This is a genomic window from Teichococcus rhizosphaerae, assembly GCF_002631185.1.
GTDB classification, from domain to species: Bacteria; Pseudomonadota; Alphaproteobacteria; order Acetobacterales; family Acetobacteraceae; genus Pseudoroseomonas; species Pseudoroseomonas rhizosphaerae.
On sequence record NZ_PDNU01000012.1, the window covers coordinates 56,514 to 111,537 of the forward strand.

At 72.6% G+C, this 55,024-nt stretch carries 51 protein-coding genes (2 of these 51 only partly in view); 29 read left to right on the forward strand and 22 right to left on the reverse strand.

Annotation, left to right across the window (positions count from 1 at the left end; all coding sequences use genetic code 11):
* Positions 1-540, forward strand: the 3' portion of a protein-coding gene (locus CR162_RS08855; protein ID WP_099095183.1) for a class I SAM-dependent methyltransferase. The gene continues 879 nt to the left of window position 1, outside the view; 540 of the gene's 1,419 nt are visible here — the last part of the coding sequence; its start codon lies beyond the left edge, outside the window; its stop codon occupies positions 538-540.
* A gap of 107 nt (positions 541-647) precedes the next feature.
* Positions 648-1,229, forward strand: coding sequence for a cytochrome b (locus CR162_RS08860; RefSeq protein ID WP_245870215.1), 582 nt, complete (start codon positions 648-650; stop codon positions 1,227-1,229).
* Between the two features lie 32 nt (positions 1,230-1,261).
* On the opposite strand, the gene CR162_RS08865 is transcribed toward CR162_RS08860, so the two are convergent.
* The 3 genes from CR162_RS08865 to CR162_RS08875 are packed head-to-tail and all read right to left on the reverse strand — an operon-like array spanning position 1,262 to position 4,481.
* A complete protein-coding gene (locus tag CR162_RS08865; protein ID WP_099095185.1) occupies positions 1,262-3,316 on the reverse strand; it encodes an ATP-dependent helicase in 2,055 nt (684 codons plus the stop codon).
* Positions 3,313-3,762, reverse strand: coding sequence for a hypothetical protein (locus tag CR162_RS08870; protein ID WP_099095186.1), 450 nt, complete (start codon positions 3,760-3,762; stop codon positions 3,313-3,315). Before CR162_RS08870 ends, CR162_RS08865 begins: the two co-directional genes overlap by 4 nt.
* Entirely contained in the window at positions 3,759-4,481 is a 723-nt protein-coding gene (locus CR162_RS08875; RefSeq protein ID WP_099095187.1) for a DUF7168 domain-containing protein, read from the reverse strand. Before CR162_RS08875 ends, CR162_RS08870 begins: the two co-directional genes overlap by 4 nt.
* A gap of 177 nt (positions 4,482-4,658) precedes the next feature.
* On the opposite strand from CR162_RS08875, the gene CR162_RS08880 reads away from it, so the two are divergent.
* Together CR162_RS08880 and CR162_RS08885 are read left to right on the forward strand one after the other, a co-directional pair.
* A complete protein-coding gene (locus tag CR162_RS08880) occupies positions 4,659-5,852 on the forward strand; it encodes an AAA family ATPase (protein WP_099095188.1) in 1,194 nt (397 codons plus the stop codon).
* Complete coding sequence (locus CR162_RS08885; protein WP_099095189.1) at positions 5,849-6,958, forward strand: ParB/RepB/Spo0J family partition protein; 1,110 nt, start codon at positions 5,849-5,851, stop codon at positions 6,956-6,958. The genes CR162_RS08880 and CR162_RS08885 overlap by 4 nt, the downstream gene beginning before the upstream one ends.
* 72 nt (positions 6,959-7,030) lie before the next feature.
* Here CR162_RS08885 and CR162_RS08890 read toward each other — a convergent pair whose 3' ends face one another.
* Entirely contained in the window at positions 7,031-8,065 is a 1,035-nt protein-coding gene (locus CR162_RS08890; RefSeq protein WP_099095190.1) for a replication protein RepA, read from the reverse strand.
* Between the two features lie 510 nt (positions 8,066-8,575).
* Here CR162_RS08890 and CR162_RS08895 point away from each other — a divergent pair.
* From CR162_RS08895 to rpoD, 3 genes are all read left to right on the forward strand, one after another.
* A complete protein-coding gene (locus tag CR162_RS08895; protein ID WP_099095191.1) occupies positions 8,576-8,845 on the forward strand; it encodes a CopG family ribbon-helix-helix protein in 270 nt (89 codons plus the stop codon).
* A 15-nt stretch (positions 8,846-8,860) separates the two neighbouring features.
* Positions 8,861-9,148, forward strand: coding sequence for a type II toxin-antitoxin system RelE/ParE family toxin (locus CR162_RS08900; RefSeq protein ID WP_099095192.1), 288 nt, complete (start codon positions 8,861-8,863; stop codon positions 9,146-9,148).
* A gap of 302 nt (positions 9,149-9,450) precedes the next feature.
* A complete protein-coding gene (rpoD, locus tag CR162_RS08905; RefSeq protein WP_099095193.1) occupies positions 9,451-11,289 on the forward strand; it encodes an RNA polymerase sigma factor RpoD in 1,839 nt (612 codons plus the stop codon).
* 57 nt (positions 11,290-11,346) lie between these two features.
* Here the strand turns inward: rpoD and CR162_RS08910 are convergent, their stop codons facing one another.
* Positions 11,347-12,102: a 2-keto-4-pentenoate hydratase gene (locus CR162_RS08910; RefSeq protein WP_099095194.1), complete on the reverse strand. Its 756-nt coding sequence runs from the start codon at positions 12,100-12,102 to the stop codon at positions 11,347-11,349.
* A 170-nt stretch (positions 12,103-12,272) separates the two neighbouring features.
* Here CR162_RS08910 and CR162_RS08915 point away from each other — a divergent pair, with 170 nt between their 5' ends.
* From CR162_RS08915 to CR162_RS08950, 8 genes are all read left to right on the forward strand, one after another.
* Positions 12,273-12,749 (forward strand): chemotaxis protein CheW, encoded by a 477-nt coding sequence (locus CR162_RS08915; RefSeq protein ID WP_218014864.1) that lies wholly within the window; start codon positions 12,273-12,275, stop codon positions 12,747-12,749.
* Positions 12,749-14,209, forward strand: a complete 1,461-nt coding sequence (locus CR162_RS08920) for a CheR family methyltransferase (RefSeq protein WP_099095196.1) — start codon at positions 12,749-12,751, stop codon at positions 14,207-14,209. Before CR162_RS08915 ends, CR162_RS08920 begins: the two co-directional genes overlap by 1 nt.
* Complete coding sequence (locus tag CR162_RS08925; RefSeq protein ID WP_099095197.1) at positions 14,209-14,856, forward strand: chemotaxis protein CheW; 648 nt, start codon at positions 14,209-14,211, stop codon at positions 14,854-14,856. The genes CR162_RS08920 and CR162_RS08925 overlap by 1 nt, the downstream gene beginning before the upstream one ends.
* 4 nt (positions 14,857-14,860) lie before the next feature.
* Entirely contained in the window at positions 14,861-16,528 is a 1,668-nt protein-coding gene (locus tag CR162_RS08930) for a methyl-accepting chemotaxis protein (RefSeq protein WP_099095198.1), read from the forward strand.
* Between the two features lie 70 nt (positions 16,529-16,598).
* Positions 16,599-18,860 carry a hybrid sensor histidine kinase/response regulator gene (locus CR162_RS23080; RefSeq protein WP_099095199.1) on the forward strand — a complete coding sequence of 754 codons (2,262 nt, stop codon included), beginning with the start codon at positions 16,599-16,601 and terminating at the stop codon, positions 18,858-18,860.
* 2 nt (positions 18,861-18,862) lie between these two features.
* Positions 18,863-19,927 carry a chemotaxis-specific protein-glutamate methyltransferase CheB gene (gene cheB, locus CR162_RS08940; protein WP_245870216.1) on the forward strand — a complete coding sequence of 355 codons (1,065 nt, stop codon included), beginning with the start codon at positions 18,863-18,865 and terminating at the stop codon, positions 19,925-19,927.
* Entirely contained in the window at positions 19,927-21,663 is a 1,737-nt protein-coding gene (locus CR162_RS08945) for a response regulator (protein WP_099095201.1), read from the forward strand. The genes cheB and CR162_RS08945 overlap by 1 nt, the downstream gene beginning before the upstream one ends.
* Positions 21,664-21,675: 12 nt before the next feature.
* The gene (locus CR162_RS08950; protein ID WP_099095202.1) at positions 21,676-23,556 is read left to right on the forward strand and encodes a response regulator; all 1,881 of its coding nucleotides are present in this window, start codon (positions 21,676-21,678) and stop codon (positions 23,554-23,556) included.
* 58 nt (positions 23,557-23,614) lie between these two features.
* Here CR162_RS08950 and CR162_RS08955 read toward each other — a convergent pair whose 3' ends face one another.
* The 7 genes from CR162_RS08955 to CR162_RS08985 form a co-directional block, all read right to left on the reverse strand.
* On the reverse strand, positions 23,615-25,213 hold the full coding sequence (locus CR162_RS08955; protein WP_245870218.1) for a GMC family oxidoreductase: 1,599 nt from the start codon (positions 25,211-25,213) through the stop codon (positions 23,615-23,617).
* 11 nt (positions 25,214-25,224) lie between these two features.
* Complete coding sequence (gene fabG, locus CR162_RS08960; protein ID WP_099095204.1) at positions 25,225-26,013, reverse strand: 3-oxoacyl-ACP reductase FabG; 789 nt, start codon at positions 26,011-26,013, stop codon at positions 25,225-25,227.
* A gap of 10 nt (positions 26,014-26,023) precedes the next feature.
* Positions 26,024-26,728 carry an ABC transporter ATP-binding protein gene (locus tag CR162_RS08965; protein WP_099095205.1) on the reverse strand — a complete coding sequence of 235 codons (705 nt, stop codon included), beginning with the start codon at positions 26,726-26,728 and terminating at the stop codon, positions 26,024-26,026.
* Complete coding sequence (locus CR162_RS08970) at positions 26,712-28,529, reverse strand: branched-chain amino acid ABC transporter ATP-binding protein/permease (RefSeq protein WP_099095206.1); 1,818 nt, start codon at positions 28,527-28,529, stop codon at positions 26,712-26,714. The genes CR162_RS08965 and CR162_RS08970 overlap by 17 nt, the downstream gene beginning before the upstream one ends.
* 10 nt (positions 28,530-28,539) lie before the next feature.
* Complete coding sequence (locus CR162_RS08975; RefSeq protein WP_099095207.1) at positions 28,540-29,415, reverse strand: branched-chain amino acid ABC transporter permease; 876 nt, start codon at positions 29,413-29,415, stop codon at positions 28,540-28,542.
* A 61-nt stretch (positions 29,416-29,476) separates the two neighbouring features.
* Complete coding sequence (locus CR162_RS08980) at positions 29,477-30,691, reverse strand: ABC transporter substrate-binding protein (RefSeq protein WP_218014862.1); 1,215 nt, start codon at positions 30,689-30,691, stop codon at positions 29,477-29,479.
* 40 nt (positions 30,692-30,731) lie between these two features.
* Positions 30,732-31,775 (reverse strand): zinc-dependent alcohol dehydrogenase, encoded by a 1,044-nt coding sequence (locus tag CR162_RS08985; RefSeq protein ID WP_099095209.1) that lies wholly within the window; start codon positions 31,773-31,775, stop codon positions 30,732-30,734.
* A 223-nt stretch (positions 31,776-31,998) separates the two neighbouring features.
* Between CR162_RS08985 and CR162_RS08990 the strand changes: the two genes are divergently transcribed.
* On the forward strand, positions 31,999-32,676 hold the full coding sequence (locus CR162_RS08990) for a GntR family transcriptional regulator (protein ID WP_245870219.1): 678 nt from the start codon (positions 31,999-32,001) through the stop codon (positions 32,674-32,676).
* Positions 32,677-32,713: 37 nt separating this feature from the next.
* On the opposite strand, the gene CR162_RS08995 is transcribed toward CR162_RS08990, so the two are convergent.
* Positions 32,714-33,088 carry an HU family DNA-binding protein gene (locus CR162_RS08995; protein ID WP_245870220.1) on the reverse strand — a complete coding sequence of 125 codons (375 nt, stop codon included), beginning with the start codon at positions 33,086-33,088 and terminating at the stop codon, positions 32,714-32,716.
* Between the two features lie 82 nt (positions 33,089-33,170).
* Between CR162_RS08995 and CR162_RS09000 the strand changes: the two genes are divergently transcribed.
* From CR162_RS09000 to CR162_RS09010, 3 genes are all read left to right on the forward strand, one after another.
* Entirely contained in the window at positions 33,171-34,853 is a 1,683-nt protein-coding gene (locus tag CR162_RS09000) for a dihydroxyacetone kinase family protein (protein WP_099095212.1), read from the forward strand.
* 226 nt (positions 34,854-35,079) lie between these two features.
* A complete protein-coding gene (locus CR162_RS09005; protein ID WP_176559785.1) occupies positions 35,080-35,781 on the forward strand; it encodes a PRC-barrel domain-containing protein in 702 nt (233 codons plus the stop codon).
* A gap of 6 nt (positions 35,782-35,787) precedes the next feature.
* Positions 35,788-36,999 carry an MFS transporter gene (locus CR162_RS09010; protein WP_099095214.1) on the forward strand — a complete coding sequence of 404 codons (1,212 nt, stop codon included), beginning with the start codon at positions 35,788-35,790 and terminating at the stop codon, positions 36,997-36,999.
* 53 nt (positions 37,000-37,052) lie between these two features.
* Here CR162_RS09010 and CR162_RS22335 read toward each other — a convergent pair whose 3' ends face one another.
* A complete protein-coding gene (locus CR162_RS22335; RefSeq protein ID WP_176559786.1) occupies positions 37,053-37,217 on the reverse strand; it encodes a hypothetical protein in 165 nt (54 codons plus the stop codon).
* Positions 37,218-37,671: 454 nt separating this feature from the next.
* Here CR162_RS22335 and CR162_RS09015 point away from each other — a divergent pair, with 454 nt between their 5' ends.
* Together CR162_RS09015 and CR162_RS09020 are read left to right on the forward strand one after the other, a co-directional pair.
* A complete protein-coding gene (locus CR162_RS09015; RefSeq protein ID WP_099095215.1) occupies positions 37,672-37,929 on the forward strand; it encodes a hypothetical protein in 258 nt (85 codons plus the stop codon).
* Between the two features lie 216 nt (positions 37,930-38,145).
* Positions 38,146-39,330 carry a trans-sulfuration enzyme family protein gene (locus tag CR162_RS09020; protein WP_099095216.1) on the forward strand — a complete coding sequence of 395 codons (1,185 nt, stop codon included), beginning with the start codon at positions 38,146-38,148 and terminating at the stop codon, positions 39,328-39,330.
* A gap of 51 nt (positions 39,331-39,381) precedes the next feature.
* Here CR162_RS09020 and CR162_RS09025 read toward each other — a convergent pair whose 3' ends face one another.
* Complete coding sequence (locus CR162_RS09025) at positions 39,382-40,347, reverse strand: alpha/beta hydrolase (RefSeq protein WP_099095217.1); 966 nt, start codon at positions 40,345-40,347, stop codon at positions 39,382-39,384.
* Between the two features lie 43 nt (positions 40,348-40,390).
* Positions 40,391-41,341 (reverse strand): LysR family transcriptional regulator, encoded by a 951-nt coding sequence (locus tag CR162_RS09030; protein ID WP_099095218.1) that lies wholly within the window; start codon positions 41,339-41,341, stop codon positions 40,391-40,393.
* Positions 41,342-41,436: 95 nt separating this feature from the next.
* On the opposite strand from CR162_RS09030, the gene wrbA reads away from it, so the two are divergent.
* Both wrbA and CR162_RS09040 read left to right on the forward strand, forming a co-directional pair.
* Positions 41,437-42,051, forward strand: coding sequence for an NAD(P)H:quinone oxidoreductase (wrbA, locus tag CR162_RS09035; protein ID WP_099095219.1), 615 nt, complete (start codon positions 41,437-41,439; stop codon positions 42,049-42,051).
* A 117-nt stretch (positions 42,052-42,168) separates the two neighbouring features.
* A complete protein-coding gene (locus CR162_RS09040) occupies positions 42,169-43,113 on the forward strand; it encodes a ring-cleaving dioxygenase (protein ID WP_099095220.1) in 945 nt (314 codons plus the stop codon).
* Between the two features lie 21 nt (positions 43,114-43,134).
* On the opposite strand, the gene CR162_RS09045 is transcribed toward CR162_RS09040, so the two are convergent.
* A complete protein-coding gene (locus tag CR162_RS09045) occupies positions 43,135-44,127 on the reverse strand; it encodes a P1 family peptidase (protein ID WP_099095221.1) in 993 nt (330 codons plus the stop codon).
* Between the two features lie 141 nt (positions 44,128-44,268).
* On the opposite strand from CR162_RS09045, the gene CR162_RS09050 reads away from it, so the two are divergent.
* From CR162_RS09050 to CR162_RS09075, 6 genes are read left to right on the forward strand one after another with little or no spacing between them, the layout of a single operon-like run.
* Complete coding sequence (locus CR162_RS09050; protein WP_099095222.1) at positions 44,269-45,078, forward strand: ABC transporter permease; 810 nt, start codon at positions 44,269-44,271, stop codon at positions 45,076-45,078.
* A 31-nt stretch (positions 45,079-45,109) separates the two neighbouring features.
* Complete coding sequence (locus CR162_RS09055; RefSeq protein WP_099095223.1) at positions 45,110-46,156, forward strand: ABC transporter ATP-binding protein; 1,047 nt, start codon at positions 45,110-45,112, stop codon at positions 46,154-46,156.
* Between the two features lie 47 nt (positions 46,157-46,203).
* Positions 46,204-47,244, forward strand: a complete 1,041-nt coding sequence (locus CR162_RS09060; RefSeq protein WP_099095224.1) for an extracellular solute-binding protein — start codon at positions 46,204-46,206, stop codon at positions 47,242-47,244.
* 3 nt (positions 47,245-47,247) lie between these two features.
* Positions 47,248-48,078 carry an ABC transporter permease gene (locus tag CR162_RS09065; protein WP_099095225.1) on the forward strand — a complete coding sequence of 277 codons (831 nt, stop codon included), beginning with the start codon at positions 47,248-47,250 and terminating at the stop codon, positions 48,076-48,078.
* A 56-nt stretch (positions 48,079-48,134) separates the two neighbouring features.
* On the forward strand, positions 48,135-49,745 hold the full coding sequence (locus CR162_RS09070; RefSeq protein WP_099095226.1) for an amidohydrolase family protein: 1,611 nt from the start codon (positions 48,135-48,137) through the stop codon (positions 49,743-49,745).
* Positions 49,742-50,737: a CobW family GTP-binding protein gene (locus tag CR162_RS09075; RefSeq protein ID WP_176559787.1), complete on the forward strand. Its 996-nt coding sequence runs from the start codon at positions 49,742-49,744 to the stop codon at positions 50,735-50,737. The genes CR162_RS09070 and CR162_RS09075 overlap by 4 nt, the downstream gene beginning before the upstream one ends.
* Before the next feature lie 54 nt (positions 50,738-50,791).
* Here the strand turns inward: CR162_RS09075 and glpD are convergent, their stop codons facing one another.
* The 5 genes in view from glpD to phnD are tightly spaced (at most 19 nt apart) and all read right to left on the reverse strand, a layout consistent with a single transcriptional unit that may run on beyond the window.
* A complete protein-coding gene (gene glpD, locus CR162_RS09080; protein WP_099095227.1) occupies positions 50,792-52,300 on the reverse strand; it encodes a glycerol-3-phosphate dehydrogenase in 1,509 nt (502 codons plus the stop codon).
* On the reverse strand, positions 52,300-53,127 hold the full coding sequence (phnE, locus tag CR162_RS09085; protein ID WP_245870221.1) for a phosphonate ABC transporter, permease protein PhnE: 828 nt from the start codon (positions 53,125-53,127) through the stop codon (positions 52,300-52,302). The genes glpD and phnE (CR162_RS09085) overlap by 1 nt, the downstream gene beginning before the upstream one ends.
* 5 nt (positions 53,128-53,132) lie before the next feature.
* Positions 53,133-53,942 (reverse strand): phosphonate ABC transporter, permease protein PhnE, encoded by an 810-nt coding sequence (gene phnE / locus CR162_RS09090; RefSeq protein WP_099095229.1) that lies wholly within the window; start codon positions 53,940-53,942, stop codon positions 53,133-53,135.
* Positions 53,939-54,736, reverse strand: a complete 798-nt coding sequence (phnC, locus tag CR162_RS09095; protein WP_099095230.1) for a phosphonate ABC transporter ATP-binding protein — start codon at positions 54,734-54,736, stop codon at positions 53,939-53,941. Before phnC ends, phnE (CR162_RS09090) begins: the two co-directional genes overlap by 4 nt.
* A 19-nt stretch (positions 54,737-54,755) precedes the next feature.
* On the reverse strand, positions 54,756-55,024 hold the final stretch of the coding sequence (gene phnD / locus CR162_RS09100) for a phosphate/phosphite/phosphonate ABC transporter substrate-binding protein (protein ID WP_099095231.1). It continues 820 nt past the right edge of the window; only the last 269 of its 1,089 coding nucleotides appear in the window; its start codon lies off the right edge, out of view — the gene reads right to left on this strand; it ends in the stop codon at positions 54,756-54,758.

Consider the following 55,024-nt stretch of genomic DNA (forward strand, 5'->3'; position numbering starts at 1 on the left):
CGGCGGGATCTCTACCAGCGCGGCGGCGCGCCCCTGGCGGCGGAACAGCACCTGCGGGCGCTCGAGGCCCTGGCGCTGGCCATCCTGCCCGGCGCACCCACGGGCGGCGGAGACCTGACCTTCGACACGCCGACCGGGCCGGTGGCCGGCGAGGGCCGGCTGTTCGGCCCCATCCTGGCGGCCCTGCGGCAGGGGCCCCGCACCGTTGCGGAGCTGCTCCGCCTGCCGGGCTTCTCGCCGCACCCCGCCCTGCTGAACCAGGCGGTCCAGATGCTGCTCTGGAGCGGTGCCGCCCATCCCGTGGCGCGGCCCCTGCCCGATCCTTCCGCCTGCTGGGCGCTGAACCGCCACCTCGCCCGCGAGGATGGCCCGGGATGGCTCGCCGCCCCCGCCCTGGGCACGGCGCTGCCCGCCACGGCGGAAGCCATGGCGATGGCGCGCGCCGCGCTGGCCGACCCGAAGGGCGCCCGGATCTCTGGCGATCTCCGGGGCATCCATGCCAGATGGGTGGCCTATGGCGTCCTCCCCGGCGCGGGCTGATGGCGAAGCCAGGGCACGGCCCCGCCCTTCGCCTCGCGCGCCCGGATCGTTCCGCGGCGCCACCCCCCCGCAACCGGAGCCCGCAACCGGAGAAGGAGCCCACCCCCTTGCAATGGCGCGATACCCCCGCACGGTATGGCCTGGTGAGCCGCGCGCTGCACTGGAGCATGGCCCTGCTGTTCCTTTGGCAGTTCGCCGGCATGGGCATCAGGCTGGCCATCGGCCGCTCCCCGGTCACGGCCTTCATGGTGGGCAGCCATGCCAGCGTCGGAACCTTGCTGTTCGCGCTGGCGCTGGCCCGTGGCGCCTGGGGGCTCGTCAACCTGCGGCGGCGGCACCATGAGGCCGGACCGCTCGGCCGGGTGGCCCGGCTGGGGCACCTAGCGCTCTACGGGCTGATGCTCACCGTGCCGGCCCTGGCCCTGCTGCGCCACTATGGTTCCGGCCGTGCCCTTGCCCCTTTCGGCCTGCCGCTCCTGCCGGGTTCGGGGGAAAGGATCGAGGCGCTGATGCTGCCGGGCGATCTCGCCCATGGCCTGCTGGCCTGGGTGCTGCTCGCGGCGGTGGCCGGGCATGTCGGCATGGTGCTGGTGCACCACTTCGTCTGGCGGGACGGCACATGGCCCCGCATGGGTGCCCGGCAGGCCGGGAGCCATGCGCCGGTGGCCACGGGAGCGGCGCCCCGGTAGGAGCCAAGCCGGCGTGGGGCCGGGCGCCGCCGCTACCGCCCGCCCTTCTTCCGCGCCCCCGCCGCGGCCTTGCGGGCATGGAACTCGGCGACGAGCCGGTCGGTCTCGGCCTGGCTCGGGGGCGCGAGCGTCCGGGCGGGCCGGGCGGCGGGCGCGGAGGGGCTGGCCGCCGCCCTGAAAAGCTGCGCCGGGATCTCGCCCAGGAAGCGGGATGGCCGCGCCGCCCAGTCCCGCCGGTGCCGGACCCAGCTCAGCCACAGGCCACGCCGCGCCCTGGTGATCCCGACATAGAAGAGCCGGCGCTCCTCCGGCAGGCTGCCCTGCGCCTCGGCCCGGTAGCTCGGGAAGACGCCTTCCTCCAGCCCCGGCATCAGCACATGGTCGAACTCCAGCCCCTTGGCGCGGTGCAGGGTCATGACCGGCACCGCGTCGGCCCGCAGATCGGCCTCCACCGCCTCGCCCAGTGCCGCGGCCTCGCAATAGGCGGCGACGCTGCCGAACTGGGCGGCGGCGGCGAAGGCGGCCTCCCAGGCCGCGAGGCGCGCCTCCCCCGCCTCCCTCAGCCCGGCGGCCAGTCCCGCGCGCTCGGCCGCGAGCTGCAAGGCATCGGCCGGCGGCAGGCGGCGGCGGCGGATTTCCAGGGCCAGCGCCCTGGCCTGATCGGCCACCGCCTGGAGCCGCAGGCGCTCCTCGCCGGGGGCCGGAAGGTCCTGCAAGGCGGCAGCCAGGGCGAGGCCGGTGTCCGCCGCGTGCTGCCGGAGCTGCGCGAAGAGGCGCCCGGAGATGCCACGGGGCGGATGGGCGCAGGCCCGGCGGAAGGCGTCGTCGGCGGAGGCGTTCCAGCCCTGCCCGTCATGGCTCATGGCGAGTCGCAGCCAGGCCTGGGCGGCCAGGATGTCCCGCGGCGCCTCGGGCTCGCGATCCGACACGCGGCGGAAGGGGATGGCGGCCTCGGTGAGGGCGGCCACCACAGGCTCGGCCAGGAAGCCCGCGCGCAGCAGGATGGCGCATTCCCGCCAGGGCAGCCCCCCTTCCCCTGCCTGCAAGGCCTGGAGGTGCCGCGCCACGGCACGCCCCTCCTGTTCCGGCGTCTCGGCCTCGCGCAGCACCAACGGCGCGCCCGGGCCCATCTCCCGGCCGGCCGGCCGCAAGGTCTTGCGCAGCGCTTCCGGGTCACGGGCCGCCACGGCGTTTGCCGCCTGCAGGATGACGGGGGTGGAGCGGTAGTTCAGCTCCAGGCGGATAGTTTCCACAGATCCCGGGTACTGGCGGCGGAAGCGGCGGATCTGCGACACGTCCGCCCCGCGCCAGCCATAGATGGACTGGGTGTCGTCGCCCACGGCGAAGACCCGCTTCCGCTCGCCGGCCAGGAGCCTGATCAGGCGGTGCTGGGCGATGTTGGTGTCCTGGTATTCGTCGACCAGCAGTTCCGCCCACCGGCTTCCCCAGCGCCGCGCGAGGGAAGCGTCCGCCTGCATGGCCTCGACGGGACGGGCGATGAGATCGTCGAAATCCAGCGCGGCGCGGCGGTCCAGTTCCGCCCGGTAGGCCGGCAGGAGGTCGCGCGCCTGGCGGAGCACATCCGCCTCGAAGCGCGCGAAGGCCGGGCCGCGGGGGCAGGCGTCCCGCGGGCCCAGCAGGCAGCCCTTGAGCAGCGAGACCGCATCCTGCAGCGCCATCCCTTCTCGGGCGTCCCTCAGGCCCGCCAGCGCCATGAGCACGGCCCGCGCCTCGGCCTGGCCCATGATGGCGAAGCCGCGCGGCAAGCCGGGCAGATGCGCCGCGTCCTCCGTCATCAGCCGCGCCATGATGGCGTGGAAGGTGCCGACCCAGCGCGGAACCCGCGCGGCGCCCAGCCGCGCCGCCAGCCGCGCCCGCATCTCCCCCGCCGCCTTGCCGGTGAAGGTGATGCACAGCAGCCGCTCCGGCGCCTCGCCCTGGCGCAGGATCAGATCGGCCACCCGCCGCGTCAGGGTTTCGGTCTTTCCGGAGCCTGCGCCGGCCAGGACGAGGCAGGGGGCCGGGGCCGTGGCGGCCGCGAGCTGCGCCGCGTTCAGACCGGCGAGATGGGCAGGCGGGCCGGTCATCGCGGCGGATGATCCAGAAAGGCGGGCCGCGCCGCGGGGTCGAAGCGCAAGGACGCCTCCTCCAGCGAGCGGAAGAGGATGTCCTCGGGGATGCGGAGATAGCGGATGAGGAGGCGCGCATAGAGCCCCAGGAAGCGCGGGCCATGCCCATCCGACGCGCCCTCCTGCGTGGAGCTCAGCGCATGGGCCAGCTCGTGCAGCAGGATCCAGTCCGGCAGCGCATCCGGCATGCGGAGCCGGATGCGGTCGGCGTCCGCCATGCGGCGGCGTGCCTGGACGGGCAGCCTTTCCACCTTTGGCGGGTAGCGCAGGCCGAGATCGGCCCAGATCGCGTCCACCATGGCCTGCGCCGCCTCGAAGCGGATCTCCCCGCCGCCATAGGGGGCCACGAAGCGGTCCTCCCAGGCATAGACGCGGCGGCGCTGCGCATCCTGCTGCCGGCTCATGTCAGGGCGTCATGCGCCTTCCCGGAAACGGGGCGGTTCAGGTTGACGCGGTCGCCCGCGACATAGCCTTCGCGGTAAGCACCGCCCGGCCGGATGCCCGTTCGCCGCGCCGCCACCAGCCGAATGGTGGTTTCCCTGAAAGCCTCTTCCACCGCGCGGTGCTTGACGACCATCAGGGCCGTGCTGTCGCTGCGCTGAGCGTGGACCTCCGCCTCCCTCGCCTTCAGCATGGTTTCCAGCCTTTGCGCCAGCCGGCTCGCCATGCCCTGTTGGTAGCTGATCGACGCCTGCCGCAAGGGGGTTCCCCGCAGCCCGGGCTGTGCCTGCCGGAAGCGGTCCAGTTCCGTCTGCATGCCACGCTCGATGACCGCGAAAAGGTAGGTGGCCAGCGACACATCGCTCTCGAAGCCGAAGAAGACGTAGCGGGCATGCCCCGCATCGCGGCTCAACCAGACCTTGCAGCCGCAGAAGCGCGCAATGGCCGGGACGCAGCCATCGATCGGCCGCCTTTGCCGCCCCGCCAGCGGGATCTCCGCCTGGACACAACGGGCTTCCCGGATCTCGATCTCGTCCATCGTCAGTGCGTAGCGTTCCAGGAGCCGGCCCGCCATTTCCGCCGCCGCCATGGCTTCCGCCTCGGTGCAGCCGTTCGAGACGGTCTTCTCGGTTAGCGCCTTGATGCGGGCTTTCACACGGGTGAGTTCGTCGCGTTGCATCATGGCGGGCTCCTTCGCAGCGGCGCTGCTATACCATGGCCCCGGCACCCTGGCAGGTGGGCGAGTTGGATGCATCCAAGACACACCCTGTCCGACAGTTGGATGCATCCAAGTGGCCAGGGCTTCCCTGGCTTCCGAGGGTCCATTAAGGAGAGAGCGTCAGGAACCCAGGACAGCATCATGGATCAGGCCGCCCAGTTCCGCCGCGTCGCCGAGGTGCTCCGAACGGCGCAGCGCATGGCCATCGAGGTGGAGAACGCCCCCGACAAGCGCAAGCGGTTGCGGAGCTTCTCCATCCAGGAAGTGGCCGCCATGCTCGGCGTGCCGCTCCGGCAGCTGCGCCAGGCCGCCGGGCTGAAGCCGGCCGGCAAGGGCATCGCGCCACGCATGCGGATGGAGTTCCAGGAGATCATGGCCGCACGCGCCTCCCTGCGCCGGCAGACGGGCCAGATCTCCTTCCTGCCAAGACGTGACGGCGCGCAAGGGGAGAGGCTCGCGAGCATCGCCTTCACCAACTTCAAGGGCGGCTCGGCCAAGACCACGAGCAGCGTCCATTTCGCCCAGTACCTGGCGCTGGCCGGCTACCGCGTCCTGCTGGTCGATCTCGACAGCCAGGGCAGCACCACCGCGCAATTCGGCATCGATCCGGCCGAGGAGGTGGGGCACGGCAACAGCTTTGCCGGCTGGGTGGCGCGGTCCGGCGCCACGCTGGATGCCAGGGCGCTCTGCCAGGCGACCTACTGGCCCAACATCCATCTGGTCCCCGCCGGCGCGGCACTCGCGGAAGCCGAGGAGGCGCTCTCGCGCCGCGCTGCCAGCGGCGAGGTGGAGGAGGTTCTCTACTTCGAGGAACTCGTGGCTTTCCTGGCAGCCGTCGCGGATGACTACGACGTGGCGGTGATCGACACCCGACCCGACGTCAACATGCTGATGACCACCGCCCTGCACGCGGCGAGCGGCATTGTCGTCCCGAGCCGCGCCACCATGACCGACCTCGCCTCGACCGGGGAGTTCTTCGCGCATCTCGCAGGCTACACCACCGCCTTCCAGGAAGCCTTCGGCCATGGCCTGGACCTCGGCTTCAGCCGCATCCTGGTCACCGCCTACGATCCGACCGACCGCAGCCAGGAAGCCCTGCTCAGCCTGTTGCGGGAGCGCTTCGGCGAGATGGTCCTGCCCGATCCCTTCCTGCACTCGCGCATCATGGGCACGGCGGGCTTCGGCAAGGAAACCCTCTACGAATACGAGCCCAGCACCGACAGGGCGGCCTACAACCGCGTGCTCGCCAGCGCCAATGCCGTGAGCCGCGCGATCGAGCGGGAGATCTGGCGGTTCTGGGGCCGCGGCCTGCCTGCCAAGGAGACGACACCATGAAGCCGCCCGCCTCTCGCTTCGGCGCCCTGGCCCAGGCCGTCCGGGACCGCACGGCCAGCACGGAGGCCGCGCCCGCGCGGCCGGCCATGCCCGAGGGGGCGGGGGTCCACAAGCCCGCCGCTGCCCTGTCGCTCGCCGCCGAAGGACTGCGCGACAGGGTGGCGCGCCTCGAGGGGGAACTGGCGCGGGCCAGCTCCGCCAATGCCGGGCTCGAGCGGGCCCTGGCCCATGCGCGCGAGGCGGCCGGCAGGGCAGGGGACTCGGTGGAGGAGTTCCTGTTCCTGGACGCTTCGCTGATCGAGGATCCGCTTCCCCGCGACAGGCTGCCGGGCGCCTTCGAGGGGCCGGAATTCCTGGCGCTGCTGGAGGACATCCGCCAGAACGGCCAGAACGATGCCATCACCGTCCGCCGGCGGCAGGACGGGCTCTACGAGATCGCCGCCGGGCGCCGCCGCCTGGAGGCCTGCCGCCGCCTCGGCATCGCTGTCCTGGCCCGGATCCGCGCGCTCAACGATCCGGCGATGCTGCGGGTGCAGTTCTCCGAGAATGAGCGGCGTGAGGACATCTCTGCCCTGGAGCGCGCCCGCTGGTTCGCCGAGGTGCGGTCCCGGCTCGAAGGGCCGGCGCGCGACATCGCGGCGCAGTTCGGCCTCGATCCCTCGACCTTCAGCCTGTATCTCCGCCTTTCCCGCTTTCCGTCCGAGATCATCGAGCGCCTGGCGGAACCGCGCCGCCTGGCCGTGCTGCGGGCGCGGCGGGTGATGGAAGCCATCGAGGCCAACCCGGACACCCTGAGCCGCATCCTGGAGGCGCTGGATGCCTACCGGCGCCAGCCGCAGCCGGGCTTCGATCCGGACGAGCAGATCGCGGTGCTGATGCGGGCGGCGGAAGGGCGCGCCGCCCGGCAGGTCGCGGCGCAGCCCACGCAGCCCGAGCGGCGGCACATCGTCCATGAGGGGCGCCGGATCGGGACGCTCACGCGCAACGGCGGCCAGTGGGTGTTCCGCTTCGCCACCTCCCTGCCCGATGAGACGGTGCAAGCCATGGCGGACCGGCTGCCGGAGCTGGTGGGCGGGCCGCAGAAGCCACGCCGGGGCGGCGGCTAGGGCGGCGGCGGCACGGAAGGGTGTGATCCTTCCCAGCGCCGGCTGAGGAAACAGGGGCGCCTTGCGCCGCGGTCAGTGGTGGATGGGGGGAGGGGAGGGCTCCAGCAGCAGGCCGCGGTCGTTCACCCGCACCTTGGCGTTCTTGTAGGCCGAGAGCGCCAGATGCAGCGGCCCCTCGAACTGGGTCTTGAAGTTCTTGAGCGCCCCCACCTTGGAGCCGAACTGGCGCCAGAGCCTGTCCCAGCCGATGGGCGTTTCCTTCTGCAGGGAGTGCAGCCGGTAGGCGAGCCACAGATAGATGTCGATGGCCAGCGGGGAGGTGGTCAGGTCCCGCACGGCGGCGCGGTCCACCAGCACGGGATGGCGCCGCAACTCATCGAAGAAGGCCTGGGACAGGACCACGCGCTCCACCAGCCGCGCCGTCCGCTTGGAGCGGGGGTCGGGCTCGCCCACATAGCTGAAGGCATCGACCAGGCGCTGGTTGACGATGACGCCCTTCTTGTCGTTGCCGAAGCTGAAATCGACCGTGCAGGTGGCCAGCCGCTCGAGTTGCTCCGCGACCTTGCCGTTGCTGGGCCCGCCGCGGTTGATGCCGAGCCGCGCCACCACGGCGCTGGCCGAGCGGCCCATATGGATCTCGCGGCTGCCACGCTCCAGCGCCTCCGTCTGCCAGTCGATCAGCAGGAGACGGGCATAGCTGCCGAAGGGGACGCCGATATATTCCTGGCTGTTGTCGTCGCGCAGCCGCACGCCCGGGCGCACCAGGAGCCGCGCGAAATCGGTCTCGATCAGCCAGTTCTGGTCCCTGGGCTGGTCCCGGTGCGGGAGGCCGGCGAGGCACCAGGCCGAGTAGCTGTAGCCGATCTCGCTGGTGCCTTCGAACTCGCGCACGATGGCCGAGGAGGCGGTGTCGGCGATCTGCCGGCCCATGCGTCCCGCCAGCGCTTTCGGCAGGCTGGCCGGCCGGGGCTCGAGGATCGCCGCCTGCGCCGCCTTCAAGGCGCCCTGCGCCCCCTTGGCGGCGACGATGCGATGCACGGTGTTGTCCGCGCCGAACAGTTCGCCCTGTCCGGTGCTGCCGCCCGAATTGTCATCTGGCTCGACCATGCGGCGCACCCTGCAACGGCGTGCTTTCCCCGTCGATGTGAACTTTGCCATCCACTCGGCGCGCCGCCACGCCCTGGCCTGTGAACCTTGCCAGCCCAGAGCAAGCCAAGGGGTTGGAGAGAGATTGTTATTGAAGAAGGGCTGGCAGGGTTCATGTGGATAACGCCATAAAGAATTGAAATTGAATGCTTTTCCGGTTTCTGGCGGTTCTGGCAAGGTTCACAGCCGCGCGCCCGTTCCTCCGTCCAAAAGGCTGGCAAGGTTCACAGTGGGCCGGTGCCGGGTGACGCGGGTGAGCGCTGGCAAGGTTCACAGGACGAACACGAATCGGGCAGCCCGATTCCCCCGCAAAGGCTGGCAAGGTTCACATGGCCGGCCCGAGCGACCGTTCCGGGCGCGCAGCCGGCTTGAGCGTGGGCATCGGGCCTGCCCTGCGGAGATTTCATTGCTGTGACAGGAACCCACGGTATAGACGGGTATGACCGAGTGCCACCCCCTGGAGCATGCCTGATGTCGAGCAGCCTCGCGCTCAAGCTGGATGAGGAGACCCGCAGGCGGCTGCAGGCGCTCGGCCAGCTGCGCGACCGCTCGCCGCACTGGCTGATGAAGCGGGCCGTGCTCGAATATCTCGAGCGCGAGGAAGGCTACGAGCAGGAGAAGCAGGAGGACCTGGCGCGCTGGGAACGCTACCGCCTGGTGGGCGGCGGCGTGCCGCACGCCTCGGTGCGCGAATGGCTCGACAGCTTCGGGACGGAGAGCGGGCGCTCCCGCCCTGAGTGAGTGCCGGATCCCCGCATGGCTGTCCTGACCTGGCTGCCGGAGGCGGTGGGCGCGCTGGAGCGCCTTCTTCTCCTGCTGCACGACAAGAACCCCGAGGCGGCGCGGCGTGCCGCGCACACCGTCGCCCGTGCCGCGGACCGGCTGGTCGAGGGCTGCATCGGCCGTCCCCTGGCCGACGGCACGGCGCGGCGGGAGCTGGTGGTGCCCTTCGCCGGCGCCGCCTTCGGGCTGCGCTACAGGGTGGAGGAGACGGGGGCGGTGGTCGTCCTCCGCGTCTGGCATGGCGAGGAGGAGCGCGCATGAGCCGGGCAGGTCCCGCGGGCGTCCTGCCGCCGGCCCGCGGCCCCGCCCTTCGGCCGCATCGCCGCCACCCCTGGCATGCCACCGCATCGCCGCCTTGCGCGGGACGGGGGTTTTGGGAGCCGACGCGGCTCCCTAGATGAGGCGGACGTTCCGCAGAGAGGAACGACCGGCCTTCCCTTTATTTCGCTGCCTGACGTCGCGCTGCCGCGCGGCGGCAGGCTGCGGCCCGTGGGCCGCCAGGCGGATGCGATACGAAAATGGGGCCTCCCTGGTCCCCCAGCACGAACGAGACAGGTGAATCGATGGACGGGATGTTTACCTACGGCGCGGCGGATCAGGGCGACGCTGAGAACAATGCGGGGCTCAAGGCACGGACGGGCGTCTATGGGGACATCCTGGCGCGGGATGGGCAGGAGGCGGAGCGCGTCGTGCCCGTGCTGAACAATGGCCGCGGCTGGCGTTCCGAGTTCGGCGAGGAGTTCGACAGCCCCGAGACGGTCGATGTCCGCACCGAGGCCGCCGAGGACGAGGCGGCGGAGGAGGACGAGGAGCGCGTGGCCGACCCGGACGACGCGCGCGAGGAGGCCGGCGAGGACGCGCCCGAGGGCGGCAACGTCAACGAGGCCAGCCTGTCCCGCTCCGACGACCCGGTGCGCATGTTCCTGCGCGAGATGAGCGGCACCGAGCTGCTGACGCGCGACGAGGAGATCGCCCTCGCCCAGCGCATCGAGGCCGGGCGCGACGCCATGCTGGCCGGGCTGTGCGAGAACCCGATGACCTTCCGCCACATCGCCGCCTGGAAGGCGGCGCTGGAGGCGGGGGAGATGCCGCTGCGCGAGGTGGTGGAGTTGGAGGCCATGGCCGCCGACGCCGCGCCCCTGCCGGAGCCCGAGGAGGGCGAGGAGGCCGAGGCTGCGCCGCACGCCACCCTCGACGAGAAGATGAAGCCCGAGGTGCTGGCCGCCTTCACCGCGGCGCTGGCGGCGCATGAGCGGCTGCGCGAGCTCGGCATCGGCACCGAGGCCGCCCGGGAGGAGCGGGTGGAGATGGTCGGCCTGTTCGGCGCGCTGCGCCTGCGCCCGGCGCGCCTCGACCTGCTGGTGGGCGAGGTGCGCGACATGAGCCGCCGCCTGATGGCGCTCGATGGCAGGGCCGTGCGACTGGCGCTGGCCACCCGGCTGGACCGCGACCTGGTGCTGGGCGTCTGGAACGGCAGCGATGCCGGCATGGCCGCGCTGCTGGAGGCGGCGCAGAAACTGCGCACCAGCTCCGCCAAGCGCGAGGTCGCGCTGCGCGAGCTGCGCGAGGGGCTGCCCGAGATCCGCGCTGCCGTCGCCAAGCTGGAGGCGGAGAGCGGCCTGCCGGTGCAGGAGCTGCGCCGCGTCTGCGCCGAGGTGGGCCGTGGCGAGCGCGACATGCGCAAGGCGAAGGAGGAGCTGACGCGCGCCAACCTTCGCCTCGTCGTCCACATCGCCAAGCGCTACCGCAACCGTGGCCTGATGTTCGGCGACCTGATCCAGGAGGGCAACATCGGCCTGATGCGCGCGGTGGACAAGTTCGACTGGCGCCGCGGCTTCAAGTTCGCCACCTACGCCACCTGGTGGGTGCGCCAGGCCATCACCCGCTCCCTGGCCGACCAGGCGCGCACCATCCGCGTCCCCGTCCACATGACGGAGACGGTGGGCAAGGTGGCGCGCATGAGCCGCCGCTTCGCCCAGAAGGCGGGCCGCGAGCCGACGCCGGAGGAGCTGGCGGCCGAGCTCGGCATGTCGGTGGACAAGGTGCGCGCCGTGCAGCGCCTGGCGCGCGAGCCGGTGAGCCTCGAGAACCCGATCGGCGAGGATGACGATGGCCGCCTCGGCGACTTCATCGAGGACGAGAACGCGGTGATCCCCTTCGAGGCGGCGGCGCGCTCCTCGATGCGGGACGCGACCATGCGCATCCTTTCCGACCTGACGCCGCGCGAGGAGCGCATCCTGCGCATGCGCTTCGGCATCGGCGGCGAGAACGACCACACGCTGGAGGAGGTCGGCAAGACCTTCAACGTGACCCGCGAGCGCATCCGCCAGATCGAGGCCAAGGCGCTCAAGAAGCTGCAGGTCTCGAAGCGCGGCAAGTCGCTGCGCTCCTTCCTGGCCTGAGGGCGCGGCGGCGCGGGAAGGAGGCTTTCCTCCCCGCGCCTCCTCCTTCGCGCGGCCTCAGACGATCGCCGTCTCGACCGTGCCGGCGTTGCGGAAGGTGGCGCGCACCCGGGTGCCGGGCGGCACCAGCAGCAGGCCCGTGCAGCTGCCCGTGGTGACCACCATGCCGGCCTTCAGCCCGCCAAGGCGCCGCGCGCCCTCATTGGCCAGCCATTGCAGCAGCCGGATCGGCTCGCCCGCCGTGTTGCCGCCGACATGCTCCACCGCCACCTTGTCGTTGAAGGTGAGGCGCACCGGCTCGTTCGGCGGGTCGATGTGCCGCCAGGACTCCAGCGCCGGGCCCACCACCAGGGCGCCATGGTTGATCTGGTCCGCCACATGGCTCAGCGGATCGGTGCTGTTCAGCGCCTTGAAGCGCGTGTCGACGATCTCGATGATGGGGTGCAGGCTGGCCACGGCCGCCATCACCTCCTCCCGGCTGTAGGGCTTCTCGCGGGGCGGAAGGTCCGCGCCCAGCCGGAAGCCGATCTCCGCCTCGATGCCAGTGATGTTGAAGGCGGCCGCGGAAAAGGGCGTGTCGTCGAAACGCAGGTCGCGGGTGTTGAGGGGGGCGCAGCCGGGCATCGCCTCGGGCGTCGCGGCGCCCACCTTCCATCCGCCGATCGGCCCCAGCGCCTCGGCGACGAGGGCCTGGATGGCCACCGCCTCCTCCTGCGTGGCCGGACGCGCGCCCTCGGGCAGCGCCGCCAGCCATTGGCGGCTGCGGCGTGCCTCCAGCAGCGCGGCGGCCGCGGCAGCCAGATCTGTGGCCATGGGCGAAATCTCCGGAATGTTATGCCGCATCCTGCCGCGCCCACGCTGCGGGGTCGAGGGGGACAGGTTGGCGGGCGATACAACCAGTGGTAACCCGGTCCGTGCGGCAAGAACTCTCAATCGTGAATCGGCGTGCCATGGCGGCTCCTCCTGCGGATCATTACGTCGTGATGCGCCTGGGCAGCAGGCGCTGCGCCCTGACGCGCGCCGCCGTGCGGGAGGTGCTGCCGCTGCCCCGCCTGTGGCGGCCGCCCGGGCTGCCGCGCCCTCTCGCGGGCTTCATGAACCTCGCCGGCGAGGCGGTGCCGGTGCTGGACCTGTCCCGCCTCTTCGGCCTCGCCATGGCCGCCGAGGCGGAGGACGCGCTCTACCGCCACCTGCTGCTGATCGGCGAGGCGGGGGAGGCACCACTGGCCCTGCTGGTGGACCGGGTGCTGGACATGCAGCGCATTCCGGCCGAGCGCCTGCGCCCCGTGCCGCCCGAGGCGACGCTGAACGGCTGCGCCGTGGCCGAGATCGAGACGCCGGAGGGCTTCATCCACCTGCTGGCGGCCGGCCGCATCCTGCTGGCGCAGGAAGCCGCCGCGCTGGCCACGCTGCGCGAGGGCGCGCAGTCCCGCCTGGCCGAGTGGGAAGGTGCCGTGTGATGGCCGCGCCCGCCGGCCCCTTCGCCGCCACGCTGCTGCCGGACGCGGATTTCCGGGCGCTGAAGGCCGAGATCGTCGCCCGGACGGGCCACCACTACTACCTGGACAAGGATGACCTGCTCTGGGAGCGGGTACGCCGCCGCCTGCAGGCCACGGGGCTGGCCGGGGCGGGCGCGTATCTGGCGCGGCTGCGCGACCTGGCGCTCGGGGAGGCGGAGTGGGCGGCGCTCGAGGCCGAGGTCACCATCGGCGAAACGTTCTTCTTCCGCTACGCCGAGCAGTTCGCGGCGCTGGGCGAGACGATCCTTCCCGCCCTGCTGGAGCAGGCGCGGCCGGAGGGGCGGCTGCGCATCTGGAGCGCCGGCTGCGCCAGCGGCGCGGAGCCCTATTCCGTGGCGATCCTGCTCGGCCAGTTGCTGGGCGAGGCCCTGCCCGATTGGCGCCTCTCGATTCTCGGCACCGACCTGAACGAGGCGGTGCTCCGGGCGGCCCGGCAGGCGCGCTTCAGCCGCTGGGCGCTGCGCACCCTCTCGCCCGAGGCGCTGCAGCGCGACTTCATCCCGTCTGCCGATGGCCGCCACTGGCTGCTGCGCTCCCGGCACCGCGCCATGGTGCGCTTCGAGCGGCACAACCTGCTGAGCCTGCTGGACGGCAGCTCGCCGCTGCAGTTCACCGACTACGACCTGATCCTTTGCCGCAACGTGCTGATCTACTTCCACCCCGACATGGTGCTGCGGATTGTCGAGGCCCTGGCGGAGCGGCTGCGCGAGGGGGGATGGCTGCTGCTGGGCCATGCCGAGCCCAATCCGGAATTCGCCAGGTTCCTGGAGGTGGTGAACCTGCCCGGCACCGTGGCCTACCGGCGCCGCGGCGCGGCACCCTTCGCGGAGCCGGCGCCCGGCCCCATGGAAGCCGTGGCGCCGCCCCCGCCCTGGCCGCCCGGCCCCGCCGCGCCGCTCCCCCCCACCGTGGCCCCGCCGCCGCCGGCCCCGCGCCCGGCGCCCCCCGTCCCGGCCCCGGCGGAAGCGCGGGAGGCGGCCGGGAAGCCAGCGCCCGACTGGCTGGAGCGCGCCCGCGCGGCGGCGGACCGGGGCGACCTCCTGGTGGCCCGGCAGGCCTGCGAGGCGGGGCTGGCGGAGCGGCCGCTGGATGCCGCCCTCCACTACTATGAGGGCCTGGTGCAGCGGGGTCTCGGGCAGCGCGCCGCCGCCGGGCAGGCCTTTCGCCGCGCGCTCTACCTGCGCGGCGACTTCGCCATGGCGCATTACCAGCTCGGCCTGCTGCTGCTCGACGAGGGTGAGGCGGCGGCCGGGCGGCGCACCCTCGCCGTCGCCTCGCGCATCGCCCACGCGCTGCCGCCCGACCGCGAAGTGGAGGAGGGCGACGGCATGACCGCCCGGGCGCTGCGCGAGACGGTGCGGCTGTATCTCGGCGGCCTTTCCGCAACGGGGGCCGGCTGATGCCCAACCGCAACGCCGGCGCGCCGCCGCCCTCGCTGCGCGCCCGGGCCGAGCGCCTGATGGAGGAGCGCACGCGCAGCCTGGCCAGCCGCGCCCGGGCGGGCGCGGGCCAGGCATCGGCCGGGCCGGTGCTGCCGGTTCTCGCCTGCGCGGTGGGCGGCGAGTTCCATGCCCTGCCGCTGGGCCTGGCCGTGCAGGTGGTCTCGGCCAGGCCCTGCGCGCCGCTGCCGGGGGCGCCGGCTGCGGTGCTGGGCCTGCTTGGCCGCGCGGGGCAGGTGTTCAGCGTGCTGGATCTGGGCCTGGCCCTCGGCCGCCCCGGCGCCGCGCCGGACAGGGCGGGCGGCGAGGCCGCGGGCCAGGACAGGATGCTCCAGGGGCATGTGGTGCTGCTGCGCCATGCCCCGCGCCGCTTCGCCCTGCGGGTGGACCGCGTGCTGGGCGTGGCCGAGGTCGCGCCGCTCGCCAAGGCGGACCAGCCGGCCGCGGAGCGGATGGTCACGGGCCACGCCCTGCTGCCCCCCGCCCTGCGCCCCAGGAGCTCCGCGCCCGGTCCGGCGGCCGGCGCGCCGCCCCCGCTGATGGGGCTGATCGACCTCGACCGCCTCCTGCAACCCTACCTGTCTTCTCCCGAGACGTCCGGAGCGTGACGCCGTGAACATCGCCAACCGCATCCTCCTGGGCTTCACTGCCATCACGCTGCTGCTGATTGGCCTCGGCCTCTACAGCCTGAACCAGATCAGCGTGGTCACCCGTTCCTCCGAGGTCATCGTCACCCGCGACCTGGCGATGCTGCGCAAGCTGATGGAGCTGCAGGACGCCGAGAGCAGCCTGCAGGACGCCCGCAGCCGCGCCGTGTTGGGCTTCCTGCTGCGCAGCCTGGGCCGCGAGGCGGAGGGCGACGACGCCCCGCCCCAGGTGCCGCGCCATGCCGGCGAGGCCGAGCGCCTGCTGAACGAGATCCAGGCCCTGGCCAGCCAGAACCTGGCCAACTCCGTCTCGCAGGAGCGTCGGGAGGGCTGGCAGCGGATCAACCAGATCATCAGCCAGGCCGCGCTGCCCCTGCGGCAGATCCGCGAGCGCAGCCAGGAGCAGATGCGGCTCATCCAGGGCGGCGGGCTGGAGGCGGTGCAGGGCGTGAGCGCCGCCCTGCTGCCGGTGCGGCAGGACTTCTACCGCCTCATCACCCAGCTGCAGGACACGCTGAACGAGGTGATCAGCACCGGGCAGCGCCGCAGCAACGAGATCTATCTCGACAGCCGCTTCAACGTGATCCTGGTGCTGATCAGCGCGGTGCTGCTCGGCATCATCATCACGGTGCTGATCCGCCGCTCCATCGTGCAGCCGCTCTCGGCCTTCATGGGCTTCGTCGAGCGCGTCGGGCGCGGCGACCTGGGCGGCGCGGCGGCCTCGACCGGGCCCGACGAGCTGGGCCGCCTGGGCGGCACGCTCAACGCCATGGTGGACGGCCTGCGCCAGCTCGCCCGCCAGAGCCGCGAGGCGACCGAGAACCTGAACGCCGCCGCCGCCGAGATCCGCGCCAGCACCCAGGAACAGGCCGCGAGCGTGGAGGAGCAGCTCGCCGCCGTGCAGGAAACCGCCGCCACGGTGGACGAGATCACCCATTCCGGGGTCCAGATCGGCAAGCGCGCGCAGGAGGTGATCGCCTCCGCGCAGGCCACGGCGCAGACCTCCTCCGCCGGGCTGCGCGCGGTGGACGAGACCGTGCGCGCCATGGACGCCATCCGCGAGCAGGCGGAGGCGGTGGCCACCAACATCGTCGCGCTTTCGGAGAAGACCCAGGCGATCGGCGAGATCATCGCGACCGTCAACGACATCTCGGAGCGCAGCCACCTGCTGGCGCTGAACGCCGCCATCGAGGCCGCCGCCGCCGGCGAGCAGGGCCGCAGCTTCGCCATCGTCGCCGCCGAGATGAAGACGCTGGCCGACCAGGCGAAGGAGGCAACCAGCCAGGTGCGCTCGATCCTGGGCGACATCCAGCGCGGCATCAACGCCTCCGTCATGCTGACCGAGGAGGCGGTGAAGCGCGTGGCCACGGGGCGCGAGCGCACCGACACCACCCAGAGCACCATCACCGAGATCAGCGGCCGCATCCAGGAGAGCGTCCACACCTTCCAGCAGATCGTGGCCAGCACCAACCAGCAGCAGCTCGGCATCGAGCAGGTGATGAGCGCGCTGCAGAACATCCGGCAGGCCAGCCAGCAGACGGCGGCCGGCACGCGGCAGCTCGACACGGCGGCGGCCAACCTGTCGCAGCTGTCGCAGCAGCTCGTCGCCCTGGCCGACCGCTACCGGCTCTGAGCGGAGGGCCGCCCATGCGCATGCCACGGGCCGCCCGGCCATCCATGGCCCGACCCTGGGGTGGCGCCGCATGAACGAGCTGCGCCAGGAGCTGCTGGCCGCCTTCGCCATCGAGCACCAGGAGCACCTCCAGGCGATCCGCGCCGCGCTGGCGGCCGCCGAGGCCGGCCAGCCCTTCGACCTGCGCGACATCTTCCGCCGCGCCCACAGCCTGAAGGGCGCCGCCCGCGCCGTGGACCTGCCGGCGGTGGAGGAGCTGTCCCACCGGCTGGAGGCGGTGTTCATGCGGGTGGGGGAGGGCTCGCTGTCCCTGACGCCCGCGAGCATCGCCACGGTGCAGCTCGGCCTCGACGGCATCGAGGGCTATGTGGCCGCGCTGGAGGACAACCCGAGCCCGGAGCCGCCCCGGGCCGCGCTCGGGGCGCTGGAGAAGCTGCTGGAGGCCTCGCGCCCACTGGGGACGGCCACCACCGCCATGCCGGCCGGCACGCCCGCCGCGCCCGAGGCGGAGGCGCCGCCCCCGGGCGGCGGCGCCCACGCCGAGGCGGCGGGGGGCGGGGTGGAATATCTCCGCGTGCGCGTGGAGCATCTCGAGGAGCTCGCCCGGGCGGTCCACACCCTCTCCGACACCCTGTCGCGGCAGGCCGATGTGGATGCCGCCCTGCGCGCGCTGGAGGCCGACATGCGCGGCCTGCGGCGGGAATGGGACAGGCTCGGCCAGTCGGCGGCGCTGGCGGGCCGCGCCGAGGCTGCCGGGGGCGGCGGCAATGGCGGGCGGCTGCGCGACTTCGACCATGAGCTGTCCGCCCTCTTCCGCCAGCTCGGCCACCTCGCGCGGCAGCAGCGCGCCGTGGCGGGAGCGGCCGAGGCCGCCGCCACCCAGCTCCGCGCGCGGGTCGAGCGCATCGCCCTGGTGCCGGCCGAGGCGGTGCTGGGCTCGCTCGCCCGCATGACGCGCGACCTGGTGCGCGAGGCGGGGCAGGACGCCACGGTGCGCATGGAGGGGCTGGAGCTGGAAGCGGACCGCCGGGTGCTCCAGACGCTGAAGGACCCGGTGACCCACCTGCTGCGCAACGCGGTCAGCCACGGGCTGGAGGGGGCGGCGGAGCGCGCCGCCCAGGGCAAGCCGCCGCAGGCCGAGATCGGGCTGCGGCTGGCGGCGCGGGGCGGCCTGCTGGTGCTGACCATATCCGATGACGGCCGCGGCCCGGACCTGGCGCGGATCGAGGCCGTGGCGGTGCAGCGCGGCCTGCTGCCGCCCCGCCCGGCCGACATGCCGCCGCCGCCCGCCGAGCACCTGCTCTCGCTGGTGTTCGAGCCGGGCTTCTCCACCACCGAGACGGCCGATCACCTTTCCGGCCGGGGGATCGGCCTGTCTGTGGTGGCGGAGGCCGCGCGCCGGCTGCGCGGCACCGTGGCGCTGCGCCAGCGCCGGCCCTGGGGGGCGGAAGTCGAGATCGTGGTGCCCTTCTCGGCCGCCCGCCAGCCCCTGCTGCTGGTGGAGGTGGGCGGCGAGACCTATGGCTTGCCGACGCGGGGCGTGGAGCGCCTGCTGCGCCTGCCGGCCGCGCGCATGGAGAGTGTCGAAGGGCAGCCGGTGACACGCATCGAAATCGGCGGACGTGACGTTATTGCCCCCGTGATCGCGCTGCCCACCCTTCTCGGCAGGCCTGCCTCCGCCATTCCGGTGGAGGCCGGGCATCTGAGCCTCGTGCTGCTGCGCAGCGGCGAGCGCCGTTGCGCGCTGGCCGTGGACACGCTGAACGACGTCCGCACCCTGACGGTGGAGGCGCTGGACGCGCCCGGCGCCGAGGCGGAGCTGGTGGCCGGGGTGGCGATGCAGGATGGCGAGCGCCCGACCCTGGTGCTGAGCCCGGAAGGGCTGGTGAGCCGCTGGCTGCGCGACGAGGGGCGGCTGGCCTCGGCCGCGCTCGGCCTGGCGCCGGCGCCGCAGCCCCGCGCCTCGGCGACGATCCTGGTGGTGGACGATTCCATCACCACCCGCACGCTGGAGAAGAGCATCCTGGAGGCACAGGGCTTCCGCGTGGTGCTGAGCGTGGACGGGCTGGACGCGCTGAACCTGCTGCGCAGCGGCGAGGTGGCGGTCGACCTCGTGGTGGCGGATGTGGAGATGCCGCGGCTGGACGGCTTCGGCCTGCTGCAGGCGATGAAGAACGATCCGCGCCTGGCGCCGGTGCCGGTGATCCTGATGACCTCCCGCGCCAGCGCCGAGGATGTGCGGCGCGGGCTCGACCTCGGCGCCGGGGCCTACATCACCAAGCAGAAGTTCGACCAGCGGGAATTGCTGGCGACGATCGGCCAGATGCTCTGACCATGCCTTCCCAGCCCGTTCGCGTCATGATCGTCGAGGATTCCCTGGTGGTGCGTCGCCTACTCGCCCACATCGTCTCGCGCGATCCGCGCCTGACGCTGGCGGCCGCCGTGGGTTCCGCCGAGGAGGCGCTGCAGGAGCTGCCGCGCATCCGCCCGGACGTGATCTCCATGGACATCCGCCTCCCCGGCATGGACGGGCTGGAGGCCACGCGGCGGATCATGGCCGAGCAGCCCACGCCCATCGTCGTCATCGCCGACAGCGTCGAGGACAGCTCGCTGCGCATCTCCATGAACGCGCTGCGCGCCGGCGCGCTTTCGGTGGTGGAGAAGCCGGTGGGGATGGAGACCGGCGGCCATGAGCGGGTGTCGGAGATGATCTGCACCCAGCTCTACATCATGAGCCAGGTGCCGGTGATCCGGCGCCGCATGTCGGCCGCGCGCCTTTCGCGGCCGACGCCGGCGCCGGCGCGGCCTGAGCCCGTGGCGCCGCAGGCGCCCGCCATGCTGGGCATCGCCGCCTCCACCGGCGGGCCGCCGGCGCTGGCCCAGGTGCTGGGCGCGCTCAGCCCGCAATTCCCCCTGCCCGTGCTGCTGGTGCAGCACATGGGCGCCGCCTTCATGGAGGGCTTCGCCAGCTGGCTGGACGGGGTGGTGCCGCTCCGGGTCGGGATCGCGCAGGATGGCGAGGTGCCGCGTCCGGGCCAGGTCTATGTCGCGCCGGGCAACCGCCACCTGCTGCTGGCGCCGAAGGGCGTCCTGCGCGTGACGGCGGACCCGCCGGTGGCCAGCCAGCGGCCGGCGGCCACCTTGCTGTTCCGCTCCATGGCCGGGGCGCTGGGCCCGCGGGGCCTGGGCGTCCTGCTCACCGGCATGGGCGAGGACGGGGCGCTGGGGCTGGCCGAGATGCGGCAGGCGGGGGCCTTCACCATCACCGAGCATGAGAGCACGGCCGTGGTCTATGGCATGCCGGCGGCGGCGGTGCGGCTGGGCGGCTCCGGCCTCAGCCTGCCGCTGCCGCTGATCGGGCCGCACCTGCAGCAGCTTGCCCTCCGGGCCACGCCCTGATGCCGAACCGGCCCGTTCCCCCCGGCACGCCCGTGCTGCTGGTCGAGGATTCCGAGACCCAGGCCCTGCAGATGCGCCGGCTGCTGGAAGGCCAGGGCTTCGCCGTGCGCCGCACCGCCACGGCGGAGCTGGCGCTGGAGGCGCTGAACGAGGCGCTGCCGGCCCTGGTGATCGCCGACTACCACCTGCCCGGCATGAACGGCGACGAGCTGGCCCGGCAGATCCGCCTCAACAGCCGCACCCGCGCCATTCCCGTGCTGATGCTGACGGAGGCGCGCGAGGGCGACCTGGAGCGCCAGGGGCTCGAGAGCGGCGCCGACGCCTATGTGCCGAAATCGGCCGACCGGGACCTGCTGCTGCTGCGCATCAAGGCCCTGCTGCGCCGCCGTGCCGTGGCCGGCCCGGCCGGTCAGGGGCCGGGGGTGGCCGCGTTCCGGCGCGCGCGGATGCTCCTCGTCGATGACAGCGTCACCTACCGCACCTACCTCGCCGGGCTGCTGAGCCGCGACGGCTACATGGTGGAGGCCGTGGGCGATGCCGAGGCGGCGGTGGAAGCGGCGGCCGCGGCGCCGCAGAGCTGGGACTGCGTGGTGCTGAACGCCTTCAGCGCCAGCTTCGACGGCGTCACCCTCTGCGCCCGGCTGAACGCGCTGCGCGCCGCCGCCTCGGGCGGCGCGGGGGACGGGGCGGGGTTCCAGATCGTCGCCCTCGGCAGCGACAGCCCGGCCGAGCGCGAAACGCTGGCGCATGTCTTCGAGGCCGGCGCCGACGACCTGATCCCCGCCATGGCGGAGGCCAAGGTGATGAGCGTGCGCATCCGCGCCGCGCTGCGCCGCAAGCTGCTGCAGGACGAGGACCGCCGCAGCGCCGCCGAGCTGCGCGACCGCGAGCTGGCCATGGAGCGCGCCCAGGCGGAGGCCGCCGCCGCCCAGGCCAAGGCCGCCCTGGCCGAGGCGCTGGCCCGCGCCAACGGGGAACTGGAGGACGCCAACCGCCAGCTGCGCGAAACCCAGACCAAGCTGGTGCAGGCCGCCAAGATGGCCTCTCTGGGCGAGCTGGTGGCCGGCATCGCGCATGAGATCAACAACCCGCTCGCCTTCATCATCGCCCACCAGGGAACGGTGGACCGGCTGCTGGGGCAGATCCAGGCGGGCCTCGGCGAGGACCAGGCGGCGCAGCCTCTGGTCAGCCGCTGCCGCGACCGCTCGCGGTCCATGGCGCTGGGGCTCGGACGGATCCAGGACCTGGTGCTGAAGCTGCGCAAGTTCTCCCGCCAGGACGACGCCTTCCAGCGCGTCAATGTGCCCGACGCGCTGGACACGGTGCTGGCGCTGCTGGCGCACAAGCTGGGCGAGCGCATCATTGTGGAGCGCCGCTACGAGGCGGTGCCGGAGCTGCGCTGCTCGCCCGCGCTGCTGAACCAGGTGGTGATGAACATCGTCAGCAACGCCGCCGACGCCATCCCCGACCAGGGCCGCATCCGCATCGCCACCTCGAACGACGGGGAATTCTATCGCATCGCCGTGACCGACAGCGGCCCGGGCGTGCCGGACGCGCTGCGCGAGCGTATCTTCGAGCCCTTCTTCACCACCAAGCCGGTGGGTTCCGGCACCGGGCTGGGCCTGGCCATTGCCTACAACGTCATCCAGGCGCATGAGGGCACCATCTCGGTCGAGAACGAACCGGCGGGCGGCGCGACCTTCACGGTCAGCGTGCCGATGAAAGCGGGACGCTAAGTTGTGCAGGCGATGAACTTGAACCCACCCGCCACCCTGCTGCTCGTCGATGACGAGCCGGAGATCCTGGTCGCGCTCTCCGATCTGTTCGAGGACGAGTTCCGCGTGCTGACCGCCTCCTCCGGCGCGCGGGGGCTGGAGATCCTGGCGGCCGAGCCGGACGTTCACGTCATCATCTCCGACCAGCGCATGCCGGAGATGACGGGCGACGTCTTTCTCGGCCGCGCGCGGCAGGTCAGCCGGTCCGAGGCCCTGCTGCTCACCGGCTATGCCGACCTCGAGGCGGTGATCAACGCGCTGAACCATGGCCGCATCGCCGGCTACGCGCCGAAGCCGTGGGAGCCGGCGGCGCTGCTGAGCATGGTGCGCAACGCCGCCGAGCGCTTCCGCCTCGCCCGCGCGCTGGAGACGGAGCAGGCGCTGCTCCAGGGCCTGCTGGAATCCTCGGCCGATCCGCTCAGCTTCAAGGATGCGCAGGGCCGCTTCGTGCGGCTGAACGCGGCCAAGGCGGCGGCGCTGTCCTGCCCACTGAACGATTGCCTCGGCCGCGAGGAGGCGGGGATGCTGGAGGGCGTGGCGGCGGCCGCGGCCCTGCGGAGCGCCGATGCGGAGGCGATGGCCCGCCGCCGGGCGGTGGAGACGCTGGAGCAGCGGCAGGAGCCGGGCGGCCCGCCGCGCTGGGTGCGGGTCAGCCGCATCCCGATCCTGGACGGCGAGGGCCGGGCGACGCACCTGGCCACGGTCGAGCACGACATGACCGAGCAGCGCGCGCTGGAGGAGCGGCTGCACCAGGCCGAGAAGATGCAGGCGCTGGGCACCATGGCCGGCGGCGTCGCGCATGACTTCAACAACCTGCTGACGGCGATCCTCGGCAGCCTGGAGCTGCTGCTGCACACCGGCCTGGCGCAGCCGCGGCAGGAGAGGCTGGTGAAGAACGCCATCATGGCGGCCGAGCGCGGCTCCACCCTGACGCAGCGCCTCCTCAGCTTCAGCCGCAAGCGCGAGCTGCAGCTCCGCGCCTCGGACGTGAACCAGCTGGTGGCGGATGTGGAGGACCTGCTGCTGCGCAGCCTGGGCGATGCCTTCACCCTGCACCGCCACCTGGATGAGGGGCTGTGGCCCGCCATGGTGGACCCGGAGCAGTTCGGCCTGGCGCTGCTGAACCTCTGCATCAACAGCCGCGACGCCATGCCGGAGGGCGGCGAGATCTCCATCCGCACCCGCAACGTGACGGTGAGGGAGGAGGAGGTCGGCGATCTCACGGGGGGCGACTATGTGGCCATCGCCGTGTCCGACACCGGCAGCGGCATGCCGCCCGAGGTGATGGCGCAGGCCTTCGAGCCCTTCTTCACCACCAAGGAGGTGGGCAAGGGGACGGGGCTTGGCCTGTCCATGGTGTATGGGCTGACGCGCCAATCGGGCGGCACCACCGTCATCACCAGCGCGCCGGGGGAGGGCACCACGGTGGAGCTGTTCCTGCCGCGGGCGCGGCGGCCGGCGGAGATGCCGGCGCGCCAGGATGGCGCGCCGCAGCCTACCGCCCATCCCGTGACGGTGCTGGTGGTGGATGACGACCCGGCGGTCCGCCGCGTCACCGCCACCTTCCTGTCCGATCTCGGGCACCGGGTGGTGGAGGTGCCGGACGGGGAGGCGGCCCTGCGCATGCTGCGCGAGGAGCCGGGAATCCGGCTGATGGTCTCCGACCTGGTGATGCCGCGCATGAGCGGCGTGGAGCTGACCGAAGGCGCGCGCAGCCTGCGCCCCGCCCTGCCGATCCTGCTGCTGACCGGCTATGCCGATCCCGCCCGCGTGCCCGAGGGCTACCCCGTGCTGCGCAAGCCCTTCCGCCGCGCCGACCTGGCGCAATGGGTGGCCGAGCTGTTGCAGGACTGAGCCGCCGGACGGCGGGCGGCGGCCTGGAGGGCGCGGTTCCCCTCCCTTCCGGCCCGGTTCACCGGCCGGTCCGGATCAGCTCCGCCGCGCGTTCCGCCACCATGATGACGGCGGGCTGGATGTTGGTGGAGGGCACCAGCGGCATCACCGAGGCATCCGCCACGCGCAGCCCGTCCACGCCACGCAGGCGGAGCTGCGGGTCGAGCACGGCGGCATCGTCGGTGCCCATGCGGCAGGTGCCGCAGGGATGATAGACGGTGGTGCCGGCGGCGCGGATATGGGCCAGCAGCGTCTCGTCGTCGTCCTGCCCGTGGGGGGGCGCGAGCTCCTCCTCCACCAGCGCGGCGAAGGGCGGGGTGCGGCCGATGCGGCGGCCGAGGCGCGCGGCCTCCAGCATCACCCGCTGGTCGTTCGGCGCGGTGAGATAGTTGGCGACGATGAGCGGCCTGTCCTCCGGCGCGGGGCTGCGCAGCCGGATCTCGCCCCGGCTGTCGGGGCGGCACTGGCCGAAATTGATCATCATCCCCGGCGTCTTGGGCAGCACGTAGCCCGTGGTGGCGAGGCTGAAGTTGATGAACTGGTACTGCACCTCGGCCTCCTCCGCGCCCGGCGTCACCCGGGCGAAGGCGGTGGCCTCGGTGGCGCCCACCGCCAGGGGCCCGTCGCGCCGCAGGGCGTAGCCCAGCGCCGTCCAGCCCAGCCGCAGGGGGTTCGCCATGATCTCGTTCACCGTGCCGGCCGGGCGGGTGCGGAAGGCGAGGCGCGCGATCAGGTGGTCCTGCAGGTTCCTGCCGACGCCGGGGCTGTGCACCCGCGTCTCGATGCCGAAACCGCCGAGCGCGGCGCCGTCGCCGATGCCGGAGAGCATGAGCAGCTTCGGCGTGGCGATGGCGCCGGCGCAGAGCACCACCTCGCGTGCCGCGTGGAACTCCACCTCGCCCGCGACGCCCTCGCGCCGCGCGGCGACGCCAATGGCGCGGCCATCCCGCAGCAGCACCCGGCGCACGTCGATGCCGGTCAGCACGCGCAGGTTGGGCCGGCTCCGCGCGGGCTGCAGGAAGGCGCGCGCCGTGCTCATGCGCCGGCCGCCGCGCACGTTCATCTGGATCGGCATGACACCGTCGATCGGGCCGTCATTCATGTCGGCGTTGCGCGGCAGGCCGAGCGCGGCGCAGCTCTCGATGAAGGCGGCGGCGCCCTGCGACAGCCTGCGCACCTGGCCCACCGGCAGCGGCCCGCCCCGGCCGCGCGTCTCGCCGGGAGGCCCTTGCCAGTCCTCCATGCGGCGGAAATAGGGAAGCACCTCGTCATAGGACCAGCCGCGCGCGCCGGCCTGGGCCCAGCGGTCGTAGTCGCGCGGCGAGCCGCGCAGAAAGACCAGCCCGTTCACCGAGCCCGAGCCGCCCAGCACGCGGCCGCGCGGCCAGTTGATGCTGCGGCCGTTCAGCTCCGCCTCCGGCTCGGTCGCGAACTTGCAGTCGTAGCGGCCGCTGGCGAACAGCCGCGCATAGCCGGCGGGCACATGGATCCAGATGTCGCGGTCCTCCGGCCCCGCCTCCAGCAGCAGCACCCTGTTGGCCGGGTCCTCGGAAAGCCGTGCCGCCAGCACGCAGCCGGCGGAGCCGCCGCCGACGATGATGTAATCCGCCTCGTCCACGCTGCCGTTCCTCAGGTCATCATCATGCCGCCGGCCACGTCGACGACCTGGCCGGTGACGAAGGAAGCCTCCTCCGAGGCGAGATAGAGCGCAAGGTCCGCCACCTCATCGGGGCGGCCGAGGCGGCGGAGCGGCGTCGCGGCCACCTGCGCCGCGTTGACCGCATCGTCCACCGTGCGGATCAGCGGCGTGTCGATCCGCCCGGGCGCGATGGCGTTGACGCGGATGCCAAAGGGGCCGAGCTCGCCGGCCAGGTGCTTCGTCAACCCGATCAGCGCCGCCTTGGTGGCGGCGTAATGCGCCCCCACCACCGGGGAATAGGTGCGCCCCGCGACGGAGGACATGTTGACGATGCTGCCGCCCCCGGCCTCGCGCATCGCCGGCACCAGCAGGCGGATGGCGTTGAAGCAGCCATTGAGGTTAACGCCGACGACGTGCTGCCATTCCTCCGGCGCCATCTCCCACACCGCGTGCGCGCGGCCCGCATGCTTGGGCGAGATGCCGGCATTGTTCACCAGCGTGTCGAACGGCCCCCCGAGCGAGGCTTCCAGCGCGACGACGGCCTCGGCGAGCGCGGCATGGTCGGCCACATCCGCGCGGGCCGGCGCGGCGCGGCCGCCGGCGGCGCGGATGCGCTCCGCCATGGCGCCGGCCCGCCCCGCATCGGCGTCCAGCACGCCGACATGCGCGCCACGGCGGGCGAAGGCCTCGGCGATGGCGCCGCCGATGCCCTGGCCCGCGCCGGTGACGAGCACGCGGCGCCCCGCATGGCTCGGCCGGCGGGCGAGGTCCTGCTCCATGCCCCGCGCCTCAGATGCCGAGATAGGCGCGGCGCACATGGTCGTCCCTCAGCAGGGTCGCGCCCGTGTCGGTCATGACGATCTCTCCATTCTCCAGCACATAGCCGCGGTCGGCGATGCTGAGGGTGCGGAAGACGTTCTGCTCGACGATCAGCACGGTGACGCCGGTGGCCACGATGCGCTCCACCACGTCGAACACCTGTTTGACGATGATGGGGGCGAGGCCGAGCGAGGGCTCGTCGAACATCAGCAGCTTCGGCCGCGACATCAGCCCGCGCGCGATCGCCACCATCTGCTGCTCGCCGCCCGAGAGCGAGCCGGCATGCTGCTCCAGCTTCTCCCGCACGCGCGGGAAGAGGTCCAGCACCTCGTCCATCGTCCGCGCCATGCGGTCGCGCGCATGCGGCGTGTAGGCGCCCATGCGGAGGTTGTCGCGCACCGTCATGAAGGGAAAGAGCTGCCGGCCCTCGGGGATCAGCGTGATGCCGCGGGCCACCACCTCGTGCGGCGGGAGGCGGCCGATATCCTCGCCCTCGAAGGTGATGCGGCCGGCGGTGGGCCGCACCAGGCCGGCAATGGTGCGCAGCGTGGTGGTCTTGCCCGCGCCATTGGCGCCGACGATGGTGACGACCTCGCCCGCGCCCACGGTGATGCCGATGCCGTGCAGGATGGTGGTGCGGCCATAGCCCGCATGCACCTCATGCAGAGTGAGCATGGACGAAATCCTCCCCCAGATAGGCCTCGATCACCACCGGGTCGCGCACCACCTCCTGCGGCCGCCCCTCGGCGATGACGCGGCCCGAGTTGAGCACCACCACGCGGTCCGAGAGCGCCATGATGGCCTGCATCACATGCTCGATCGCGATGACGCTGACGCCGCTGTCGCGGATCGCCTCGACCAGCCGGATGGCGCGCTGCACGTCGGTCTGGTTGAGGCCGGCCATCACCTCGTCGAGCAGCAGGATGCGCGGCTCCATGGCCATGACGCGGGCGATCTCCAGCCGCTTCAGCCCGCCGATGGTGAGGCTGCGCGCCTCCATGTCCTGCTGCGCCCAGAGGCCCATGGCGTGCGCCGTCTCCAGCGCCTTCTCGCGCGCCGCCGCGCGGCCGGGATGGTTGTGGAAGGCGCCGATCATGATGTTCTCCAGCACCGTCATCGCCGCGAAGGGCTGCACGATCTGGAAGGTGCGGCCGACGCCCGCGCGGGCGAAGGCGTGCGGTGTCGCCGGGCGGATGAAGCCCTCGCCCTCGACGCGCACGCGCACCGTGCCGCTCGCCGGCGCCAGGAAGCCGGAAAGCTGGTTGAACAGCGTGGTCTTGCCCGCGCCGTTGGGGCCGATGATGCCGAGCACCTCGCCCTGGCGCAGGGTGAGGCTGACATCCTGCGTCACCGCCAGCCCGCCGAAATGCTTGTGCAGGTGCTCGGCCACCAGGATCGGCTCGCCGATCCGGCGGCGGCCCGCCTCGCGCGGGGCGGCCGGCACGGAAGCGGGGGCGGCGGAGCCGGCTGTCTCGCCACGCTCCTCCGCCCCTCCCGCGGCGGGCGCCCGGCGGAACAGGCCCACCAGCCCGTCCGGCACGAAGAGCACGATCAGCACCAGCACCGTGCCATAAACGAAGCCGTGCAGCCCGAGCGCGGAGGCGCCGAGCCAGCCGCGCGCCAGTTCCGTCAGCGGCACCACCAGCAAGGTGCCGATCAGCGGGCCCATCACCGTGCCGATGCCGCCGATCAGCGCGAACATCGCGATCTGCACCGAGAAGGCGAGGGAGAACATCGCCTCCGGCTCGATGAAGGTGAGATACATGCCGTGGAAGGTGCCCACCATGGAGGTGAGCGCCGCCGAAAGGGCTACGGCCTGCAGCCGGACCCGCAGCGTGTCGACGCCCGCCGCCGCCGCCGCCGGCTCCCGCTCGCACGTCGCGACGAGGTAGTAGCCGAAGCGCGCATGGCGCAGCCAAGCGGTGACGCCGAGGGTCAGCGCGAGCAGGCCGAAGGCGATCAGCAGCGAGGGCCAGCGCTCGAAGAAGATCATCCACTCCCAGCCCGTCTGCAGCGGCACCATCAGCCCCACCGCGCCGCCGGTGAGGCCGGTGAAGTGCAGCGCCAGCAGCCGGATGACCTGCAGGAAGGCGATGGTGGCGAGCGCGAAGAAGGGCCCGCGCAGCCGGAAGCAGGGCAGGCCGATGGCGACCCCCACCATGGCCGATAGGGCGGCGCCCCCCAGCATGCCGAGCCAGGGCGAGATGCCGAGCGGCACCAGCAGCCCCGCCGTGTAGGCGCCGATGCCGTAGAAGATGGCGTGCCCGAGCGAAAGCTGCCCGGCGAAGCCGCCGACGATGTTCCAGGCCGTGGCGAGCGCGCCATAGAGGCAGATGGTGATGAAGACGTGGAAGACGAAGTCGTCGCCGATCAGCAGCGGCACGACGAAGAGCAGCGGCAGCAGCGCCAGGCTGGCCAGCATGCCGGGGCTCGGCCGGTGCTGCGCGCGGCGGGTGGGGAGGGCGCGGTCGCTCATGCGGGTTTCCTCATTCCGAGCCGCGGCCCAGGCCGAACAGGCCGGTCGGCCGGAACAGCAGGATCAGGATGAACAGCGCGAAGATCACCACCTCCTTGAGATCGGGGGCGATGTAGAAGGCGCTGAGGCTGTCCACGAGCCCGATCAGCAGCGCGCCGATGAAGGCGCCGTGCAGGCTGCCCATGCCGCCCAGCACCACCACCACGAAGGCGGTGAGCACGAAATAGGTGCCGACGGTGGGGGAGGCGGGGTAGATCGGCGCCACCAGCGCCGCCGCCAGCCCGACGCAGGCGGCGCCGATGCCGAAGGTGACGATGTAGATGCGCTTCACATCCACGCCCATCAGCTGCGCGGCGGCGCGGTGCTGCGCCGTGGCGCGGATGGCGCGGCCGAGATAGGTGCGCTCCATGAACAGGTGCAGCGCGGCCACGACGACGATGCCGCAGACGAACATGACGAGCTGCCCGATCAGGATGCGGAAGGGGCCGAGGGTGATCGATTCGCGCACGCCGCTCGCGGGCGTCGCGTAGAGATCGGCGCCGAACACCAGGAGGGCCAGGTTGATCAGCGCGGTGGAAAGGCCCACCGTCGCGAAGATCTGCACATGCGCGTCCCGCGCGTCGAGCAGCGGCTGCAGGATGAAGCGCTGGATCAGCACGCCGATGACGAACAGCACCAGCACCAGCGGTGGGGCCAGCACATAGGGGTGCAGGCCAAGCTTCACCGTGCCCAGCCACGTCAGGTACATGCCGACCATCAGCAGCTCGCCATGCGCGAAGTTGACCAGCCGGATGATGCCGAAGATCAGCGTCAGCCCGACGCTGATGATGGCGAACAGCCCGCCCAGCATCAGCCCGTTGATGACGAGCTGCACGAAGGTTTCCATGGACGCTCCTCTGGCCGTCGGGTGCGGGTGCGGGCGCCCTGATAGGCGCCCGCGGCCTTTCTCAGCGGCGCAGGCGCAGCTCGGATACCGCCGCCTCGGGCGGATAGACGGTGACGAGGCGCCCATCCTGCCATTGCAGGCCCATCATCTTGGCGCGCTCGTTCTGCCCGTCGGGGCCGAACTTCACGCCCCAGCCCTCCGGCGTGGTGCCGTCCGGCACGTCCACCGCCACGACGGCGGCGCGGATGTCGTCCGCGGCGAGGGACTTCGCGGCGGCGATGGCGTCGAGGAATACCTTGGCGCCGACATAGTTGCCCAGGCTGTGCCCGGAGCGCGGCTCCATGCTGTACTTCGCGCGATAGGCCGCGACGAACTCCTCGATGCCCGGCGCCGCCTTGGGGTTGATGGCGTACTGGGTGAAGTCGACGTTCAGCACGCCATCCATCACCTCCTGGCCCACCGCCTGCATCGTCTCGCGCAGCGAGTAGCCGCCGCCGCCGCCGATGATGGCGCGCGGCCTGAAATTCGCCTCGCGCGCCTGGCGGAAGAACAGCACCGTGTCGTTCTGGTAGGAGGTCTGCAGCACCACGTCGGCCTTCGCCGCCTGGAGCCGCAGGATCAGCGCCGACATGTCCACGATGTTGGCGGGGTAGGGCAGGGTCTCGACGATGTTCAGCCCCTGCTCCTTGGCGAAGCCCGCCTGGTAGCGGCCGACCGTGGTGCCGTAGAGGCTGTCCTCGTGGATGATGGCGACCCGCAGGTCCTTCGGCTCCACCGAGAAGGCGGGCGCGACGGACTTCACCACCATCTCGATCGAGCGCGCCGCCATGTCGCGCGCCGTGGGGTTGGTGCGGAACAGGTAGCGGAACTTGCGCTCGGTGATCGAATCCGAAACCGCGCCCAGTTCGAAATAGGGGATGCGCGCCAGCTCCGCCACCTGGCTCGCCACCTGGCTGCGGGCGGAGGAATAGGTGCCGAAGATGGCCTTCACCTGCGCCACCGAGATCAGCCGCCGCGCCTCGGCCACCGCCTGGTTGTTGTCCACCGCGTCGCCGCGCACCAGGGTGATCTTCTCGCCCCGGATGCCGCCCGCGGCGTTGCGCTCCTCCACGGCCAGCTCCAGCCCGCGCCAGCTCTCGTCGCCCAGCACGGCGAGCTCGCCGCTGAACGGATAGAGCGCGCCGAGCCGGATCTCCGCCTGCGCCGCGCCCGCCCCGAGGCCGATGCCGAGCCCGGCCACGAGGCCGAGCGCCATCCTGCGTGTCGTCCTGAACATTGTCGTTGTCCTCCCCATTCGTTGCGGCCCGCCGCGCGCTTCAGCCGTCGCCGGGCCGCAGCAGGATCTTCACGGCGTCGCGGCGGCGGGCCATCTCGAAGCCGCGCAGCCCCTCGCGCAGGGGCAGCCGGTGCGTGACCATCAGCCCGAGCTGCGCGCGGTGGCCAGGGTCGGCCAGCAGCGCCAGCACGCGCGGCCAGGCGGCCCATGTCGTGTCATGCGCGGCGCGGAGCTGGTGCTTGTTGCGCACCATGGCCGTCACCGGCAGCTCCAGCGGGCGGGAATGAATGCCGGTGATCACCAGCACGCCGCTGGAGCGCAGCACCGAAAGGCCGTCCGTGATCGAGGCGGTGACGCCGGTGGCCTCGATGACGCGGTCCGCCTTCTCGCCGAAGCAGGACCGCACCGCCTCGGCCATGCTCGTCTCGGCCAGATCGGCGGTGTGGGCGATGCCCATCCGGCGGGCGCAGTCCAGGCGCCGCGCATCGCCGAAGCCGGCGAGCAGCACCCGCGCGCCGCGCTGCTGCGCGATCCAGGCGATGCCGAGGCCGATCGGGCCTGGGCCCAGCACCAGCACGGCGTCGCCCGGCGTGATGGCGGCCACCTCCACGGCGTTGTCGGCGATGCTGAGCGGCTCGGACAGCGCGCCCATCTCGGCATCCACCCCTTCCGGCAGGCGGAAGCAATGCGAGGCGGGCGCCACCACCTGCGCGGCGAAGCCGCCATCGCAGTGCAGGCCGAGGATGCGCCGCGCCTGGCAATCCTGGTTGCGCCCCTCGCGGCAGGCGCGGCACCGGCCGCAGCCGATGGTGGGCCAGGCGGTGACCGCGTCGCCGATGGCGAAGCCCTCCACCCCCTCGCCCAGCGCCGCCACATGCCCGGCGAATTCGTGCCCCAGGGTGAGGGGCATGTGGGGGGCCATGAACTCGTAGCCCGGCGTCCACTCATAGGCGTGGATGTCGCTGCCGCAAATCCCGGCGGCGGCGACCCGGATGCCGATCTCGCCCGGGCCGGGCGGGGCGGGAGGGGGGATCTGGAGCGCTTCCAGCCCCGGGGCGGCGTTCGTCTTGCGCAGCGCCAGCATGGTTCAGCGGGATGAGGAGGTGGCGGCCGGCATGCCGGGCCGCCGCCCTTGGCGGCGCGGAACCATGCGGGGGGCGGCCTTCCGCGTGCCCGGCCTGATGCGCGGGACGATCCCCATGGACTTCTTCCTTCCCTGGTCACGACGCTTGTTATGCGTCATTTGATATAACAGTGGAGACGTTACGCGGGGCGTGTCAATCATGAACACCATGCGGGACCGGCCCATGGCTCCGGCGCCTGCCGCGGAGGGCCCCTTCCGCCGCATCTCGCGCGACAGCCTCAGCGAGCGCGCCTACCAGGAAGTTCGCTCGGCGCTGATGCTCAGCCGGCTGCGGCCGGGAGAGAGGCTGCTGCTGCGGCCCCTGGCGGCGCGGCTCGGCATCAGCGCCACGCCGGTGCGGGAGGCGCTGCTGCGGCTGGTCTCGGAACAGGCGCTGCTGATGGACGAGCGCGGAACGGTGGTGGTGCCCAGCATCGACCGCACGCGCTTCCTCGAGATCCGCGCGCTGCGCTGCCAGCTCGAGGGCCAGGCCGGGGCCGCCGCGGCCGCGCGCGCCGGGCCGGCCGAGATCGCGGCGCTGGGCGCGATCCATGCGCGGCTGGTGGAGGCCGAGGCGCGCGGCGACTTCCCCGCCGCCCTGCAATGCAACGAGCAGTTCCATTTCGGCCTGTGCCGGCTGGCCGGCCTGCCGGTGCTGCTGGGGCTTGTCGAGATTTTGTGGATGCAGTGCGGGCCGCTGCTCAGCCACCTCTATGCGGAGGGGGCGCGGAACCTGCCGCGGCATGGCCATCTGGAGGCGCTGGAAGGGCTGCGGCGGCGTGACGCGGCGATGGTGCGTGCCGCGGTGGTGCGGGACATCGAGGAGGGCGGCCGGCCGCTGCTGGACTTCCTCCGCCGATGAGGCCACCCCGCCCGCGCCTGGCGGACGGGGCGACGGCTCAGGCCTTGGCGGCCTTGCGCTTGTTCTTCTTCATCGCCGTGAAGGCGGCGTCGCGCAGCGCGGGGGAGGGCTTGAAGCGCACCGTGGCGCCGGCCTTCACCGCCACCTTCTCGCCCGTGCGCGGGTTCATCGCGGTGCGCTTCGGGGTTTCGCGCACGATGAAGGCGCCGAAATCGGGAATCGTGAAACGGCCGTTCTTCACGATCTCGCTCTTCATCGCTTCGATGATGTCGCCGGCCAGGGCATTCGCGCCCACGCCGGTGATCTCGATCGAATTCTGGATGGTATCGGCCAGAAACTTCTTCGACATTGGCTGCCCTTTCGCGGAAGGACCCACCCAAAGCACAGGCGGCGCCCGGCGTGAAGTCCTCATTGTGGCTGTTCCACAAAGAAACCGTCTTGATGGCGGTGCCGGCGCCGCCCAACCTTCGCCGCGCATGGAGGAGGGCCGCCCGATGAGGAAACTGATCAACGATCCGCGCCGCGTCGTGCGCGAGATGCTGGAGGGGCTGGTCGCGCTCTGTCCCGGGCAGGCGCTGCTGGCCGAGGCGGACGTGGTGGTGCGGGCCGTCCGCGCCGCGCCCGGCGCGCGTCCCGTGGCGGTGCTCTCGGGCGGCGGCGCCGGGCATGAGCCGGCCCATGCGGGCTATGTCGGGCCCGGCCTCCTGGATGCGGCGGTGACGGGCGATGTCTTCACCTCGCCCAGCACGGATGCGGTGCTGGCGGCGCTGCGCGCCGTGGCGGGGCCGGCGGGCGCGCTGCTGGTGGTCAAGAACTACACGGGCGACCGGCTGAACTTCGGCCTCGCCGCCGAGCTGGCGCGCGCTGAGGGCATTCCCGCCGAGATCGTCGTGGTGGCCGACGATGTCGCGCTCAGCGAAACCGTTCCGCCGGAGCGGCGGCGCGGCATCGCCGGCACGGTGCTGGTGCACAAGGTGGCCGGCGCCGCCGCGGCGCGGGGCCTGCCGCTGGCGGAGGTGGCGGCGGAGGCGCGGGCGGCGACCTCCGCCCTGGGCTCGATGGGTGTGGCGCTCGGCGCCTGCACCGTGCCCGCCGCCGGCCGCCCCGGCTTCGTGCTGGAGGAGGGCGCGGTGGAGCTCGGCCTCGGCATCCATGGCGAGCAGGGCGTCAGCCGCGAGACGCTGCGGCCGGCCGACGCGCTGGTGGAGACGATGCTGGAGCGGATCCTGGCCGATCTCGGCCTGGGGCGGGGCGCGCGGGTGGCGCTGCTGGTCAACGGCCTCGGCGGCACGCCGCCGATGGAGCTGGCGATCGTCGCCCGCGCCGCGCTGGCGGGGCTGCGCGCGCGCGGCCTCGTGGTGGAGCGCGCCTGGTGCGGCAACCATCTCACTGCCATCGAGATGCCGGGCTGCTCCCTTTCCGTCATGGCGGTGGACGATGCGCGGCTGGCGCTGCTCGATGCTCCGGCCAACGCCCCGGCCTGGACGGGCGATGGCCGCATCGGCCCGCCCGTCATCCTGCCCGCGCCGCCGCCCGCGGCCAGTGCGCCACCCGCCGCGCCCGGCCCGCTGGCGCCGGCGATCGCCGCGGCCATCGGCCGCGTCGCGGCGGCGCTGGAGGCGGCCGAGGACAGCCTGACGGAGCTGGACAGCGCGGCCGGCGACGGCGACCTCGGCATCAGCATGGCACGGGGCGCGGCGGCGCTGCGCGCCCTGCCGGACGGAGCCCATGCCAATCCCGCCGACGCGCTGGCCGGGGCGGGTCAGGCGCTGCGCCGCGCCATCGCCGGGAGCTCCGGGCCGTTCTACGCGGTGGGGCTGCTGCGGGCCTCGCGCCTCCTGGAAGGCCGGCCCAGCCCGGAGGCCGCCGAATGGGCCGCGGCCTTCCGCGCGGCGGTCGATGCCGTGGGCGAGCTGGGCGGCGCGCGGGCAGGGGACCGCACCATGCTGGATGCGCTGCTGCCGGCGGCCGAGGCCTTCGAGCGGTCGGCGGGGCAGGGCCTCGCCCAAGCCTGGGCCGCCGCGCTGGAGGCGGGCGAGGCGGGCCTGCGCGCCACGCGGGAGATGGCGCCGCGCCTTGGCCGCGCCTCCTATCTCGGCGCCCGGGCGGTGGGCACGCCCGATGCCGGCGCGGCGGCGGCGATGGTGTGGATGCGCGCCCTGGCGCGCCGGGACTGACCGGCGCGGCGGCGCGCGCCTTGCGCCGGGCGTGTTAAGCCGAACCTCCGGGTCAACCGGCACGCCCGCGCGCCGTTATGGTGAAGGGGGCGCGCCGGGCCGTTCTTTCCCGGTCCGCCCCCTCGGTCCGTCCCACCGATCCGCCGGGCCAGCAGCCTTGTTTCCGGAGCGCCGCATCGTGCCAATCCAGCCTTGTCCGGTCAGCCGTCCCGCCTGGCCGCCCGCCATGTTCCTTTCCCTGGTCCTGACCCTTCCCGGCCTGCCCGCGCTGGCGCAGGAGGCGGAAACGGCGAACGCGCCGCCGGCGGAACGCGAGACGCTTGCCAAGGGCACCACCTTCCGCCTGCTCGGGCAGGACGTGAAGGGGGCCACCGGCATCGTCGTCGGCCAGATGGTGAACGTGCTGGTGGACGAGGCGGGCCGGCCGCGCGCCGCCGTGCTGGACTATGGCGGCTTCCTGGGCGTGGGGCGGCGGCGCATCGCGGTGTCCTGGTCGGTGCTGCGCTTCACGGCGGGCGGCATCCACCTTTCGCTGAACCGCGATCAGCTGCGCAACTTCCCCGAATACAAGGAAGGGGAGGCGGTGCAGATGGCCCTGCCGCCCGCCGCCCCGGTCGCGGTGCCTCCCCCCGCCGCGCCACCGGCCGAGGCGGAAGCGCCCGCTCCGGCACCAGCCCCCGCACCAGCCCCCGCACCATCTCAGGCACCGGCCCCGGAGCCCGCCTTGGAAGCCGCCCCGCCGGCGGCTCAGCAGCCGGCGCCTGTTCCCGAGCCAGCGCCAGCGCCAGCGCCAGCGCCGGCGCCGCAGCCCGGCGGAGCGCAGGAGCGCGGCGAGGCGCGGGAGCCTGCCCCTGCCCCTGCCCCTGCCCCTGCCCCTGCCCCTGCCCCTGCCCCTGCCGCGCCGCCCGGCACCGGCAGGGCGGAATAGCCCCGCATGGCTGCCGAACGCAGCAGGCGCGGCCTGGACTGGCTGAACTTCTTCGTCGCGGACGTGCAAACAGGCTTCGGCCCCTTTGTGGCCGTCTACCTGACGACGCAGGCCTGGACCGAGGTACAGATCGGCTTCGCCCTCAGCCTGGGCACGCTCACGGCCATGATCAGCCAGGTGCCGGCGGGCGCCCTGGTGGATGCCGTGCGCGACAAGCGGCGCACCGCCATGCTGGCGCTGCTGGCCATCGCCATGGCCGCCATCCTGCTGGCGGCCTTGCCCTCCACCCTGCCCGTGCTGCTCTCGGAGGTGCTGCACGGCTTCGCCAGCTGCGTGCTGACGCCCTCCATCGCCGCCATCAGCCTGGCGCTGGTGGGCCGCGCGCGGCTGGGCGAGCGGCTCGGGCGCAACACGCGCTTCGCCGCGTTGGGCGGCGCCATCGCCGCGGGCGTGATGGGGCTGGTCGGCACCTACCTTTCTCCGGCCGCGGTGTTCTGGCTGACCGCGGCGCTGACGGTGCCGAGCCTGATCTGCCTCTCCAGCATCCGCCCCGACGATCTCTCCAGGCAGGTGGCGGCGGCGCGGGCCGAGCAGCAGGCGAAGGGGCGGGGGCTCGTGGATCTGCTGAAGGACCGCGGCATCCTGGTCTTCGCCGCCTGCTGCGCGCTGTTCACCCTGTCCAACGCGGCGATGCTGCCGCTGGCGGGCACGGCCGTCACGCGCCAGTCCGGCGACGAGGCGAGCCTGATCATCGCCGCCTCCATCGTGGTGCCCCAACTGGTGGTGGTGGCCATCTCGCCATCCGTCGGCTGGCTGGCGGAGGCGCGCGGCAGGCGGCTGGTGCTGCTGGCGGGCTTCAGCATGCTGCCGCTGCGCGGCGCGCTGCTGGCGCTGGTGGATGCCCCGATCGGGCTGGTCTTCGTGCAGGCGCTGGACGGCATCAGCGCCGCGACGCTGAACGTGATGCTGCCGCTGATCGCCGCCGACCTGACGCGCGGCACCAACCGCTTCAATCTCTGCATGGGCCTCTTCGGCCTGGCGGTGGGGATCGGCGGCACCATCAGCACCAGCCTGGCCGGCGCCGTGGCAAGCTGGATCAGCCCCGGCGTCGCCTTTGCCATGCTGGGCGTGATCGGCCTCCTGAACGTGCTGCTGGTGTGGCTGGCAATGCCCGAGACGCGGGAGGAGCTTCCCGAGGGCGCCGTTTCCCCCGCCTGAACGGGCGGCGGGCACGGAAAGGCCGGGAGGGAAAAACCCTCCCGGCCGCTCCGCTACTTCTCCTTCTGGTTCTTCAGAAGGTTTCCCACCTCGCCCGCGCCATGGTTCTTGCTGCCCGGCCGCGTCGTCTCGGCATCCTTGGTCTCGTTGCCGGTCAGCATGCTGGTCATCTCGCCGATCTTCGGCGCCGCGTCGGTCTTCTTGTCCTGCTCGGCCATGCGGGCCTCCTTTGCCAAGGGGTTGCGGAAGGAGAACCCGCGCGGCGGCTGGCCGGTTGCGGGCCGGAAAGCCAGGCCCTGACCCGGGCCTTGCTGCCCAGGCACCATTGTTGCCTACGGGAACAGGCTGACGCCGCAGCTTCCGCCATGCCGCCTGAGGGGAAGCGCTCAATAACGCAATTTCTGCCGTTGAATAACTTGAAAAAACGATCCTCATGTGTTGAATATGGGGGCGTCACCGGGCGGACTGGCCGCCCCGCGGGGATTTGACCCATGCAGCTTGCACCGCGTCACCAAACGCTAAAGCGCCCATCCTTCTCCGTTCTCGCCTGTGGCGAGCGGGCCGGGGCGCGCCGAATGCGCCGCTGTTGTCGCTGAACACGGCGGCACGGCCCGTTCCACCCGCTTCCACAGATGCATCGGGCGCCGCCGCCGCGCGGCGCGGAGAACACCCATGATCACTTCCCGTCCCGTCGACATCGCCGGCCGCTTCGTCGGCGTCGCCGTTTCTGGTCTCGATGGCTGGCACTTCAGGGCCGTCGATCCGCAGCTGGACGACATCGACGGTGCCCGCTTCAGCAGCCCGGCCGAGGCGGCCCGCGTCGCGCGCCTGCTGCTGGAGCGCGACCGTGGCGGCCATCGCCCGGCCGGCTCGCCGGCCACCGCGCCTGGCGCCGGCCCGCGGAAGGCCACGCCGCGCCCGGCTTGCTGAACGCGCCGGGCGCGGCCGGCGGCCGGGCCCGGGGGCTGGGCTCGGGGGCTGGGCATCGCGCACGCTCCGGGCTACCTGCCACCGGGCACCGCCCCCTGGCGCACCGGCGCAGGCCGCGGCCTTGGGGCACGCCGGATGTCGCGCAGGGCCGCGGGCCGCTGCGCCGTTGAGCAGGACGCGGGGTGCCCTGGCACCCCCGCGCCCGGAGGACGAAGCATGCGCCCCGCAACCCTGGCCATCCATGCCGCGGCACCCGCGCGCGAGATCGGCACGCCCGTCACGCCGCCGCTGGTCACCGCCACCAGCTTCCACACCGACCCCGACGCGATCGGCTTTTCCGCCAACGACCTCGGCGCGGAGGCGCCGCTGTTCTACACGCGCTGGGGCAACCCCACCGTGGCGCTGCTGGAGCAGCGCCTCGCGGCCCTTGAGGGCGGCGAGGCGGCGCTGGCCTTCGCCAGCGGCATGGCCGCCGCCGCCGGGCTGCTGCTGCACCGCCTCTCGCCCGGCAGCCACCTGCTGCTGGGCGATGTGTGCTATGCGGGCGTCGCCGAGTTCGCGCAGGAGACGCTGGCGCGCTACGGCGTGTCCGTCAGCACGGTGGACATGTCGGACCCTGGCGCCGTCGCCGCCGCCATGCGCCCCGAGACGCGGCTGCTGCATGTCGAGACGCCCGCCAATCCCATCCTGAAGCTGGCCGACATCACGGCGCTGGCCGGGATCGCCCATGCGGGCGGGGCGGAGCTTTCGGTGGATTCCACCCTGGCGACCCCGGTCGCCACGCGGCCGCTGGAGCTGGGCGCGGACTGGGTGGTGCATTCCCTCACCAAATACGCCTGCGGTCATGGCGACGCGCTGGGCGGCGCCGTCATCGGCCGCGCGGGCGGCATCGATGCGCTGCGCAAGGAGGCGGTGATCCATCTCGGTGGCGCCATCAGCCCCTTCGCCGCCTGGCTGATCCTGCGCGGGCTGGAAACGCTGCCCGCCCGCATGGCGCTGCACGAGGCCAATGCCGGCGCGGTGGCCCGCTTCCTGGAAGGGCATCCGCGCATCCGCCGCGTCTACTGGCCGGGGCTGGAGAGCCACCCGCACCACGCCCTGGCGCGGCGGCAGATGCGCAACTTCTCCGGCATGGTCAGCTTCTCGGCCGATGGCGACAAGGCGCTGGCCCGCCAGCTCGCCGCCCGACTGAAGGTCTGGACCTATGCCGTGTCGCTCGGCAAGGCGCAGAGCCTCGCCTTCCACATCCCGAGCGAGGACGTGCTGCGCGCCTCCTTCCGGCTGGAGGGGAAGGCCGCGCAGGCCTACCGGGACTGGACGGGGGAGGGGACCTTCCGGCTCTCGGTGGGGCTGGAGGACCCTCGGGACCTCATCGAGGATCTGGAGCGGGCGCTGGGCTGAGAACAGGAAAGGGCAGGGGAAGGAATTCCCCCGCACCCCATCCTTTTTCTGTCAGTTCGACGTGGGGAAAGTTTCGCGCAGCGCGGCGACCAGCTCGCGGCGGGCGGCGTTCGCCTTGGTCAGCAGCGCCGTCTGGCCGATGAAGCCGTGCGGCACCCCGGCATAGACGGTCATGCCGTGCGGCACGCCGGCCTCGGCCAGGCGCCTGCCGAGGTTCACCGTGTCGTCCAGCAGCGGGTCCAGCGCGGCGGCCTGCAGCAGCAGCCGCGGCAGGCCCCGCAGCTCGGCATGCAGCGGCGCGGCGCCGGCATCCTCGCGCGACGCGGGGTCCGGCAGGTAGCGCGACCAGAACCACTCCAGCCTCTCGGTGGACAGGCCGAAGCGGCCATCGCCCCGGTCGCGGTGCGAGGGCGTGTCGTGCCGGGCCGAGAGCATGCCGTAGATGACGACGCCCAGGGCGGGCAGGGGCTCGCCTGCGTCGCGCAGCCGCAGCAGCGCGTTCAGCGCCAGGTTGCCGCCGGCGGAGTCGCCGCCCACCGCCAGCCGCGCGCCGTCGATGCCGTGCGCGGCGCCGTTCTCCCGCAGCCAGCGCAGCGCTGCCAGCACCTGGTGGATGGCGGTGGGATAGGGGTGCTCCGGCGCCAGCGCGTAGTCCAGCCCGACCACCACCATGTCCGCCTCGTCGGCGATCTCGCGCTTCCAGCGGTCGAGCGAATCCAGGCTGCCCAAGGCGAAGCCGCCGCCATGGATGTGCAGGTAGACCGGGCGCGGCGCCGTGCCGCCACGCGGATGGTAGAGGCGCAGCCGCAGCGGCGGGGTGGCATTCTCCAGCACCACCTCCTCCAGCCGCTCCATCTGCGGCCCGCCCGCGTTGAGGAAGGCCTGGAAGGCCTGGGTGCTGGCCCGCGCCGCCTCGACCGGCTGCGTCAGCACGTCGCCGCTCGCCACCCCCGCCTCGCGGCAGCGGGCCTGGGCGGCGGCGACCTCGGCATCGGGCACAAGGCTGGTGGCGCTCATCGGGCTCTCCTCGCATCCGGGGCATTCGGCGCCCCCTTTCCGCTCAGCCTGCCGTGGATGCGCCCGGCTGGAAAGACGTGTCCCATGCGAAGGGCTCGCGGATGCGCGCGGCGAGATAGTCGAGCAGCCGGCGCGTCTTCAGCGGCAAGGCGGGCGTGGGCGGATAGACGAGCTGGATCACGTCCGGCACCGGCTCCCAGCCGGGGATCTCCACCCGCACCAGCGCTCCGCGCCGCAGCGCGTCGTGCAGCAGGAAGGTGGGCAGCACCACAAGCCCGATCCCCGCAATGGAGGCATCCAGCAGCGCCTCGCCGCTGTTGGCGGTGAGCCGGCCGCGCAGGATCAGCGAGCGCGGCTCGCCCTCCGCCTCCCCCGCGGGGGCGAAGCGCCAGAGATGCCCCACCGTGGAATTGGCGTAGCCGAGGCAGGAATGCCCGGAAAGATCGTCCAGCACCGCCGGCAGCCCGTGCCGCGCCGCGTAGTCCGGGCTGCAGCAGAGGGCCCGGCGGCTCAGCCCCAGCCGCCGGGCCCGCAGCGCCGAATCCGCCAGCCGCCCGATGCGCAGCGCCAGGTCGTAGCCGCCGCCGAGCAGGTCCACCTGCCGGTCATCGAGGTCGAGCGACACCTCGATGCGCGGATACTCGGCCATGAAGGCGGCGACCAGCGGCCCGAGCTGCCGGCTGCCGAAGCTCAGCGGCGCGGCGAGCCGCAGCAGCCCCTGCAGGGCGCCGGATTGCGCCATCACCGCATCGGCCACCGTGTCGAGCTGCGCCAGGACGGCGCGGGCGCGCTCAGCCAGCAGGGCACCCGCCTCGGTAGGCGAGACGTGGCGCGGCGCGCGGTGCAACAAAGGGGTGGCGAGCTGCGCTTCCAGCTGCGTCACCCGCTTGCTGACCACCGACTTGGCCAGGCCGAGCCGGGCCGCGGCGGCGGTGACCGAACCGCTGTCCACCACCTGCACGAAGGTGGCGAGGGCATCCACATCAGGGCGCATCGTTCGCGGATAGCGAACGGAGCGTTTCCCGGCAAGCCGTTGCCGTCCCGGCCGCGCGAACGCAACTTGGGGCCAACGCAAAGGAGCACCACGCGATGAGCAAGATCCTGGTCCTGTACTACTCGACCTACGGCCACATCGAGACCCTGGCCGGCGCCATCGCCGAGGGCGCGCGGCAGGTGCCCGGCACCGAGGTGGTGGTCAAGCGCGTGCCCGAGACGGCGCCGATGGAGGTCGCCAAGGCCGCCCACTTCAAGCTGGACCAGGCGGCCCCCATCGCGACCGTGCAAGAGCTGCCGGAGTACGACGCCATCATCATCGGCACCCCCACCCGCTATGGCCGCATGGCCTCGCAGATGGCGAGCTTCCTCGACCAGACGGGCGGGCTGTGGTTCCAGGACAAGCTGGTGGGCAAGGTGGGCTCGGTCTTCACCTCCACCGCCAGCCAGCATGGCGGGCAGGAGACGACCATCATCTCCACCATCGTCAACCTGATGCATTTCGGCATGACGATCGTGGGCCTGCCCTACAGCGAGAAGCGCCTGACGGATGTCACCACCGTGAATGGCGGCACGCCCTACGGCGCCTCCACCATCGCCAATGGCGACGGCTCCCGCCAGCCCAGCGAGGCCGAGCTGGAGATGGCCAAGTTCCAGGGCCGCCACGTGGCCGAGGTGACGGGCGCTCTGGTGCGCGGCCGCGCCGGCTGAACCGAACGGCCCGCCAGGGGCAACTCCCCCCCCCGCGCCTCTGGCGGGCCACATCCCACCCTCGCCCCCCCTCCGGCCCGCGACCGGAGGCCGTGACAGCGGAAAGGAACCCCCACCATGCAACTGCACGGCATCCACCACCTGACCGCCGTCTCGGCCGATGCCCGGGGCAACCACGCCTTCTACACCGGCCCCATGGGCATGCGGCTGGTGAAGAAGACCGTGAACCAGGACGACACCAGCGCCTACCACCTGTTCTATGCCGATGGCGAGGCGAGCCCCGGCACCGACCTCACCTTCTTCGAATGGCCGGTGGAGCGCGAGCGGCGCGGCACCGCCAGCGTCACCCGCACCGGGCTGAGGGTGAATGGCGAGGCGGCGCTGGCCTACTGGGCCGAGCGGCTGGCGCGGAACGGCGCGACGCCGGGTGCGGTGCGCCAGATCGACGGCCGGCTGCAGCTCGACTTCGAGGATTTCGAGGGGCAGCGCCTGGCGCTGGTCGATGACGGCGGCGCCGGCCCCGCCCACCCCTGGGCGCGCAGCCCCGTGCCGGCGGAGCACCAGATCCGCGGCCTCGGGCCCATCACCATGAGCGTGGCGGAGCTCGCCCCCTCCGAGGCCTTCGCGACGGAGGTGATGGGCATGCGCCGCGCCCGCGCCTACCAGTCGGACGACGCCGATCCCGTCACGGTGCATGTGTTCGAGATGGGCGAGGGCGGCCCCGCCGCCGAGCTGCACATGCGGGTGGAGCCGCATCTGCCGCGCGCCCGGCAGGGTGCCGGCGCCGTGCACCATGTGGCCTTCCGCATCCCCGATGCCGATTACGGCGCCTGGGTGGACCGCTTCAACCGCTACCGCCTGCGCTCCAGCGGCCCGGTGGACCGCTTCTACTTCCGCAGCCTCTACATCCGCGAGCCGGGCGGCATCCTCTACGAGATCGCGACCGACGGCCCGGGCTTCGACGCGGACGAGCCGAAGGAGGCGCTGGGCGAGCGCCTAGCCCTGCCGCCCTTCCTGGAGCCGCGGCGCGCCGACATCGAGCGCGGCCTGAAGCCGCTCTGATCCTGGCGCGGCGGCGGCCGGTCAGCCGCCGAACCGGTCTCGCCATGAAGGTTGCGCGCCCGCCCAGGGCAGCGCCGTGGCCGCGTGGACGCCGCGCGCGATGGCCCGCGCCATCACCAGCGTCGCCAGGTGGCCCAGCGCGGCGAGGTCCGCGCCGGGCCGCGCGCCGGTGGCCGCGGCGAAGACCGTGTCCCCGTCCGTGGGAGCGTGGGCGGGCAGCACGGCGCGCGCCAGCCCGTCATCGGCCATGATGGCCAGCCGCTTGGCCTGGGCCTTGCTCAGCACCGCGTCCGTCACCACCAGCCCGATGGTGGTGGCGGTGGGCGCGCCGCCCTTCAGGCGCGGCCGCAGGTCATCGGGCGTGAAGCGCCGCGGCAGGCCAAGGCCGCCGAACTCCGCCCCCTCCTCGAAGGGCGCCGCCCAGAAATGCGGGCCGTCCCCCACCAGCGGCGAGCCCACCGCGTTGACCGCCACGATGGCCGCCACGCGGTGCCCGCTGGCGGTGACGCCGCTGGCCGAGCCGAGGCCGCCCTTCACCGTGGCGGTGGTGGCGCCCGTGCCGGCGCCGACGCTGCCGAGCGCGAAGCCGCCCGGCGCCGCCGCCCGCGCCGCCGCGTAGCCGAGGTCGCGATAGGGCGGGAAGCGGCCCCAGTCCTTGTCGCCGCCATTGAGCAGGTCGAACAGGATGGCCTGCGGCGCCAGCGGAATGGGCAGCCCGGCGAAGACCTGCCCGCGCCCCTGCTCGCGCAGCCAGGCCTGCACCCCGCCCGCCGCGTCCAGCCCGAAGGTGGAGCCGCCGGAAAGCACGATGGCATCGACCCGCTCCACCGTGGCGTCGCCGCCGAGCAGGGCGGTATCCCGCGTGCCGGGGGCGCCGCCGCCCACATGCACGGCGGCGATGGTGGGGCGGTCGAACAGCACCGCGGTGACGCCCGAGCCGAGCCGCTGGTCGGTGGCGTGGCCCACGGCCAGGCCGGGGATGTCGGTCAGCAGGTTCAGGGCGGAAGCGGTCATGGCGGCATGATGGCGCGCGCGGCGCGGCTTGCAAACCGGCGCAATGTCTGCGACGTCGCGGCGACCATGGCCGGCACGGATGCGGCGCCCTCGACGCGGGGGGCCCGATCCGGGCAGGTTATGGCCTGGAGGTCCAACCGCATGCTTCTGCCCGCTCCCCGCCGCCTGCTGTTCCACGCAGCGATCGGTGCGGCCTTTCTGCTGATGCTGGCGCCGGTCGCGATGGTGATGATCATCAGCGTGTTCCGGCAGGAGATCGTCAGCTTTCCGCCGCCCGGCCTGACGCTGGAATGGTACGTGAACGCATGGGCGCGGCAGGAATTCGCACGCGGCTTCCTCACCAGCCTGCAGGTGGCGCTGCTGGCCACCGCCATCGGCGTGCCGCTGGGCACGGCGGCGGCGCTGGCCCTGCAGCGCAGCGCCATCAAGGGCAAGGGCGCGCTCAACACCCTGCTGCTGGGGCCGCTCGCGGTGCCCGGCGTGGTGGCGGGCACCGCGCTCTACATGTTCTACCTGCGCGCGGAGTTCTGGCTGGACCGCGACCTGACGGCGACGCTGGAAGGCCTCGTCGCCGCGCATGTGCTGCTCACCATTCCCTGGACGGTGCGGCTGGTCTCGGCCAGCCTGCAGGGGCTGGACCGCACGGCGGAGGAGGCGGCGGCCAATCTCGGCGCGCGGCCGCTCACCGTGTTCCGCCGCGTGACGCTGCCGATGCTGCGGCCGGGCATCGTCGCCGCCGCGCTGTTCTCCTTCATCCAGAGCTTCGAGAACCTGGAGCTGACGCTGCTGCTGGTGGGGCCGGGCCGCACCACCCTGCCCGTCGCCATGCTGAGCTACCTCGAGTTCCGCATCGACCCGACGCTCGCCGCCGTGGCCACGGTGCAGATCCTGCTGGTAGCCGGGCTGATGCTGATCACCGATCGCTTCGTGAAACTGTCGAGGGTCGTCTGACCGTGCCACACCACGCCGAGGATAATCACTGATGGGCAGCCTGGTGCTGGAGGCGCTGAGCAAGCGCTATGGCTCATCCACCGCGGTGGAGCGGGTCGATCTGGAGGTGGCGCAGGGCGAGATGGTGGCGCTGCTCGGCCCCTCGGGCTGCGGCAAGACGACGACGCTGCGCATGGTGGCGGGCTTCATCCCGCCGAGCGGCGGCCGCGTCCTCATCGGCGGCCAGGACGTGACGCGGGCGCCGCCCTATGCGCGCGACACGGGCATGGTGTTCCAGTCCTACGCGCTGTTTCCGCATATGAGCGTGGCGCAGAACGTCGCCTTCGGGCTGGAGATGCGCAAGGTGGGCCGCGCCGAGCGCGATGAGCGGGTGATGGAGGCGCTGCGGCTGGTGCGGCTCGACCACCTGGCCGACCGGCTGCCGCGCCAGCTCTCGGGCGGGCAGCAGCAGCGCGTGGCGCTGGCCCGCGCGCTGGTGGTGAACCCGGCCGTGTTCCTGCTTGACGAGCCGCTCTCCAACCTCGACGCCAAGCTACGCGGCGAGGTGCGGATGGAGATCCGCGCGCTGCAGCAGCGCCTGGGCCTGACCACCCTGATCGTGACGCACGACCAGGAGGAGGCGCTGACCATGGCCGACCGGCTGGTGGTGATGGAGCGCGGCCGGGTGCGGCAGGTGGGCACGGCCGAGGAGCTCTACGAGCATCCGGCCGATCCCTTCGTCGCCGGCTTCGTCGGCCGCTGCAACCTGGTTTCCGGCCGGCTGGAGGGGGGTGGCTTCCGGGCCGAGAGCGGCGCGCTGCTGCGCTGCGACAGCACGGGCGCGCCGGCCGATGCCGCGCTGCTGGCGCTGCGGCCGGAGCGGATCCGCCTCGATCCGGACCCGGCGGGCGAGGCGCGTATCACGGCCGTGACCTATCTCGGCGCGCAGACGGAGTATCATGTCGAGCAGCGCGGCACGACGCTGCTGGTGACGCGCCCCACGCCGCCGCTTGGCGACCCGATGCGGCGCCTTGCCGTGGGCGATGCCGTGGTGCTGAGCTGGGACGCCGCCGCGGTGCGGCTGCTGCCGGCCGCCTGATGGATCGGCAGAACGACACGATGTCCACGAACAACGGGAGACAAGGCATGACGATGACCCGCCGCGCGGCGCTGACCGGCAGCGCCGCCGCCCTCGCATCCATCACCGCCGGCCTGCCGGGCCTCGCCCACGCGCAGTCGAAGCAGGTGGTCGTCGGCACCTGGGGCGGCGACTATGGCGAGCTGCTGCGCCAGAACATCGACCAGCCGCTGATGGCGCCCCAGGGCATCGAGGTGCTCCAGGACGTGGCCAACGCCGACCCGCGCAAGACCAAGCTGCTGGCCGAGCGCCAGGCGCGGCGCGGCACCTACGACATCGCCTGCCTGTCGGACACCGACATGCACATGATCTCCGCGCAGAACGCGTTCGACACGCTGGAGACGGGCCGGCTGAAGCGCGGGGGCGCGATCCTGCCGGCGCTGGCCAAGACCTACGCGGTGCCGCACATCTATTCGGCGCTGGTGCTGCTCTACAATCCGAGCAAGGTGACCACGCCGCCCACCGGCTTCGCCGACATGTGGGACCCGAAGTATCGCGGCCGCGTCGGCTTCTCCGACATCCTCTACAGCACCAACACCTTCGCGGCCGCCATGGCCGGCGGCGGCGGCTTCAGCGACTACGAGCCCGCCAAGAAGAAGCTGATGGAGATGCGCTCGCTCGACGGCCGCATCTACCCTTCGAACGAGGCGCTGGCCGCGGCGCTGAAGTCCGAGGAGGTGTGGATGACGCCGATGTGGCTGGCGCGCGGCTTCATGTGGCAGAAGGCCGGCATCCCGGTGAAGCATGTGGTGCCGAAGGAAGGCGCCTACGCCATCGTCTTCGAGGCGGCGGTGCCGAGGAACAGCCGCAACAAGGACAATGCCTACGCCTATCTCGACGCCATGCTGGACCCCAAGGCGCAGGTCGCCTTCGCCGACCGCATGGGCTACCTGCCGACGGTGAAGGATGCCCAGCTCCCGGCCGAGATCGCCCGGCAGATCAGCCTGAGCGAGGCCGAGCAGGAGCGGCTGCGCGCCCCGGACTACGACTACCTGCTGAAGTCGCACGGCGAGATCCTCGACTTCTGGAACAAGCAGTTCAAGGCATAAGCGATGGCCGCGCTCGTCCTTCCCGCCGGGTTGCTGGTGGTCATGCTGCTGGTGGCGCCGATGCTGCTGCTGGCGCGTATCTCGCTGAACCGCTTCAGCCCGACCGAACTGATGGTGGAGGCGACGACTGCGGAGAACTACTGGCGTGCGGTGCAGGACCCCTATTACCAGCAGGTGCTCGGCACCACGCTGGGCGTGGCGCTGGGCTGCACCGTGCTGGCCCTCGCCCTCGGCTTTCCCGCCGCCTACTGGCTGGCGCGGATGGAAAGCCGCTGGAAGAGCCTCGCCACCATCCTGGTGCTGTTCCCGCTGCTGGTGGGCAATGTCGTCCGCTCGGCGGGGTGGATGGCGCTGCTCGGCAATGAGGGCGCGATCAACGCCGCCCTGATGGGGATGGGCATCACCAGCCGGCCGCTGCCGCTGCTCTACAACACCGGCTCGGTGGTGGTGGGCATCGTCGCGGTCGTGCTGCCCTACATGATCCTGACGCTGGCCGCCGTCATCGAGGGCATCCCGCGCCAGGCGGAGGAGGCGGCCGCCAATCTGGGCGGGCGGCCGATGACGGTGTTCCGCCGCGTGGTGCTGCCGCTCGCGCTGCCCGGCGTGGTGGCGGGCTCGGTGCTGGTGTTCATCCTGTGCATGAACGCCTACGCGACACCCGTGCTGCTGGGCGGGCCGCAGTTCAAGATGATGGCGCCCGCCGTCTATGACCAGTTCGTGCGCGGCAACAACTGGCCCTTCGGCGCCGCGCTCGCCTTCATCCTGCTGGCGGTGACGCTGGTGCTGACGGTGGTCGGCAGCACGCTGCTCGGGCGCCGCTACCGCGCGGCGTGACGGGGGCGCCGCTCCCGCCGCCCTTTTCCCGCCCCATCAAGAAAGGAAGCCTCCCCATGGCGGAGACCGTCGAGATCGGTGAGGAAATCACCGCGCACAACCTGAAGATGGGCATGCCGCCCGTGCCGGCGGCCACCGCGCGCGACCGGGGGCAGGGGCCCTACGGCCGCATGGTGCTGCGTGGCGCCACGATCATCGACGGCACCGGCGCGCCGCCCTGGGGCCCGGCCGACATCGTCATCGAGCGCGACCGCATCGCCGCCATCGTCGCGGTGGGCGTCCCCGGCAAGCCGATCAGCCCTTCCCGCCGCCCGCCCGAGGGCGAGGTGGAGATCGACTGCCACGGCAGGTTCGTGACGCCCGGCCTGATCGACTGCCACACCCACACCGGCGTGCCCTACCACGCGCTGCACGGCACGCCCGCGCCGGCCGACTACGTGTACAAGCTGTGGCTGGCGCATGGCGTCACCACCATCCGCGAGATGGGCAGCTTCAGCGGCCTCGGCTGGATGCTGGAGCAGAAGGCGGCCTCGGCGGCCAACCGCATCGCCGCGCCCAACATCGTGGCGCATTCCTACTTCCCCGCCGTCAACGACATGCTCAAGACCATCCACACGCCGGAGGAAGGGCGCGCCTGGCTGCGCCGCCTGGCCGAGCGCGGCGCGGATGGCGTGAAGTTCTTCGGCGCGCCCCCCGCCATCATGAAGGCGGCGCTGGAGGAGTGCCGCGCGCTCGGCCTGCGCACCGGCTGCCACCACGCGCAGCAGGCGGTGACGCGGATGAACGCGCTGACCACCGCCGAATGGGGCCTGACCAGCGCCGAGCACTATTACGGCCTGCCCGAGGCGCTCTACGACAGCCGCATCGTCCAGAGCTACCCGAGCGGCTACAACTACAACGACGAGTATTTCCGCTTCTCCTCCGCCGGCCAGACCTTCCAGCAGGCGGCCGAGCCGGGAAGTGCCAAGTGGAACGCGGTGATGCAGCGTTTCCTCGACCTCGACTTCACCTTCGTGCCCACCTTCAGCATCTACGACGCCAACCGCGACGTGATGCGCACCCGCCGGGCCGACTGGCACGACGACTACACCTGGCCCAGCATGTGGCGCTTCTTCCAGCCGGCGCGCGGCGGCCACGGCTCCTACTGGTTCCGCTGGGGCACGGCCAACGAGATCGACTGGAAGACGCATTACCGGCTCTGGATGGCCTTCATCAACGAATACAAGAACCGCGGCGGCCGGGTCTGCACCGGCAGCGATTCCGGCTTCATCTTCCAGACCTTCGGCTTCGGCTATGTGCGCGAGCTGGAGCTGCTGCAGGAGGCGGGCTTCAACCCGCTGGAGGTGCTGCGCTCCGCCACGCTGCAGGGCGCCGAGCTGCTCGGCATCGACGGCGAGACGGGCAGCGTCGAGGTCGGCAAGCGCGCCGACCTGCTGGTGCTGGACGAGAACCCGCTGGAGGACTTCAAGCTGCTCTACGGCACCGGCGCGCTGCGGCTGAACGACGCGACCGGCAAGCCGGAATGGCGCCAGGCGCTGCGCCACACCATCCGCGCCGGGCTGGTGCTGGACGTGCCGGAGCTGCTGGCCGACCTGCGCCGCATGGTCGCCGCGCAGAAGGACGCCGAGGCGGAGACGGAGAGGGCCGGGGCGCCCGCGCCGGCATGAGCGGCGCGGGCATGGAGGACGCCGCCGAGTTCATCCTGCTCGCCGGCTTCCTGGGCAGCGGCAAGACGACGCTGCTGGTGGACTGGCTGCGGCTGCCCGAGGCGGCGGACACGGCGGTGATCGTCAACGAGGCGGGGCAGATCGACGTGGACGGCGCCGTCATCGCCACGGGCGGCACCCTGCCCATGGCGCTGCTGAGCAATGGCTGCGTCTGCTGCTCGCTGACCAACGACCTCGTCTTCACCGTCGAGGCGCTGCTGCGGCAGCGGATGGAGACGGGCAAGCCGCCCTTCCGCCGCATCGTGCTGGAATGCAGCGGCCTGTCCAGGCCGGGGCCGATCCTGCGCTCCCTCGGGCCGCTGGCGCCGCTCGGGCTGCGGGTGCGGGTGGTGGCCACCTGCGACGCCGCCCAGGCGGCCGAGCGCGCGGCGCATTTCGAGGAGTTCGCGGCCCAGCTCGCCGCCGCCGACACGGTGGTGTTCACCAAGCTGGACCAGACTTCGCCCGAGGCCGCGCAGGCGCTGGCCGCCTCCATCAACCCGCTGGCCCGGGCGGTGGTGGAGCCGGACCGCGCCGCCCGCGCCCTGGCGGCCTTCACCGCGCCTCCGGGCCGTGCCTCCAGCCTGCCGGAAGGGGAGGCGGGCGCGCATCCCCGCGTCTCGGTGCTGCTGGCAAGGTTCACACCGGAGGCGAGCTGGGAGGACCGGCTGGACTGGCTGGAGAACCTGGCCGCCTTCGCTGGCGAGCGCCTGTTGCGCGTGAAGGGCTTCCTGCACCCGCCCGAGCAGCCCGGCCTTGCCGTGCTGGTGCAGGGGGTCGGCACGCTGTTCAGCCCCATGGTGCCGATGCCGCGCGGCGAGCGCACGCCCGAGGCGCTGGTGGTGATCCTGCGAGACCTGGAACTGGAGGCGGTGCGGCAGATGATGCCGGAGGCGCCGGCCTGGATCAGCCGCCTTTCCGGCAACCGCCTGCACTGCGCCGGCGTGGGCTGAACAGCCCCGGGAGGGGCGGGGCGCCCGGGAGGCGGAAACGCCCCCCGGACGCCTTCAGGCCGCCTGCCGGACCTCGGGGAAGGCCTGCGCGAAGTTCCTGCGCTCCGCTTCGGTCATGTGCAGCCCGCGCTTGGTGCGCCGCCACAGCGCGTCCTCCGGCGCGCGCACCCATTCCTCGCGCATCATCCAGGCCAGCTCGCGCTCGGTGATGCCGCCGCCCAGGTCGCGCCCGAGATCGGCGAGGCTGCCGGCATGGCCCAGCACCGCGTCCAGCTCGCCGCCATAGCAGTGGAACAGGCGGCGCAGCTGCGGCGGCGGCAGGAAGGGGTAGCGCCGCTCCGCCTCGGCCAGGAAGGCCTCGCTGGAAAGGCCGCCGAGATCGCCGCCGGGCAGGGTGGCGCCCGCCGTCCAGGCGCCGCCGCCATGGCCGAGCGCCGCCGCGATCTGCCCCGCCGCATCCTCGGCGAGGCGGCGATAGGTGGTGATCTTGCCGCCGAAGACGGAAAGCAGCGGCGCGCCCCCGCGGCCCGCCGGGCGGTCCATCTTCAGCACATAGTCGCGCGTCACGGCCGAGGGGTTCTCGGCGCCGTCATCGTGCAGCGGGCGGACGCCGGAATAGCTCCAGACGATGTCCTCCGGCGTCACCGGCCTGCGGAACTGGCGCGAGACGGCGCGGCAGAGATAGGCCGCCTCCTCCGGCGTGCAGCGCGGCGGGCCGCTGGCGGGGTCGTGCGGCACGTCGGTGGTGCCGATCAGGGTGAAGCGGCCCTCATAGGGAATGACGAAGACCACGCGGCGGTCGTCGTTCTGCAGGATGTAGGCCTGGTCGCCTTCATAGAGGGCCGGCACGACGATGTGGCTGCCGCGCACGAGGCGGATGCGGTCCTTCGTCGTCACGCCGGTTTCGCCCAGCGCCTCCATCACCCAGGGGCCGGCGGCGTTGGCGATGGCGCGGGCGCGCACCACGCGCTCCTGGCCGTTCTCCTCGCGCAGCGTGGCCGTCCAGCCCTCCGCGTCGCGCGTGGCGCCGGTGAAGGCGGTGCGGACCAGGATGGTGGCGCCGCGCGCCGCCGCGTCCCGCGCGTTCAGGATGACGAGGCGCGCATCCTCGACCCAGGCATCGGAATAGGCGAAGCCGTGGCGGGACTGGCCGTTCAGCGGCCCGCCCCAGGGATGGGCGCGGAAATCCAGCGCCTGGCTGGCCGGCAGGGTCACGCGGCGGGCCAGGTTGTCGTAGAGGAACAGGCCCGCGCGCAGCATCCAGCGCGGCCGCATGCCCTCGACATGCGGCAGCACGAAGCGCATCGGCCAGACGATGTGCGGGGCGAGGCGCAGCAGCACCTCGCGCTCGCCCAGCGCCTCGCGCACCAGGCGGAACTCGTAGTGCTCCAGGTAGCGCAGGCCGCCATGCACCAGCTTGGAGGAGGCGGAGGAGGTCGCCCCGCCCAGGTCGCCGCGCTCGGCGAGCAGGACGGAAAGCCCCCGCCCCGCTGCGTCGCGCGCGATGCCGGCGCCATTGGCGCCGCCGCCGATCACCAGCAGATCGACATTGTCGTGAGCCATCAGAGAAGCCTCGACCGAAGGCGGGTGACGATGACCTCGGCGACCAGCACCACGGCCAGGATCGCCAGCAGCACGATGGAAACGCGGTCCCACTGGAAGAAGTTGATGGCGTCGTCCAGCACCAGCCCGATGCCGCCGGCACCCACCAGCCCCAGCACGGCGCTCTCGCGCACATTGATGTCCCAGTGGAACAGCGCGATGCCCCAGAAGGCCGGCTGTACCTGCGGCCAGACGCCCTTCAGCATCTCCGCGCCCCAGGAGGCGCCGGCGGCGCGCAGCGCCTCGCGCGGGCCGTGACTGGTCTCCTCCAGCGCTTCCGACAGCAGCTTGCCCACGAAGCCCACGGAGCGGAAGGCGATGGCGAAGACGCCCGCCGCGGCGCCGGGGCCGAAGATCGCCACGAAAAGCAGCGCCCAGACCAGCGAGTTGACCGAGCGCGAGGCGACGAGGCTGAACTGCGCCGCCACGTTGAGCGGCCTGATGGTGCAGACGTTGCGCGCCGCCATCAGCGCCAGCGGCACGGCCAGGACGAAGCAGAACAGCGTGCCGAGCGTCGCGATGTGCAGCGTCTCGATCAGCGCGTGGTGCACCTCGGGATAATAGTGCGCGACATTGGGCGGCCACATGCGGATCAGCAGGTCGGCCATCTGTTCCGGCGCGTCTGCCAGGAACTCGGGGATGATGTCGATGCTGCGCACGGCCCAAACGACGGCCGCGACGCAGCACAGCCACACCGCGAAGCGCGACAGGCGCTGGCCCGGCGTGTGGCGGGTCCATTCGCGCCGCAGCGGCGCCACGGGATCGCCGCTGAAGGAGGGGGAGGTCATGCTGTTCATCGCAGGGCGGCCCGGACGCGGCCGGAGATAATCTCGGCCAGGAAGATGAGGGCGATGATGGCGAGGAGGATGGCGGCGACGAAGTCGTAGTCGAAGCGCTTGAACGCCGCGAACAGCGTGCCGCCGATGCCGCCCGCGCCGACGATGCCGACCAGGGTGGAGTTCCGCAGGTTGCTGTCGAGCTGATAGAGGCAGAAGCCGATGAAGCGCGAGGCCACCTGCGGCAGCACCGCGTAGGCCAGGACCTTCATCACGCCCGCGCCCGTGGCGCGGATCGCCTCCACCTGCTTCATCGAGATCTCCTCGATGGCCTCGGCGAAGAGCTTGGCGATGAAGCCGATCGAGGCCACCACCAGCGCCGCCGTGCCGGCCAGCGCGCCGAAGCCGATCGCCTTGACGAACAGGATGGCGACGATGACGTAGTGCAGCGAGCGGCATACGGCGATCACCGCCCGCACCGGACCCGAGATCCACCAGGGCGAGAGGTTGCGCGCCGCCAGCACGCCGAGCGGCAGGGACAGCGCGATGCCGACGGCCGAGGCCAGCACGGCGATCTGCAGGCTTTCCAGCAGCCCTTCCAGCAGCAGGCCCCAGCGCTCGAAATTGGGCGGCACCATGCGGCCGAGGAGCTGACCGCCCTCGCCGAGCCCGTGCGCCAGGCGGCCCCAGCTCAGCCCGAGCTGGCTGCTGGCCCAGACGGCATAGGCGGCGAGCGCCAGCAGCGCGAGGCGCATCGGCCAGTTCGGCGCGAAGGCGACGCGGCGCGCCGCATCGGCCGAGGAGGGCGGGGCGGAGGTCGCGCTCACAGCCAGTCCTCGCCGCCATAGATGGCCTGGAGGTGGTGCGTGCGCAGATCCTCGGGCGGGCCGTCGAAGATCACGCTGCCGCCCGACATGCCGACGATGCGGCGCGCATAGCGCTTGGCCAGCTCCACATTGTGGATGTTGATGATGACAGGCACGTTCTCCGCCGCCGTCAGCCTGGCCAGCAGCTCCAGCACCTCGACAGCCGTGCGCGGGTCGAGCGAGGAGGTGGGCTCGTCGGCGAGCAGGATCTCGGGCCGCTGCATCAGCGCGCGGGCGATGCCCACGCGCTGGCGCTGGCCGCCCGAGAGCGCGTCGGCGCGCCGGGTGGCGTGCTCGGGCAGGCCCACCGCGTCCAGCAGCATGAAGGCGCGCTGGATGTCGGCCTCGGGGTATTTGCGGAGCCAGGCGCGCCAGAGCGGGACGTAGCCGAGCCGGCCGCTCAGCACGTTCTCCATCACCGTCAGGCGCTCCACCAGGTTGTATTCCTGGAACACCATGCCGATGCGCCGGCGCGCCAGCCGCAGCTCCTTGCCGCGCAGCCCGGTCAGTTCCGTGCCGCGCAGGCGGATCTCGCCCCGCGTCGGCTCGACCAGCCGGTTGATGCAGCGCAGCAGGGTGGACTTGCCGGTGCCGGAGGGGCCGATGATGGCGGTGATCCCCTCGGCCGCGACCGACAGGTCGATGCCCTTCAGCACCGGCTTGCCGGCGGCGTATTCCTTGACGAGGCCCCGGATTTCCAGGGCGTTGCCAAGGTTGTTGGCCGTCGGCGCGGCGGCGGTCAGCGTGGCGGACATGGTGTTGGCCTTCCGGCGCTCAGCGTGCCGCGGGAGCGGCACCCGTGGGCGCGACATGGGTGGGGGCGGCGGGCTGCTGCTGCTGCGCCCGCTTGCGGGCCTCGGCCTCCAGCTCGCGGCGGCTCTCGGCGTCGAAGGCGGCGCGGTTGTAGGGGGCGTTCACCGCATCGGCCACGGCGCGCACGGGGGCCCACTGCTCGGCATAGGTCGCGGGCCAGAAGCGGTCGTTGCCGCCGAGGTCCTTGGCCATCTGCTCGGGAAAGCGGTAGTCGAGGAAGCACTGGCGGA

What these genes read in the sequence shown, in the direction of transcription:
- CR162_RS09000 (WP_099095212.1), top strand. Translation starts at nt 33,171, where the DNA reads ATGAGGAAACTGATCAACGATCCGCGCCGCGTCGTGCGCGAGATGCTG.
- CR162_RS08980 (WP_218014862.1), bottom strand. Translation starts at nt 30,691, where the DNA reads ATGTTCAGGACGACACGCAGGATGGCGCTCGGCCTCGTGGCCGGGCTC.
- CR162_RS09030 (WP_099095218.1), bottom strand. Translation starts at nt 41,341, where the DNA reads ATGCGCCCTGATGTGGATGCCCTCGCCACCTTCGTGCAGGTGGTGGAC.
- CR162_RS08985 (WP_099095209.1), bottom strand. Translation starts at nt 31,775, where the DNA reads ATGCTGGCGCTGCGCAAGACGAACGCCGCCCCGGGGCTGGAAGCGCTC.
- CR162_RS09055 (WP_099095223.1), top strand. Translation starts at nt 45,110, where the DNA reads ATGGGCAGCCTGGTGCTGGAGGCGCTGAGCAAGCGCTATGGCTCATCC.
- CR162_RS09065 (WP_099095225.1), top strand. Translation starts at nt 47,248, where the DNA reads ATGGCCGCGCTCGTCCTTCCCGCCGGGTTGCTGGTGGTCATGCTGCTG.
- CR162_RS09050 (WP_099095222.1), top strand. Translation starts at nt 44,269, where the DNA reads ATGCTTCTGCCCGCTCCCCGCCGCCTGCTGTTCCACGCAGCGATCGGT.
- fabG (WP_099095204.1), bottom strand. Translation starts at nt 26,013, where the DNA reads ATGGAGCAGGACCTCGCCCGCCGGCCGAGCCATGCGGGGCGCCGCGTG.
- CR162_RS08915 (WP_218014864.1), top strand. Translation starts at nt 12,273, where the DNA reads ATGCGCCTGGGCAGCAGGCGCTGCGCCCTGACGCGCGCCGCCGTGCGG.
- CR162_RS23080 (WP_099095199.1), top strand. Translation starts at nt 16,599, where the DNA reads ATGAACGAGCTGCGCCAGGAGCTGCTGGCCGCCTTCGCCATCGAGCAC.
- CR162_RS08900 (WP_099095192.1), top strand. Translation starts at nt 8,861, where the DNA reads ATGGCTGTCCTGACCTGGCTGCCGGAGGCGGTGGGCGCGCTGGAGCGC.
- CR162_RS09005 (WP_176559785.1), top strand. Translation starts at nt 35,080, where the DNA reads ATGTTCCTTTCCCTGGTCCTGACCCTTCCCGGCCTGCCCGCGCTGGCG.
- CR162_RS09010 (WP_099095214.1), top strand. Translation starts at nt 35,788, where the DNA reads ATGGCTGCCGAACGCAGCAGGCGCGGCCTGGACTGGCTGAACTTCTTC.
- CR162_RS08945 (WP_099095201.1), top strand. Translation starts at nt 19,927, where the DNA reads ATGCCGAACCGGCCCGTTCCCCCCGGCACGCCCGTGCTGCTGGTCGAG.
- CR162_RS09040 (WP_099095220.1), top strand. Translation starts at nt 42,169, where the DNA reads ATGCAACTGCACGGCATCCACCACCTGACCGCCGTCTCGGCCGATGCC.
- phnE (WP_245870221.1), bottom strand. Translation starts at nt 53,127, where the DNA reads ATGACCTCCCCCTCCTTCAGCGGCGATCCCGTGGCGCCGCTGCGGCGC.
- CR162_RS08890 (WP_099095190.1), bottom strand. Translation starts at nt 8,065, where the DNA reads ATGGTCGAGCCAGATGACAATTCGGGCGGCAGCACCGGACAGGGCGAA.
- CR162_RS08950 (WP_099095202.1), top strand. Translation starts at nt 21,676, where the DNA reads ATGAACTTGAACCCACCCGCCACCCTGCTGCTCGTCGATGACGAGCCG.
- CR162_RS08910 (WP_099095194.1), bottom strand. Translation starts at nt 12,102, where the DNA reads ATGGCCACAGATCTGGCTGCCGCGGCCGCCGCGCTGCTGGAGGCACGC.
- glpD (WP_099095227.1), bottom strand. Translation starts at nt 52,300, where the DNA reads ATGGCTCACGACAATGTCGATCTGCTGGTGATCGGCGGCGGCGCCAAT.
- CR162_RS08975 (WP_099095207.1), bottom strand. Translation starts at nt 29,415, where the DNA reads ATGGAAACCTTCGTGCAGCTCGTCATCAACGGGCTGATGCTGGGCGGG.
- cheB (WP_245870216.1), top strand. Translation starts at nt 18,863, where the DNA reads ATGCCTTCCCAGCCCGTTCGCGTCATGATCGTCGAGGATTCCCTGGTG.
- rpoD (WP_099095193.1), top strand. Translation starts at nt 9,451, where the DNA reads ATGGACGGGATGTTTACCTACGGCGCGGCGGATCAGGGCGACGCTGAG.
- CR162_RS09015 (WP_099095215.1), top strand. Translation starts at nt 37,672, where the DNA reads ATGATCACTTCCCGTCCCGTCGACATCGCCGGCCGCTTCGTCGGCGTC.
- CR162_RS08880 (WP_099095188.1), top strand. Translation starts at nt 4,659, where the DNA reads ATGGATCAGGCCGCCCAGTTCCGCCGCGTCGCCGAGGTGCTCCGAACG.
- CR162_RS09025 (WP_099095217.1), bottom strand. Translation starts at nt 40,347, where the DNA reads ATGAGCGCCACCAGCCTTGTGCCCGATGCCGAGGTCGCCGCCGCCCAG.
- CR162_RS22335 (WP_176559786.1), bottom strand. Translation starts at nt 37,217, where the DNA reads ATGGCCGAGCAGGACAAGAAGACCGACGCGGCGCCGAAGATCGGCGAG.
- CR162_RS09020 (WP_099095216.1), top strand. Translation starts at nt 38,146, where the DNA reads ATGCGCCCCGCAACCCTGGCCATCCATGCCGCGGCACCCGCGCGCGAG.
- phnC (WP_099095230.1), bottom strand. Translation starts at nt 54,736, where the DNA reads ATGTCCGCCACGCTGACCGCCGCCGCGCCGACGGCCAACAACCTTGGC.
- CR162_RS08865 (WP_099095185.1), bottom strand. Translation starts at nt 3,316, where the DNA reads ATGACCGGCCCGCCTGCCCATCTCGCCGGTCTGAACGCGGCGCAGCTC.
- CR162_RS08920 (WP_099095196.1), top strand. Translation starts at nt 12,749, where the DNA reads ATGGCCGCGCCCGCCGGCCCCTTCGCCGCCACGCTGCTGCCGGACGCG.
- CR162_RS08870 (WP_099095186.1), bottom strand. Translation starts at nt 3,762, where the DNA reads ATGAGCCGGCAGCAGGATGCGCAGCGCCGCCGCGTCTATGCCTGGGAG.
- CR162_RS08895 (WP_099095191.1), top strand. Translation starts at nt 8,576, where the DNA reads ATGTCGAGCAGCCTCGCGCTCAAGCTGGATGAGGAGACCCGCAGGCGG.
- CR162_RS09060 (WP_099095224.1), top strand. Translation starts at nt 46,204, where the DNA reads ATGACGATGACCCGCCGCGCGGCGCTGACCGGCAGCGCCGCCGCCCTC.
- CR162_RS08965 (WP_099095205.1), bottom strand. Translation starts at nt 26,728, where the DNA reads ATGCTCACTCTGCATGAGGTGCATGCGGGCTATGGCCGCACCACCATC.
- CR162_RS09045 (WP_099095221.1), bottom strand. Translation starts at nt 44,127, where the DNA reads ATGACCGCTTCCGCCCTGAACCTGCTGACCGACATCCCCGGCCTGGCC.
- CR162_RS08925 (WP_099095197.1), top strand. Translation starts at nt 14,209, where the DNA reads ATGCCCAACCGCAACGCCGGCGCGCCGCCGCCCTCGCTGCGCGCCCGG.
- wrbA (WP_099095219.1), top strand. Translation starts at nt 41,437, where the DNA reads ATGAGCAAGATCCTGGTCCTGTACTACTCGACCTACGGCCACATCGAG.
- CR162_RS08885 (WP_099095189.1), top strand. Translation starts at nt 5,849, where the DNA reads ATGAAGCCGCCCGCCTCTCGCTTCGGCGCCCTGGCCCAGGCCGTCCGG.
- CR162_RS09075 (WP_176559787.1), top strand. Translation starts at nt 49,742, where the DNA reads ATGAGCGGCGCGGGCATGGAGGACGCCGCCGAGTTCATCCTGCTCGCC.
- CR162_RS09070 (WP_099095226.1), top strand. Translation starts at nt 48,135, where the DNA reads ATGGCGGAGACCGTCGAGATCGGTGAGGAAATCACCGCGCACAACCTG.
- CR162_RS08990 (WP_245870219.1), top strand. Translation starts at nt 31,999, where the DNA reads ATGGCTCCGGCGCCTGCCGCGGAGGGCCCCTTCCGCCGCATCTCGCGC.
- CR162_RS08995 (WP_245870220.1), bottom strand. Translation starts at nt 33,088, where the DNA reads ATGAGGACTTCACGCCGGGCGCCGCCTGTGCTTTGGGTGGGTCCTTCC.
- CR162_RS08970 (WP_099095206.1), bottom strand. Translation starts at nt 28,529, where the DNA reads ATGAGCGACCGCGCCCTCCCCACCCGCCGCGCGCAGCACCGGCCGAGC.
- CR162_RS08875 (WP_099095187.1), bottom strand. Translation starts at nt 4,481, where the DNA reads ATGATGCAACGCGACGAACTCACCCGTGTGAAAGCCCGCATCAAGGCG.